The organism is Paenibacillus motobuensis (assembly GCF_039521865.1).
Taxonomy (GTDB): domain Bacteria; phylum Bacillota; class Bacilli; order Paenibacillales; family Paenibacillaceae; genus Fontibacillus; species Fontibacillus motobuensis.
The window spans coordinates 262,673-320,343 of the sequence record NZ_BAAACX010000015.1; the positions used below are offsets into that span (position 1 = coordinate 262,673).

General features: G+C 47.5%; 49 protein-coding genes, 1 pseudogene and 1 riboswitch (2 of these 51 running past the window's edge). Of the genes and pseudogenes, 34 read left to right on the forward strand and 16 right to left on the reverse strand.

Translation table 11 applies throughout. The features are described 5' to 3' along the window. From ABD014_RS17130 to ABD014_RS17160, 7 genes are all read right to left on the reverse strand, one after another. On the reverse strand, nt 1-609 hold the 5' portion of the coding sequence (locus ABD014_RS17130) for a formate/nitrite transporter family protein (protein ID WP_343863059.1). It extends 162 nt beyond the left edge of the window; 609 of the gene's 771 nt are visible here — the first part of the coding sequence; it begins with the start codon at nt 607-609; its stop codon lies beyond the left edge, outside the window. 5 nt (nt 610-614) lie between these two features. Beyond that, on the reverse strand, nt 615-935 hold the full coding sequence (gene nirD / locus ABD014_RS17135; protein WP_343863061.1) for a nitrite reductase small subunit NirD: 321 nt from the start codon (nt 933-935) through the stop codon (nt 615-617). Between the two features lie 13 nt (nt 936-948). Further along, the gene (nirB, locus tag ABD014_RS17140; protein WP_343863062.1) at nt 949-3,351 is read right to left on the reverse strand and encodes a nitrite reductase large subunit NirB; all 2,403 of its coding nucleotides are present in this window, start codon (nt 3,349-3,351) and stop codon (nt 949-951) included. A 497-nt stretch (nt 3,352-3,848) separates the two neighbouring features. Beyond that, nucleotides 3,849-4,652 carry a phosphonate ABC transporter, permease protein PhnE gene (gene phnE / locus ABD014_RS17145; RefSeq protein ID WP_343863063.1) on the reverse strand — a complete coding sequence of 268 codons (804 nt, stop codon included), beginning with the start codon at nt 4,650-4,652 and terminating at the stop codon, nt 3,849-3,851. Further along, nucleotides 4,649-5,449 (reverse strand): phosphonate ABC transporter, permease protein PhnE, encoded by an 801-nt coding sequence (phnE, locus tag ABD014_RS17150; RefSeq protein ID WP_343863064.1) that lies wholly within the window; start codon nt 5,447-5,449, stop codon nt 4,649-4,651. The genes phnE (ABD014_RS17145) and phnE (ABD014_RS17150) overlap by 4 nt, the downstream gene beginning before the upstream one ends. Next, the gene (gene phnC / locus ABD014_RS17155) at nt 5,446-6,222 is read right to left on the reverse strand and encodes a phosphonate ABC transporter ATP-binding protein (RefSeq protein WP_343863065.1); all 777 of its coding nucleotides are present in this window, start codon (nt 6,220-6,222) and stop codon (nt 5,446-5,448) included. The genes phnE (ABD014_RS17150) and phnC overlap by 4 nt, the downstream gene beginning before the upstream one ends. 119 nt (nt 6,223-6,341) lie before the next feature. Next, on the reverse strand, nt 6,342-7,316 hold the full coding sequence (locus ABD014_RS17160) for a phosphate/phosphite/phosphonate ABC transporter substrate-binding protein (protein WP_343863228.1): 975 nt from the start codon (nt 7,314-7,316) through the stop codon (nt 6,342-6,344). 518 nt (nt 7,317-7,834) lie between these two features. Here ABD014_RS17160 and ABD014_RS17165 point away from each other — a divergent pair. The 5 genes from ABD014_RS17165 (at nt 7,835) to ABD014_RS17185 (ending at nt 14,599) form a co-directional block, all read left to right on the forward strand. After that, a complete protein-coding gene (locus tag ABD014_RS17165; RefSeq protein WP_343863066.1) occupies nt 7,835-9,436 on the forward strand; it encodes a bifunctional metallophosphatase/5'-nucleotidase in 1,602 nt (533 codons plus the stop codon). 99 nt (nt 9,437-9,535) lie between these two features. Further along, a complete protein-coding gene (locus ABD014_RS17170) occupies nt 9,536-10,228 on the forward strand; it encodes a response regulator transcription factor (protein ID WP_343863067.1) in 693 nt (230 codons plus the stop codon). Then, on the forward strand, nt 10,225-11,262 hold the full coding sequence (locus ABD014_RS17175; protein ID WP_343863068.1) for a sensor histidine kinase: 1,038 nt from the start codon (nt 10,225-10,227) through the stop codon (nt 11,260-11,262). The genes ABD014_RS17170 and ABD014_RS17175 overlap by 4 nt, the downstream gene beginning before the upstream one ends. A gap of 122 nt (nt 11,263-11,384) precedes the next feature. Next, entirely contained in the window at nt 11,385-12,080 is a 696-nt protein-coding gene (locus tag ABD014_RS17180; protein WP_343863069.1) for an ABC transporter ATP-binding protein, read from the forward strand. Next, entirely contained in the window at nt 12,077-14,599 is a 2,523-nt protein-coding gene (locus tag ABD014_RS17185) for an ABC transporter permease (RefSeq protein ID WP_343863070.1), read from the forward strand. Before ABD014_RS17180 ends, ABD014_RS17185 begins: the two co-directional genes overlap by 4 nt. 66 nt (nt 14,600-14,665) lie before the next feature. On the opposite strand, the gene ABD014_RS17190 is transcribed toward ABD014_RS17185, so the two are convergent. Then, complete coding sequence (locus ABD014_RS17190; RefSeq protein ID WP_343863071.1) at nt 14,666-15,868, reverse strand: MFS transporter; 1,203 nt, start codon at nt 15,866-15,868, stop codon at nt 14,666-14,668. A 219-nt stretch (nt 15,869-16,087) separates the two neighbouring features. Between ABD014_RS17190 and ABD014_RS17195 the strand changes: the two genes are divergently transcribed. The 5 genes from ABD014_RS17195 to ABD014_RS17215 all read left to right on the forward strand — a co-directional run bounded on the left by ABD014_RS17195 (nt 16,088) and on the right by ABD014_RS17215 (nt 19,206). Next, a complete protein-coding gene (locus ABD014_RS17195; protein WP_343863073.1) occupies nt 16,088-16,468 on the forward strand; it encodes a cytochrome-c oxidase in 381 nt (126 codons plus the stop codon). Nucleotides 16,469-16,657: 189 nt separating this feature from the next. Next, on the forward strand, nt 16,658-17,098 hold the full coding sequence (locus tag ABD014_RS17200; RefSeq protein ID WP_343863074.1) for a MarR family winged helix-turn-helix transcriptional regulator: 441 nt from the start codon (nt 16,658-16,660) through the stop codon (nt 17,096-17,098). A 98-nt stretch (nt 17,099-17,196) separates the two neighbouring features. Further along, nucleotides 17,197-17,595 carry a DoxX family protein gene (locus tag ABD014_RS17205; protein ID WP_343863075.1) on the forward strand — a complete coding sequence of 133 codons (399 nt, stop codon included), beginning with the start codon at nt 17,197-17,199 and terminating at the stop codon, nt 17,593-17,595. A 58-nt stretch (nt 17,596-17,653) separates the two neighbouring features. Beyond that, nucleotides 17,654-18,601 carry a ring-cleaving dioxygenase gene (locus ABD014_RS17210; RefSeq protein WP_343863076.1) on the forward strand — a complete coding sequence of 316 codons (948 nt, stop codon included), beginning with the start codon at nt 17,654-17,656 and terminating at the stop codon, nt 18,599-18,601. Continuing rightward, nucleotides 18,598-19,206 carry an alpha/beta hydrolase gene (locus ABD014_RS17215; RefSeq protein ID WP_343863077.1) on the forward strand — a complete coding sequence of 203 codons (609 nt, stop codon included), beginning with the start codon at nt 18,598-18,600 and terminating at the stop codon, nt 19,204-19,206. The genes ABD014_RS17210 and ABD014_RS17215 overlap by 4 nt, the downstream gene beginning before the upstream one ends. A gap of 103 nt (nt 19,207-19,309) precedes the next feature. On the opposite strand, the gene ABD014_RS17220 is transcribed toward ABD014_RS17215, so the two are convergent. Further along, nucleotides 19,310-20,203, reverse strand: coding sequence for a helix-turn-helix transcriptional regulator (locus tag ABD014_RS17220; RefSeq protein ID WP_343863078.1), 894 nt, complete (start codon nt 20,201-20,203; stop codon nt 19,310-19,312). 172 nt (nt 20,204-20,375) lie between these two features. Between ABD014_RS17220 and ABD014_RS17225 the strand changes: the two genes are divergently transcribed. The 12 genes and pseudogenes from ABD014_RS17225 to ABD014_RS17280 all read left to right on the forward strand — a co-directional run bounded on the left by ABD014_RS17225 (nt 20,376) and on the right by ABD014_RS17280 (nt 35,577). Continuing rightward, on the forward strand, nt 20,376-21,152 hold the full coding sequence (locus ABD014_RS17225) for an alpha/beta hydrolase (protein ID WP_343863079.1): 777 nt from the start codon (nt 20,376-20,378) through the stop codon (nt 21,150-21,152). Between the two features lie 45 nt (nt 21,153-21,197). Beyond that, the gene (locus ABD014_RS17230; RefSeq protein WP_343863080.1) at nt 21,198-22,622 is read left to right on the forward strand and encodes a family 43 glycosylhydrolase; all 1,425 of its coding nucleotides are present in this window, start codon (nt 21,198-21,200) and stop codon (nt 22,620-22,622) included. Nucleotides 22,623-22,653: 31 nt separating this feature from the next. Continuing rightward, nucleotides 22,654-24,924 carry a glycoside hydrolase family 95 protein gene (locus ABD014_RS17235; protein ID WP_343863081.1) on the forward strand — a complete coding sequence of 757 codons (2,271 nt, stop codon included), beginning with the start codon at nt 22,654-22,656 and terminating at the stop codon, nt 24,922-24,924. A 189-nt stretch (nt 24,925-25,113) separates the two neighbouring features. Then, nucleotides 25,114-26,655, forward strand: coding sequence for a response regulator transcription factor (locus ABD014_RS17240; protein ID WP_343863082.1), 1,542 nt, complete (start codon nt 25,114-25,116; stop codon nt 26,653-26,655). 16 nt (nt 26,656-26,671) lie between these two features. After that, nucleotides 26,672-28,477: a sensor histidine kinase gene (locus ABD014_RS17245; protein WP_343863083.1), complete on the forward strand. Its 1,806-nt coding sequence runs from the start codon at nt 26,672-26,674 to the stop codon at nt 28,475-28,477. 24 nt (nt 28,478-28,501) lie between these two features. Next, the gene (locus ABD014_RS17250; RefSeq protein WP_343863084.1) at nt 28,502-30,037 is read left to right on the forward strand and encodes a response regulator transcription factor; all 1,536 of its coding nucleotides are present in this window, start codon (nt 28,502-28,504) and stop codon (nt 30,035-30,037) included. A gap of 127 nt (nt 30,038-30,164) precedes the next feature. After that, nucleotides 30,165-31,874, forward strand: a complete 1,710-nt coding sequence (locus tag ABD014_RS17255) for a type 2 periplasmic-binding domain-containing protein (RefSeq protein ID WP_343863085.1) — start codon at nt 30,165-30,167, stop codon at nt 31,872-31,874. An 83-nt stretch (nt 31,875-31,957) separates the two neighbouring features. After that, nucleotides 31,958-32,905 (forward strand): ABC transporter permease, encoded by a 948-nt coding sequence (locus ABD014_RS17260; protein WP_343863086.1) that lies wholly within the window; start codon nt 31,958-31,960, stop codon nt 32,903-32,905. Nucleotides 32,906-32,907: 2 nt separating this feature from the next. Next, a complete protein-coding gene (locus ABD014_RS17265) occupies nt 32,908-33,867 on the forward strand; it encodes a carbohydrate ABC transporter permease (protein WP_343863087.1) in 960 nt (319 codons plus the stop codon). A gap of 59 nt (nt 33,868-33,926) precedes the next feature. After that, nucleotides 33,927-34,442, forward strand: a pseudogene (locus ABD014_RS17270) (family 43 glycosylhydrolase); the annotation flags it as partial. A 16-nt stretch (nt 34,443-34,458) separates the two neighbouring features. Beyond that, nucleotides 34,459-34,557, forward strand: coding sequence for a beta-xylosidase family glycoside hydrolase (locus tag ABD014_RS17275; RefSeq protein WP_343863088.1), 99 nt, complete (start codon nt 34,459-34,461; stop codon nt 34,555-34,557). A gap of 15 nt (nt 34,558-34,572) precedes the next feature. Continuing rightward, entirely contained in the window at nt 34,573-35,577 is a 1,005-nt protein-coding gene (locus ABD014_RS17280; protein WP_343863089.1) for an endo-1,4-beta-xylanase, read from the forward strand. A gap of 78 nt (nt 35,578-35,655) precedes the next feature. Here ABD014_RS17280 and ABD014_RS17285 read toward each other — a convergent pair whose 3' ends face one another. The 4 genes from ABD014_RS17285 to ABD014_RS17300 all read right to left on the reverse strand — a co-directional run bounded on the left by ABD014_RS17285 (nt 35,656) and on the right by ABD014_RS17300 (nt 40,065). Next, nucleotides 35,656-36,510 carry an SDR family oxidoreductase gene (locus ABD014_RS17285; protein WP_343863090.1) on the reverse strand — a complete coding sequence of 285 codons (855 nt, stop codon included), beginning with the start codon at nt 36,508-36,510 and terminating at the stop codon, nt 35,656-35,658. Nucleotides 36,511-36,761: 251 nt separating this feature from the next. Then, nucleotides 36,762-37,814 (reverse strand): LLM class flavin-dependent oxidoreductase, encoded by a 1,053-nt coding sequence (locus ABD014_RS17290; protein ID WP_343863091.1) that lies wholly within the window; start codon nt 37,812-37,814, stop codon nt 36,762-36,764. A 185-nt stretch (nt 37,815-37,999) separates the two neighbouring features. Continuing rightward, the gene (ald, locus tag ABD014_RS17295; protein ID WP_343863092.1) at nt 38,000-39,115 is read right to left on the reverse strand and encodes an alanine dehydrogenase; all 1,116 of its coding nucleotides are present in this window, start codon (nt 39,113-39,115) and stop codon (nt 38,000-38,002) included. 203 nt (nt 39,116-39,318) lie between these two features. Next, nucleotides 39,319-40,065, reverse strand: coding sequence for an SDR family NAD(P)-dependent oxidoreductase (locus ABD014_RS17300; RefSeq protein WP_343863093.1), 747 nt, complete (start codon nt 40,063-40,065; stop codon nt 39,319-39,321). A gap of 253 nt (nt 40,066-40,318) precedes the next feature. Here ABD014_RS17300 and ABD014_RS17305 point away from each other — a divergent pair, with 253 nt between their 5' ends. Continuing rightward, nucleotides 40,319-40,840, forward strand: a complete 522-nt coding sequence (locus ABD014_RS17305; RefSeq protein WP_343863094.1) for a hypothetical protein — start codon at nt 40,319-40,321, stop codon at nt 40,838-40,840. A gap of 272 nt (nt 40,841-41,112) precedes the next feature. Further along, complete coding sequence (locus tag ABD014_RS17310) at nt 41,113-42,504, forward strand: diguanylate cyclase domain-containing protein (protein WP_343863095.1); 1,392 nt, start codon at nt 41,113-41,115, stop codon at nt 42,502-42,504. Between the two features lie 91 nt (nt 42,505-42,595). On the opposite strand, the gene ABD014_RS17315 is transcribed toward ABD014_RS17310, so the two are convergent. Genes ABD014_RS17315 through ABD014_RS17325 form a run of 3 tightly spaced genes read right to left on the reverse strand, consistent with a single transcriptional unit; the run spans nt 42,596 to nt 45,846 of the window. Next, on the reverse strand, nt 42,596-43,519 hold the full coding sequence (locus tag ABD014_RS17315; protein WP_343863096.1) for a GNAT family N-acetyltransferase: 924 nt from the start codon (nt 43,517-43,519) through the stop codon (nt 42,596-42,598). Next, nucleotides 43,516-44,892 carry an NAD-dependent epimerase/dehydratase family protein gene (locus ABD014_RS17320; RefSeq protein ID WP_343863097.1) on the reverse strand — a complete coding sequence of 459 codons (1,377 nt, stop codon included), beginning with the start codon at nt 44,890-44,892 and terminating at the stop codon, nt 43,516-43,518. Before ABD014_RS17320 ends, ABD014_RS17315 begins: the two co-directional genes overlap by 4 nt. Before the next feature lie 21 nt (nt 44,893-44,913). Beyond that, nucleotides 44,914-45,846, reverse strand: coding sequence for a hypothetical protein (locus tag ABD014_RS17325; RefSeq protein WP_343863098.1), 933 nt, complete (start codon nt 45,844-45,846; stop codon nt 44,914-44,916). A 204-nt stretch (nt 45,847-46,050) separates the two neighbouring features. On the opposite strand from ABD014_RS17325, the gene ABD014_RS17330 reads away from it, so the two are divergent. From ABD014_RS17330 to ABD014_RS17375, 10 genes are all read left to right on the forward strand, one after another. Continuing rightward, entirely contained in the window at nt 46,051-47,253 is a 1,203-nt protein-coding gene (locus tag ABD014_RS17330; protein WP_343863230.1) for a glycosyltransferase family 4 protein, read from the forward strand. 139 nt (nt 47,254-47,392) lie between these two features. Then, a riboswitch (cyclic di-GMP riboswitch) is annotated at nt 47,393-47,484 on the forward strand. A gap of 71 nt (nt 47,485-47,555) precedes the next feature. After that, nucleotides 47,556-48,956: a glycosyl hydrolase family 28-related protein gene (locus ABD014_RS17335; protein WP_343863099.1), complete on the forward strand. Its 1,401-nt coding sequence runs from the start codon at nt 47,556-47,558 to the stop codon at nt 48,954-48,956. Between the two features lie 248 nt (nt 48,957-49,204). After that, nucleotides 49,205-49,840, forward strand: coding sequence for a YveK family protein (locus ABD014_RS17340; protein ID WP_343863100.1), 636 nt, complete (start codon nt 49,205-49,207; stop codon nt 49,838-49,840). Nucleotides 49,841-49,879: 39 nt separating this feature from the next. Next, nucleotides 49,880-50,887, forward strand: coding sequence for a Gfo/Idh/MocA family protein (locus ABD014_RS17345; protein WP_343863102.1), 1,008 nt, complete (start codon nt 49,880-49,882; stop codon nt 50,885-50,887). Nucleotides 50,888-50,905: 18 nt separating this feature from the next. Beyond that, the gene (locus ABD014_RS17350; protein WP_343863103.1) at nt 50,906-52,243 is read left to right on the forward strand and encodes a nucleotide sugar dehydrogenase; all 1,338 of its coding nucleotides are present in this window, start codon (nt 50,906-50,908) and stop codon (nt 52,241-52,243) included. Between the two features lie 172 nt (nt 52,244-52,415). Continuing rightward, nucleotides 52,416-53,000, forward strand: coding sequence for an acyltransferase (locus ABD014_RS17355; protein WP_343863104.1), 585 nt, complete (start codon nt 52,416-52,418; stop codon nt 52,998-53,000). Between the two features lie 7 nt (nt 53,001-53,007). After that, nucleotides 53,008-54,135, forward strand: a complete 1,128-nt coding sequence (locus ABD014_RS17360; RefSeq protein ID WP_343863105.1) for a DegT/DnrJ/EryC1/StrS family aminotransferase — start codon at nt 53,008-53,010, stop codon at nt 54,133-54,135. 10 nt (nt 54,136-54,145) lie between these two features. Next, complete coding sequence (locus ABD014_RS17365; protein ID WP_343863106.1) at nt 54,146-55,459, forward strand: lipopolysaccharide biosynthesis protein; 1,314 nt, start codon at nt 54,146-54,148, stop codon at nt 55,457-55,459. 8 nt (nt 55,460-55,467) lie between these two features. After that, the gene (locus ABD014_RS17370; protein ID WP_343863107.1) at nt 55,468-56,853 is read left to right on the forward strand and encodes a polysaccharide deacetylase family protein; all 1,386 of its coding nucleotides are present in this window, start codon (nt 55,468-55,470) and stop codon (nt 56,851-56,853) included. A 52-nt stretch (nt 56,854-56,905) separates the two neighbouring features. After that, nucleotides 56,906-57,671, forward strand: the 5' portion of a protein-coding gene (locus ABD014_RS17375) for a glycosyltransferase family 4 protein (protein WP_343863108.1). The gene runs 320 nt beyond the window's last position; only the first 766 of its 1,086 coding nucleotides appear in the window; its start codon is at nt 56,906-56,908; the stop codon falls past the right edge of the window.

The window sequence follows — 57,671 nt, forward strand, 5'->3', positions numbered from 1 at the left end:
ATTCGCAACACTATGCTCAAAGCCAGAGGTGATGAACGCGAACAAGCACCAGAAGATCATAATCAGCTTCGCGGTTTCTTCCTTCATTTTCATGGAGCACCATACCGCTAGACATACGAGAATATTACATAGAATCCCTCGCATGAACAGCTCCATAAAAGGTGCATTCATCTTCACGCTTGCCACCGAATTAATAAATTCGGCAACACCGCCAGTCGCAAGTCCTGTCAGGACAAAGATGGCGGCAACCAGAAATGAGCCTGCGAAATTGCCAACGTAGCTATAAAGCCATATTTTCAAAGTCTCGAGCCATGATGTCTTTCTTTCAAGTGTACTTACCGCCATCACAAAGTTGTTCCCCGTAAACAGTTCACTTCCGGCCATGATGACAAGACTTAAGGCGATTCCAAAAGAGACGCCCATAATGATCTTCGTACTTGGAACTTGAGCAGGGGTTAATAGACCGCCTATCGTAAAAATAAGGATAATGCCAAGACCAACGAACAATCCAGCAAGCATGGAAGAGACCAAATATTTGCCTTTGCTCTGTTTAAGCAGGTTGACTTTGCCAAGCCCGGCCTGGTTGATCTGCTGAATGATATCATTCACCTGACTTATACCCCTCCTATATAAACAAATCCATCGATGATCTCAGTCTCGTAGGTTTGTATACAGCCGTCATCTGGCTTTTGTACTTCTCCAGTCACAAGGGAAATTTTCCAATCGTGAAGCGGACAGAAGACAAATTCCCCCGAGACTATTCCTTCAGCGAGTGGCCCATTCTTATGAGGACAGCGATTGCTTACGGCACGAACATCTCCATTTGACAAACGAAAGACCGCGATAGACTGGCCGTTCAACTGCACCTCCTTACCAATCTGTAAGGGTAAATCCTCAAGTTTCATTACTTTCACCTTATCTGTCGTCATGCACACTGTGTTCTCCTCCTTATCGCTTCTCAATTGTATAGAGTTGCTTACGCTGATCGTCTATCAAAGCTTCGCCCCAGGCCTCAGCATACGTATCCCGTGCATGCTCGAATCTTGCCGCAAGCGAGGCGACCTGTTCTTGATCGGCAAGCGCCCTGCGAACGGTATCCACACCGATACGCTCTACCCATGCTGCTGTACGCTCCCCATAAATCCCTGTCTCACGATACATTTGCACGTAGGCCTTCGCCATGAAGAGCACCTCATCCTCTGTCGTAACCGTAGTAAGGCTGTCGCATTGGCGCACTTCCGTTCCGCCATTGCCTCCGATATAGAGCTGATAGCCATTCTCTACACAGACAACGCCAAAGTCTTTGGTCAGCACCTCCGCGCAGTTGCGTGGGCAGCCCGATACGCCCATTTTCATTTTGTGAGGCGTGTCTACCATTTCAATTTCTTGCTCCAGGCGAATGCCAAGTCCGAGCGAATCCTGGGTACCGAAGCGGCAGAACCTAGAGCCAACACAAGACTTCACATTGCGAAGTGATTTGGAGTAAGCATAGCCTGAACGCATCTCGAGATCGGCCCATATTTTCGGCACATCCTCTTTCTTTACTCCATAGAGCCCAACCCGGCTAGCTCCCGTGATTTTGACGAGAGGGACATTGTATTTCTTGGCGACTTCTCCGATCCGAATCAGGTCGTCTGGCGAGGTTGTCCCGCCGTACATCCGAGGAATGATGGAGAAGGTACCATCCTTCTGAATATTGCCTTCCATCCGTTCATTAACGAAGCGCGAGGCCTTGTCATCCTCATATTCGTCAGGACGAATCATACGCAGGTAATAGTTCAATGCAGGACGGCATTTGGAGCAACCCTCTTCATGCTTGAAGCCGAGCACATTGCGAACCTCTTTAGGAGTATGCAGGCCCTTTTCTTTTATAGCAGCAACGACTTCATCTCTTGATAACGAAGTGCACCCGCACATTCCGCTTACTTCAGCAGAGGCGTCAAACTTATCACCTAATGTATGGGCAAGGATCGCTTCAACCATGCCGCGGCATTTGCCACAAGAACCGCCTGCCTTGGTGATCGTCTTCACTTCGTTAAACGTTGTCAGCCCATGCTCGAGGATCGCCCCTACGATCGTCCCTTTGGTTACCCCATTACAACCGCATACCGTCTCGTCGGCGCTCATGGCGGCAACATCCAGACCGCTCTCTTCTCCTGCCTTATGGAGCACTGAAGCATTTGTAAACTCCGAGATATCGGATTGCTTCTTCAGCATGTTGAACAATCGGGTTCCGTCTGAAGCATCACCGTAGAGCACTACGCCGACGACCTTGTTGTCGCGAACGAGCACTTTTTTATAAGTACCTAAGCATTCGTCTTGCACGACGATCGCCTTCGTATTTTCACATGGGTGGATCTCGCCTCCAGAGAACAGGTCGCAGCCTGCAACCTTCAGCTGTGTAGACAAGATACTTCCTTGATAGCCTGGTGTAGGATTACCGGTCAAATAGTCAGCCAGCACAATAGCTTGCTCATACAAGGGGGCAACTAAACCGTAGGCAATCCCTCGATGCTCAGCGCATTCTCCTACCGCATAAATAGCTGGATCTGAAGTCTGCAGAACATCGTTAACACAAATAGCGCGATTTACTTCCAGGCCAGAATCTCTTGCAATTGCCGCATTCGGACGTATTCCTACAGCCATTACGACAAGGTCGCATTCAACACTTGTTCCGTCTTCGAATCGTATGCCTTGCACACGCCCATCGCCATAAATCTCTGTCGTCTTTTTCTCCATCAGGAACTTCATGCCTTGCTTCTCAAGATCGCGCTTCAATAAGGCTGCCGCCGCATGATCAAGCTGAACTTCCATCAGATCAGCCAGTAGATGAACCACATGAACCTCCATGCCTCGATCCAGCAATCCGCGAGCAGCTTCTAATCCAAGCAGGCCTCCGCCAATGACGACGGCTTTTTTATACTGTCTCGCAGCATCCATCATTGCCTGCGTATCATCTATAGTTCGGAAACCGACAACGCCTTCCAAGTCATGGCCTGGAACAGGTAGAATAAAGGCGCTTGAACCGGTGGCAATAATGAGCTTGTCGTACGAAACAGTCGTTCCTTTATCTGTTATAACCTGTTGTTCTTCACGGCGAATTTGCGTAACATGCTCGTTAGAGATCAGACGAATTTGATTTGCTTCGTACCAATCCCAGTCATTAATGTTTATTTCATTAAAGGTTGTCTTGCCTTGCAGTACGTTGGAGAGCGCGATCCTATTGTAGTTAGGGTAAGGCTCATTCCCAATCATAGTGATGTCATACAAATCAGGATTTCTCTTTATAATTTCCTCAATGCAGCGCGCACCTGCCATACCATTCCCGATCATCACCAAATGACTTTTCATCCGTACTCCTCCAATATCCTTGTGAATGTAATCACATACTTTTAGATTATGTTACCTATTATTCGAATAGTGAAGAGTGATTGTGGTCACTTTTTCTATGGATTTTTTTCTAATATTATCAATAGCCAAACAGCCTTACCCTTGTGTTAAGGAGTAAGACTGATAGCGTTATTATCCTAAAATTTATTCTTAACAAAATCATTAGTGCGTGTTCAAAAAGGCTGGTGTTCAGCACCGGGAAGGTGGGATGAAGCTAGGGCGCGAGGAGCGCAACGTACGTAGTTGGTACGTGAGCACCGGAGGGCCCGGCTGAATTCAAGATTCGATGTCGAATAGCTACTTGATTTACTTCGTGTTAAATATAGAATTTATAAGTTATCAGCCAAGCTGATGAAATTCTATATCGCAAGAAAACCTACTTTTGAATCGCGGTCGCTCAACCTTGAATTGGCCGATCCGGTTTTCTTATCAAAAGCGGACTTTTTGAATAACTTCTATCAGACCAGCTTCTTACGGATCGTTCCAGAGATCAGGTCGATGGTTGTAATCATGACGATAATACCTAGCAGGATGATGCCTACACGATCCCAGTTCCGCGTGCTCAGGGCAAAGATCAATGGTGTGCCGATGCCTCCGGCGCCAATAATGCCAAGAATCGTTGCGGAGCGAAGATTAAGCTCGAAGCGGTACAGCGTATAGGATAGAAATCCAGGCAGGACCTGCGGGATGACCGCGAACCATAGAATTTGCAAACGGCTTGCTCCCACTGCCATAAGCGCCTCCAGCGGGCCGTTGTCGATATTCTCAACTTCATCGGCGAACAATTTACCAAGCATCCCTACGGAATGCAGGCCTAACGCCAGAACTCCCGCGAATGATCCAGGGCCCACCGCTTTGATGAACAGGATCGCCATAACCACTTCCGGAAAAGTACGGATCAAGCTGAGGAATATCTTACCTGAACCAGATATAACCTTGCCACGGCTCATATTAACCGCCGACCAGAAGGCGAACGGGATACAGATGATCGTTGATATGAAAGTGCCAAGAATAGAGATCGCCAGCGTGTCCAATAGACCTCGCAGCAGATCCTCTCCATCCGGCAAGTAGACATAGCCCCAATCCGGTGCGAATAGTCCAGCCAGGATCGACTTGCTCACCTGTCCGGCAGTCTCCTTGATACCGGAATAAGGGATGCCGGCAAAAGCCCAGACATAGACGAGAATGAGCGCGATATAAATCAGCAGACGATAACGATTCTTCTTAGGCTTGGGTACGATTTCATTCCATGATCTTGTCATAACAATTTCTCCCGCAGCTTAGAGCTAATATAATCGATGGCCAGTACGACAGCCAGAGTGACGATAATGATCATGCAGGTCTTGTCGTACTCCAGGAATCCTAACGTAACTTCATAATAATGGCCGATACCGCCAGCGCCAACCAAGCCAAGCACGGCCGCTGCACGGACATTGATCTCGAAGGTGTAGAGCAGGAACGAGATGAAGTGGGGCCTGATCTGCGGAACGACACCATAATTGATGATCTGCAGTGGATGTGCTCCAGCAGCCGTCATTGCTTCCAGCGGTCCGGGATCGATCGTCTCCAGGGCTTCATAAGTCAGCTTGGCGATCACTCCTAGTGAGAAGAACGCGAGAGCGAATATACCAGGCAGAGCGCCCAATCCGAATATGGCTACAAAAAGAGCGGCGAGCAATAGATCGGGAACGGTACGAATCAAGTTCAGGATGAAGCGAACGGGATAGTAGATCCATTTATGCCTAGCGATATTGGAGGCGCTCAGCAGCGCAATAGGAACGGCCATGATCGCGCCGAACGTAGTGCCAAGAAGCGCCATGCGGATCGTCTCCAGCATAGCGGACCATATTTTGTTTAGATAGCCCCATTTGGGTGGGAACATTTCTTTCAATAGATCGAGCATATTCGGGAGACCCTGAACCAGCTCTCCGAAGGTGGCCTCAGTCTGGACAGCACTCCCCCATAGCAGAAGAATTACAATGGCCATCGTGAAGTAATGCTTGATCTTCCTCGGCGCCTTAGGACGAAGCAGCCCTGTTAATTCTGTCTGCGCCTTCATACGACCGCTTCCTCCAATAAATGATTTTCCTCATGAAATGGGCGGCCGTAAATCTCGGCGAATCGCTCATCTGTCGCTTCAGATACTGGACCATCAAAGACGACCTCGCCTCCTTGTAGACCGATAATCCGCGTTGCATACTGACGGGCCAGGTCGATGGAATGCAGATTAACAATTGTCGTAATGTCGAGATCCATATTAATGCGCTTCAGATCGTCCATGACTTGCTTTGTCGTAAGGGGGTCCAGTGAAGCGACAGGTTCATCAGCGAGAATAATCTTAGCCTTCTGGGAAAGAACGCGGGCAATAGCAACGCGCTGCTGCTGACCTCCGGACAATTCGTCGGCGCGTACATAAGCTTTCTGAACGATGTTGACGCGGTCGAGCGCTTCGAAGGCGAGATCGATATCTTCCTTCGGGAATAAGCCCAACAGGGTGCGGAGAACAGAATGGTGGCCTACCCGTCCGGCTAATACATTGCGCAGTACAGTCGTACGTTTAACTAGGTTGAAGCTTTGGAAGATCATGCCGATATCGCGGCGAATCATTCGCAGTTCTTTGCCTTTCGCTGTGGTGATCGATTTCCCATCAATGAGAATTTCGCCATTTGTAATATCATGCAATCGGTTGATAGAACGCAGCAGTGTGGATTTGCCCGCGCCGGATAAGCCGACAATGGCGATAAATTCCCCTTTTTCGACCGTCAGGTTGATCTGATTTAGACCCTTGGTGCCATTGGGGTATGTTTTGGTTACATTGCGTAATTCAATCACTCGGCGATTCCCCTTTTTTAATAAATAATCGTGAAATAGAAGAGGCCAGCTGCAGTGCGGAAGCACTCCGGCTGGCGGTGTTGCGAGAGGGTGATTGTATGAATGCTAGAGACTAGGGACTATTCCGTTTTTACCTTTTCCCCATATTCGCGAACGATATCGAAACGGCTATCATCGGATTTTACATACCCTTCATGGGTGTAAATCTCGGAAATAATCTTATGGCCTTCTTCGTCTTTGCCAAGTTCAATAAAGGCATTTTGCAGCTTCTCAATCCATTCAGGGCTCATATCCGAACGGACACTGATCGTATCGTTAGGAATAGGCTCTGTAAAAGCAAGGACACGAGTATCTTCAAATACGGAAGGATAGTCTTTTTTCACTGTGTTACGCGCATCTTGGAAGATTGCGGCTGCATCCACATCGCCGTTCAGTACAGCAAGTACGCCCTGGTCATGACCTTTAACGGTAATGGCTTCTACGTCCTTCAGTGGGTCAAGTCCTGCGTCCATCAATTTAGCGGCAGGCCATACGAATCCAGCGGAGGAGGTTACATTTTGATAAGCAATCTTCTTGCCCTTCAGATCGGCAACGGATTGAATGCTAGAATCCTTCTTCACGATAATCATCGATTTGTAGAAATCAACCAGATCTGTCGTTGGAGCACCTGTGTCATCTTGCACACCGAAACGTTGAGCTTGCAGAATAACCTCTGCTGCACCTTTCTCTTTGGCCAATACATAAGCGGTCGGAGGCAGGAAGCCTACGTCAACTTTCTTGGAAGCCATAGCTTCGATAATTGTATTGTAGTCAGTAGATACGCTGACTTTGACAGGAATGCCAATTTTGTCGGAGAGCAGCTTCTCAAGCGGCTTCGCCTTTGCTTCCAATGTGTCTGCATTTTGGGAAGGTACGAATTGGACAGTCAATGTAGTTGGAACATAACCTGTATCTTTCTTCTCTTCGGTCTGAGTGGTCTGATTGGTCTGACTGGAGTTAGCTGCAGCTTTGCCATCCGTATTGTTAACGGAGGCGGAGTTCTGTCCGCAGCCCCCAAGGACGGCGATGGATAAGAATAAAGGAAGAGCAAGCATAGCTAATTTTTTCAAGCGAGATGACCTCCATAGAATCTATTTTTTTGTTACTGGCTTAAATATAATGCTCATTTATTAACGGATCTTCAGTAGAATGATAAATGTTTGTAAATTAAAGGAAGTTCATAAAATCCACTTTTGATAAGAAAACCGGATCGAGGCCAATTCAAGGTTGAGCGACCGCGATTCAAAGGTAGGTTTTCTTGCGATATAGAATTTCATCAGCTTGGCTGATAACTTATAAATTCTATATCTAACACGAAGTAGTTCAAGAGGCCAAATCGGCATCGAATCTTGAATTCACCCGGGCCTTCCGATGCTCACGTACCCACTACGTAAGCTGCGCTTCTCAGTCCCTAGCTTCATCCAACTGAAGCATTTTGGAAAAATGCACATCGAAAGCATAAGCTCCGGTGCTGAAAACCGGCCTTTTTGAACATGTATTTAACCGAATTTAATATAAATCTGCATTTTGCTTGATAGAATCAAGAAAACACTAAAAGGGAGTGCTATAGAGGATGGAACACCGACAAGAGGCAACATGTGAGATTCTAGTATCCAGCGATATTCATGGACATATTTATCCGACAGATTACCTTTCCACTGGCGAATGCCAATTGGGATTGGCTAAACTGGCGACATTGATCGGAAGAGAGAGGCAGGTTGAGCCAGACCTGCTGCTGCTTGATAATGGGGACCTTATTCAAGGGACACCTCTGTCGACATATTTTGTGAAAAATAAGCAAGGGATCCACCCGATGATCGAGGTGCTTAACCAGCTGGGTTATGATGCTGCAGTTCCGGGAAATCATGAATTTAATTACGGATTAAGCACTTTGTGCCAGGTAGTTGAGGATTCTCAATTTCCATGGCTTTCTGCAGGGATAACGGTGAAGGGAGCAGGCAAGCCTGCGTTTGGGCAACCGTATATAACGAAGGTTCTGGAGAACGGATTAAAGCTTGCCGTATTGGGGGTGACAACGCATTATATTCCGCATTGGGAGAACCCTCAGCATATCGCGGGATTGGAATTCGCTGATGCGTTGGAGACGGTTCGCTTCTGGGTACCTATGATTCGTAGAGAGGAACGACCGGATCTATTGATTGTAGCTTATCATGGGGGATTTGAACGCGACCTGTGGACCGGCGAGCCGGTGGAACGTCTGACCGGAGAGAATCAGGCTTATGCGATGTGCGCCGAGGTGGAGGGGATCGATATTCTCATTACGGGCCATCAACACCGCAGTCTTACCGGAGAAGTGAACGGGGTAACGATTGTACAGCCATCTTGTCTCGGCCAGGCGCTAGGAAGAATCAACGTCAACTTCCGCAGAGGGGAGAGCGGGGACTGGGAGATTATAGACCGGCGGGCAGATCTGCTTGTACCGGATGAGTCGGTAGAGCCAGATCAGGAAGTGCTCAATTTATGCCGACAGCTTGAGCAAGAGACACAAACTTGGTTGGATGAACCGATCGGAACCGTAGATGGCGATATGAGCGTATTAAGCTCACTCGATTGCCGTCTGGAGGATCATCCTTTTATCGAATTCGTCAACCGGGTTCAGATGGAGATCAGTGGTGCTGATGCATCCAATACCGCGCTGCTTAACGAGCAATCACTCGGTTTCCAGGGTGTAATTACGCGTCGGGACGTGCTGGCTAATTTCATATATCCCAATACACTTACCGTCTTGAAGCTAACCGGTAAAGATATCCGCGCAGCGCTGGAGCAGACTGCTATCTATTGGCAGCTTGGCTCTGACGGAGAACTAATGATTAACCCGTCCTTCTTGGAGCCGAAGGCCCAACATTACAACTATGATATGTGGGAGGGCATTGAATACGAGCTGGATATTTCCCGTCCGTCAGGAGAGCGGGTAGTCAAGCTGAACTACAACGGCGCAGAGCTAGCTGATGAAGCGGAGGTTAATGTCGTTATGAACAGCTATCGCGCCGGCGGAGGAGGAGATTACAAAATGTATCAGGGGAAACCAGTCGTCAAGGAGATTACGATCGATATGGCTGATCTGGTGAGCGATTATATTACGAAGCATCAGGTCATTCAGGCAAGCTGCAACTACAATTGGAGAGTTAGTATCCAGCAAGGAGCAAAAGCGTAAGGAGCAGCAGGAACGCTTCATTTTCATACAAGTATTGCCTGTTCAGAGCAAGGGTATTGTAGAATAGAATTAACAAATTCATTGTACGGGAGCTCTGATATGACAACGATACTTGTGGTTGAAGATGACAGGAGTTTGAATAAAGGGATTGCACTGACGCTAGCCCAGGATGGCGTGACTATTAGGCAAGTTTATGATGTTGCTGGTGCGGAGATGCTGCTGAAGACAGAAAAAGTAGATCTCGTATTGCTAGACATCAATCTTCCGGATGGGAGCGGGCTGGATCTATGTGAGCGGATACGCCGGGAATCTCGCATACCGATTATTTTTCTGACAGCGAATGATTTGGAGATCGACATCGTAACTGGGCTAGAGCTTGGTGCAGATGATTATATTACGAAGCCGTTCAGCCTGATGGTTCTGCGCGCTCGGGTCATGGCTGTATTAAGAAGGCTGGAACCCCAGGGGCGTGAGAAGCTGATCTATGGCGACTTGGAGCTTGATTTTCAGGGATTAGAGTTTTATAGACGGGGGCAGGCTCTTGCACTAAGCAGGACGGAGTGCAAGCTGCTCCGAACACTGGTCCATCATCCCGGTCAGATTCTTACCCGTGAACAGCTTATGGATCAGGTATGGTCTGGCGAAGCAGAGTTCGTTGATGAGAATGCCCTGACGGTTACGATCAAACGGCTTCGAGCTAAGTTGGAGGATGAGCCCTCAGCTCCAGAGTATATTAAGACGGTCTACGGCTTGGGTTATGTGTGGGCCGCAGAAGGCGGGGGCTCAAGATGAACAGAGGCGGAAATGCCGGGCATTTTACCAGACTCTATTATAGTTTTTCGGCAGCGGCTGGATTGCTTATATTGGGGTATGCAGGATGTATGATGTACATGACAGGTTTAATGGGGCGTGTAATTTGGCTGTCTATTTTATTCATCTGTATCTTCGCCGTGCTTTGTGTACTGTTAATTTGGGGATTGCGAAGCAAGCTTGCCGGTATCGTCAACACATTGGACGAGGTTATTGAAGGGGCGATCCGTGGAAAAGGGCGGGTAACAGGCTACAGTGAGACTAGTATATCATCGCTAGAGAACAAGCTGATTCGCTATATTGATCTCTCATTTGCTCATGAGCAGAAGATGGAGGCGGAGAAGAATACGATCCAACAGCTCATCTCTGATATTTCACACCAGACGAAGACCCCGTTATCCAATATCACGCTCTATAGTCAGTTACTCGCGGAGCAATCTGGATTCGAAGGGGAGACGCAGCAGTGGGTGGAGCAGATCGGTATTCAGGCCAATAAATTAGACTGGCTGGTTCAATCTTTGATCAAGATGTCCAGATTAGAGACGGGGATCATAACAATACATCCTGGCTACTCGCCCGTGATCGGGACGATTACGGAAGCGATGTCGCAAGCTTATAAACAGGCGGAACAGAAGGGGATCGACGTGACGATAGACTGCGCCTCTTCTATATATGCGTACCATGATCAGAAGTGGACGGGAGAGGCGCTGTTCAATATTCTCGACAATGCTGTGAAATATTGCGAGCCTGGCGGTAGGGTTCGGATCTCAGTTGCAGCCTATGAGCTATTTGTACGGGTCGATATTGCTGATTCGGGTATGGGGATCGAGGAGAGCGAACTGACTCATATATTCAAACGTTTCTACCGCTGCCAGAGAACCGCGGGATTTGAAGGCGTGGGCATCGGACTGTTTCTGACTCGGGAGATAATACACGCACAGGGCGGATATATCAAGGTAACTTCAAAGCTGGAGCAAGGTACGACATTCTCTATATTCCTGCCTGCAGACAACTGATCGATAGCGGTGAATCTGTCACTTCTGTTATATTTGCGTCACGGGAATGACAGAATCGTTTGTTACATTTAGTTTGTACGATGGATGATCATGTACAGACTATTTTTTTAGGGGATGATGAGATGCCGATCTTGCAGATAGAGCATTTGAAGAAATACTACGGTAAGGGTCAGATTAGTGTAAAAGCACTGGATGATGTGTCACTCTCCGTGGAGAAGGGGGAGTTCGTAGCGATCGTCGGAACCAGCGGCAGCGGCAAGAGCACGCTCCTGCACATGCTTGGCGGTCTTGATCGCGCGACCGAAGGCAAGGTCATCGTGGATGGCAACGATATATTCGCCATGAACGACGAGAATCTAACGATATTTAGGCGCAGATCCGTTGGCTTTGTATTTCAAAGCTATAATTTGATTCCGATCCTGAATGTATATGAGAATATTGTACTGCCTATCGAACTGGATGGGGCGTCGGTGGACCAGGAATATCTGGACTTGATCATCAGTACGTTGGGCTTGAAGGAGAAAACACATAATCTTCCTTCCAGCTTGTCCGGAGGACAGCAGCAGCGGGTAGCGATCGCCCGGGCGCTGGCGACGAAGCCGTCGATCGTTCTAGCCGATGAGCCCACGGGGAATCTGGATAGTAAGACTAGCCAGGAAGTGCTGATTCTCTTGAAGCAATTAAGCGATAGGTTTAATCAGACCATCGTGATGATCACGCATAACGAAGAGATCGCGCAGACCGCAGACCGGATCATACGGATCGAGGACGGAAGAATAGCGGGCTCGGATACCCTCGGTTCCGGGGTGAGATCATGATCGGAACGAATAATCGGCGTACGATATTTAGGTTGGCTAAGAAAAGCTTGCGTGCGAGTCCATCAAGGAACTGGATCATTATCGGAGCCATCGTGTTGACCACGCTGATGATTACCTCGATCTTTACAATTACTCTAAGTTTAAATAAGTCGATGGAACGGACACAGATGAAGACGGCCGGAGGGGATTACCACGGAAGCTTCAAATATTTGACCAAGGTACAGGTTGATACACTAAAGCAGCATCCATCGATCAGGGAATACGGGACTTCTCTCGTCGTGGGTTGGGTGGCCAATGAAGTATTTAAGACTTCTCCGATTGAAGTTAATTTGATTGATGATCTTATGGCCAAGCACAGCTTCGTTCAGTTCTTCGAGGGCGGGTTGCCCGTTGAAGAAGACGGAATAGTCATGAATACATGGGCGCTTGAGAAGCTTGGTGTTCCGCTCCAGCTTGGTGCTGACGTTCCTTTAGAAATCGATATTAACGGCCAGAAGCTAAGTAAGGATTTTAAATTATCCGGTTATTATAAGGCAGATCAACATGTCGCGATGGCTGGATTAGCGTTCGTATCCCAAAATTTTGTGGATAGATATGTAGCCCAAATTGATCCCAAGCAGACCAAGCTCAGCGGGACCTATGTGAACACGACCAGCTTGAACGTCATGTTCAATAATTCCTGGGATATTCAGGAGAAGGTGGACAAGGTACTGGCGGATACGGGTCTCGACGTTCCTACAGGTGTGAATTGGGCATATTCCAGCGTTTCTCTGTTCAATGATCCGATGAACCTATTACCGTATGTGGCATTGATTTTAGTCATCATGCTAAGTGGATATTTGCTGATCTATAATATTTTCTATATTTCCGTAGTGAGGGATATTAAATTCTACGGGTTGTTGAAGACGATTGGAACGACACCACGGCAGCTCAAGCGGATTATAGTGACTGGGGCCAATTTATTGTTCATCGTCGCACTGCCGCTTGGTCTTGCTCTTGGGTATGGGCTTGGTTATCTTTTGATTCCGATGTTGTCCTCGTTCTCGGATGAGCCTAGGGAAATTTCCTATTCAGTAAGCCCATGGATCTTCATTGGTGCGGCGTTATTCTCTTATTTTACGGTGCGGATCTCGGCCAGTAAGCCTGGCAGGATGGCAGCGCGGGTTTCCCCTGTTGAGGCTGTCAAATACGCAGGTGTTAGTGAAGGAAGTAAACGAGACTTCAAGCGAACACGACATGGCTCTAAAATATATAAAATGGCTTTGGGCAATCTGCTACGCAGCAAGAAGAAGCTGCTTCTGATGCTGGCTTCCCTATCCTTGGGCCTTATTTTGTTCAGTATGATTTACACGCTGATTTCCTCCTTAAATGTGAATAAATATTTGAATGCTTTTATTTCCGGGGATTATGTCGTGAAGGATGAAGCCACAGAAGCAAATAGATGGGTGACGGATAACGAATCCTATGCCTTGACTGAGGAGGTCAGCCAGGCTTTGGAGCAGTTGGGCGGGGTAGAGCGTCTGGACAAAGTGTATTTCAAGGAGGACACTCTGCCGATCAGCGATGGAATTAGAGCTCTGCTGGAGCCTTTAGCTGAGACGGAGAAGCCTGAAATGCCGATGTATTCACCGCTCTTGACATCAGGACGGATTCCTTTACAGATCTATGGGCTGGATGAGGGCTGGTACGATGTGCTTAATCCGAGTGAGATTGCTGCCGGTCAGTTCAACCGGGACAAGTTCAAGACGGGCAAGTATGTACTAGTTACAGAAGCGCTACTGGATGGAGGAGATAGGAGTTACTATCAACCCGGGGATAAGATCCAATTGGGGGCGGACGGTAGAAATTATGAAGTGATGGCTGTATTAAAATCAGATGGGCTATATGCAGCCGGGGTTAAGTATTTTAGCAGTGCTGGTTTTAGAGTCTTTCTCCCCGCAGGGGAGTCTAAGCTAGTGGAGCCAGACAGTATTATTCTATCGGCTACACTGCATGTTGAAGAGAATCAGTCAGGTCAGGTGGAGTCGGCTATTCGTGCCTACACAGATTCAGTTCCTGGGCTGCTGATGAAATCCCGGGATGACTATAAGGCGGAGATGAGCGGGTTCATTACGATCTTTCAGACAGTGGGTTACGGACTTAGCTTCATTATAGGACTGATCGGGTTAATGAATTTCATGAATACGATGATTACCGGGATGATTGCCCGACGACATGAATTTGCGATTCTGGAAAGTATCGGGATGTCGAAGAAGCAGCTAAGGAAGATGCTTATCTATGAAGGGTTGTATGTAGTCTTGTTCACGGCTGTAATTCTGGGGAGCATTGGAATGCTGTTAACGTATGGCTTAATCAAGACCATTACTGAGAATATTGCCTTCACTGTATTTCATATGGATGTATTTCCGATCGCAGCTTCAATCCCGATCCTGGCTGTTATCTCTATTGTAATTACAGTAATCGCATATAAGGTGCTGGCAAAAGACACTGTAGTAGCGAGGTTAAGAGAAGCAGAATAGTAGAAGGGGAGTCCTGTTGTACGTAACAGAACTCCCCTTTTTTTAATTTCCGCTGAAATTAATAGGCTATGCTGCGCCATGCTTGCGCTCTTGAATATAGCTAATTGAGCCGAGCGTCAAGGCCGAAGCGGCGAGCAGTGCGCCAACCCAAGGGAGCGAGGATAGCCCCAGGTGAGTAATGACGAGACCACCGATAAAAGCGCCGCAGGCATTACCCAGATTACCGGCTGAATGGCTCGAGGTCGAGGCTAGCGCTGGAGCGGCTTCCGCCAGACTCATGATCTTGATCTGCAGACCTGGCATAATGCTGAAGGAAGCTGCACCCCACAGGAAGATGGTAATAACGGCGAGTATCGGCTGCTTGACCGTAAAAGTAAAGATCGTAAGAAGCACGCAAATCACGATATAAATGCCGAGGATGGAAGGCATCAGCTTCCAGTCTGCCAGTCTGCCGCCAACAATATTGCCGATCGTAACACCGAATCCGAACAGCACGAGAATCCAGGTTACACTATGCTCGGCAAAGCCGGAGATTTGCTGCAGCATCGGGGCGATATAAGTAAATACGGCGAACAAGCTGGAATTTCCCAGTGCACAGATCAAGAGGAAGTACAGCAATTTTGGCCGTATTAGAGCTTTTAACTGCGCTCCCATATTGCTGCCCTGTTCGGACTGGAGCTTGGGAATGAACAATAGGATTCCTAATAAAGCAATGACTCCAGCAATAGCGATAGCACCAAAGGAAGCGCGCCAGCCCATATGTTGTCCGACGAAGGTACCGAACGGAACGCCAATAATGTTGGCGATGGTCAGTCCGGCCATCATAATCGATACTGCGCCAGCCTTCTTATCGGGGCGAACAAGACCGGCGGCAATCACGGCGCCCACCCCAAAGAATGTGCCATGCGTCAATGCTGTGATAATTCTTGCCGTCATCAAGAAGGCGTAGTTAGGAGCAAAGGCCGAGATGCCGTTGCCGACAATAAATAAAATCATTAGCAGGCATAACAGCAGCTTCTGAGGAAGCCGATGGGTTACCATGGTCAGGATGGGAGCACCGATGGCTACCCCCATCGCATAAGCCGTAATCAATTGTCCTGCAGATGAGATAGATACGTTGAGGTCTTCTGCTACATTCGGCAGCAGGCCCATAATTACGAATTCGGTCATACCAATCGCGAAAGCGCCGACGGTCAACGACAAGAGAGCGATAGGAAAACGCTCCTTGGTAACGGCACTTTCAGCGGTAGCAAATTGCGGTGAGTTCATGCTGAGTAGATCAACCTTTCTATGAATAAATATTGGACTAGAATACGGATAGGAACAGTTATATATTATACGCAAAAACAGAATAATAGAAAGGTGCCAATGCTATAAAGAAGCTAGACCTCGAATCGCTAGATATCCGACGTCTTTTTTATTTTATTTAACATTATTCTTATTAAAGTAGAATACAATGTCTCAATCTATGAAGAATGGAGGCAAAGTATGGGGATTGCTTATATTAAGGTCGCCTTGGTTTATTTCGTCATTGGAGTGGGTCTTGGTGTTTACATGTCGATGGCTCACGATTACACACTAACTGGAGTGCACGTTCATATCAATTTACTTGGATGGGCCTCATTTGCATTAGCCGGAGTGATATACTGGCTGTTCCCTAGAGCGGGGAACAATATTCTGAGCAAAATTCAGTTCTGGGTGCATACGATTAGTCTGCCGGTCATGATGATTTGCCTTACATTATTGTTAAAAGGAAACGATCAAGTCGAGGTCTTGATGGGTGTTGGTTCTACATTAGTTGTTGTAAGCGTTATCATATTTGCTGTCAACGTGTTCCTTAATGTTGGAACGAAAGCGGGCAGAAGATAAAGCTTGCTACTGAAGAGAGGAGTCGATCTGTTTATGAAGCAGGTGCCATAGTATATCAGTGGCGCCTGTTTTATTATTTTCGTAGATAGGAGAACAAAGTTTGAGTCAGGTGTTGACAGATCCGAGCATTTGTATTATCTTTATATCAAGATATTTGATATCGAGATTCCCGAAAGGAGGTTAAGGGATATGAATAAGAAAGATGTTGCCTTGAATTTATTTATTGCTCTGTCTCGGGCGAGCCAGTGGGTGAATGCTGTAAGCGACCGCAACATTCGTGATCATGGTCTAACACGCACCGAATTTGGTGTACTTGAGTTATTGTATCATAAAGGCGCCCAGCCTATACAACGAATTGGCGATAAAGTGCTGATGAGCAGCGGCAATATAACTTATGTAGTAGATAAGCTTGTTCAGAAAGGCTTTGTTCGTCGTAATGCTTCCACTGAGGATCGCCGTTGCATTTATGCAGAGATTACAGATGAGGGTGCCAAGTTTGTTGAAGAAGTGTTTCCGAATCATGTGGATATTATCGAGCAATCGGTAGCTGGTTTGACTGTAGAAGAGCAGCAATTGGCGGCATCTTTGTTGAAGAAGTTAGGGAAGCATGCACAAGAGGGATATAAATAGGTCAATGAGAAAATGACGGAAAGATCCCTTTTTTTAACTATATATCTTAATATAAAGATTCTCAGTATAAATAAATAAAATAAAAAGGAGTTTTCAAGGTGAGTATAGCATTAGGTTTATTAATTATCCGTTTGGTAGTAGGTTTGTCCTTCATAGCGCATGGGGCGCAAAAGTTGTTTGGATGGTTTGGCGGCTATGGTCTAAAAGGGACCGGGGGCTGGATGGATTCACTTGGCATGAAGCCAGGTGTTCTGATGGCCTTGATGGCTGGATTAGGCGAGTTCGTAGGCGGATTGTTGTTTGCAGCCGGGTTGTTCACCCCGATTGGCGCAGGGCTGATTGCCATTACAATGCTGTTCGCGATCATCAGTGTACACGGAAAGAACGGGTACTGGAATACAGCCAATGGTTATGAGATGAATTTGTTGATTATTGCAGTGGTTGTTGGAGTCAGCCTGATTGGTGCAGGAGCCTATTCGCTGGATGCGATCCTGTAAGTTGAAATAGTTAGATCTGAACTAACTCAAAAAAATTACACATGAGGAGTGGATACACATGGTTAAAGCAACGGCAGGTATTCATCATATTACGGCTTTTGTAAGAAGCGCACAGGATACAACCGATTTCTATTCGGGTATATTAGGACTTCGGCTGGTGAAGAAGACCATCAACTTCGATGCGCCTGAAGTATATCATCTATACTTCGGTGACGAAGTGGGTCATCCCGGAACAGCTATTACCTTCTTCCCATGGCCGGAATCTCGCCGTGGTATTGTCGGCAACGGACAGGTTGGAATTACGACCTATGCGATTCCAGAAGGTTCGATGGATTTCTGGGAAGAGCGGTTGAAGAAATTTAATGTATCTTTCACAGAAAGAACAAGATTCTCTGAGAAATCGCTGCACTTCGCGGATAAAGACGGCTTGCAAATTGAGCTTGTGGAACGTAAAGGACCGAAGAGCACCTGGAGCTTTGGCGGAGTGCCTGCAGATAAAGCGATTATGGGCTTCGGAGGCGCAGTTCTTTACAGCACCGCACCAAAAGATACAGAAATGGTATTAGAGAGTGTGTTAGGTCTGGAGAAAATAGGGGTTGAGGGTGGATATGCCCGTTATAAAGGGTTCGGTGAAATCGGTAATATCATCGATTTGAATATCGGATCGGTACCTGCCGGCAAAGCGGGTTCAGGCACGGTTCACCACATCGCTTGGCGGGCAAAAGATGACTCAGAGCATGCTGAATGGCGCACGAAGGTATCAGCCAGCGGACTTCATCCAACACCGGTTGTCGATCGTCAATACTTCAATGCTCTATACTTCCGGGAGCCAGGCGGCATACTGTTCGAGATCGCTACAGATCCTCCAGGTTTCACTCATGACGAGCCTTTAGAGCAATTGGGTGAGAAGCTTATGCTGCCACCATGGTACGAAGATCATCGCGAATTGATTGAGAAGAATCTTGAACAATTTGAAGTTCGGGTGCTGAAGGAGGATCAGGAATGAGACATATATTTCAACAGGGATCTGATACTAATGCTCCGGTACTGCTGCTCCTGCACGGTACCGGGGGGAACGAACAGGATTTGCTTCCACTGGCGCAAATGATATCTCCATCCTCCTCGGTTCTTAGCGTAAGAGGAAATGTGCTGGAGAATGGTATGCCGCGCTTCTTCCGCCGTTTGGCGGAAGGAGTATTCGATGAAGAGGATCTCATCTTCCGTACGAAGGAATTGAATGATTTCCTGGATCAGGCGGCCGCCGAACATCAATTTGACCGCAGCAATATCGTGGCCGTAGGCTACTCCAATGGAGCTAACATCGCGGGATCACTGTTATTCCACTATAAAGATGCTTTGCGTGGAGCAATTTTGCACCATCCGATGGTTCCACGCCGTGGCATCGAGCTTCCGCAGCTATCCGGCATACCGGTCTTTATGGGAGCCGGAAAGAATGATCCAATCTCTCCTGCACAGGAGACTGAGGAATTGAATCAATTGCTGTCGGCTGCAGGCGCTTCGGTTGAAGTACACTGGGAGCATTTTGGGCATCAGTTGTCGCCTTCTGAAGTGGATGCTGCCGCAAAATGGTTCCAACGTAATTTTGTATAATTTGATCTATCAAATCATAAGAAGAATCGCAGGTGAATTTTTCACTGGCGATTCTTTTTTTATAAGGATAGAATTTATAAGTTTTAGGGGTAAAAGTAGGTTTCTAAAGGCCGGAAGAATAATAGGCCTTGTACTCGGAAGGCGTCATATTCATAAAAAACCTGAACCATTTGGAAAAGTAACTGACATGATGATAGCCGGACTCCAACGCGGCTTCTAGAACATTGTACGATCCGGTTCGCAGCAAGCTGGCAGCTTTATTAATCCGGATAAAATTCACATATTCCATTGGCCGCATCCCGGTCTGCATTTTGAAAAATTCACAAAAATAGGAGCGGCTAAGCGACACCACTGCAGCCAGTTGATCCAACTCGAGCTTTTCATGGGAGTGCTCCTCGATATAGGCCAGTACTGTTTTGATTTGGCAGTTATATTCATGTCCTTGGCGATTTATCGGCTCGTTATTTTCTTCCATCAATCCGTGTTGGTAAATATCCGCAATCAGCAGCAGGAGGAGGCCTTTCATGCTTAATTCGTAAGCGCACGACCGGTGCTCAAAGCGGATCAGAAGCTGTCGTACATAGTCAAGCAATGCGGGAGGAGTCCCCGTGGAAGCGGACAACAAGGCAGGAAGCCTAGCTGTCCCCTGCAGGATCGGTCCGAGGAACAGTTCCTGGATTCGATCCACTTGTAATGAAGACAGCCAGGATAATTTGAACACGATGGAGTAATAGCATATCCCTGCATCATGCTCGTTAATTCCCAAATGGAGTTCGCCCGGGTGAACAACGAGCGCCTCTCCCTCCCGAATAGCAAACTCCCGGCTTTCGATTCGGAAAGTGGCCGTTCCCTGGGCCAAATAGATGATTTCCATCTCATTATGCCAATGGACAGGGAGAATGGAATGAACCCCGGCTTGATGCTCCACCTTGTATATATACAGCGGAAAATCGGGAACGCCATGCGGCTTGTTTTCCCAATAACGATGCTTGTACATTACGGCCTCCTGGAAATCGTAATATAGTGCTGATAATTCGCAATTGTCTGCTAGATAATTCGAAAACAACAATAATATCATTATATTAAATCAAATCTATGAGGAAGTGGAGCAGCGATTTTGAAACTGACTCATTTTTTCCGGTTTGAAGGAATATGAAAGGAGAGAAGATATGAGAACTATAGCTCCTGACGGATACGACCAATACAGGGAAAATATCGCCCGTGGCAACGTCAAAGTGGTGGAATATTTCTCCGTAACGGTAGGGAAATCTCGCAAAATGAGGATATATACTCCGCCTGGATATTCAGGAAACCAAACGTATAACGTACTTTACCTTTTGCATGGCATAGGCGGGGATGAAAACGAATGGTTCAACCATGGGCAACCCCATATCATCCTTGATAATCTTTATGCGGATAACAAACTCGCGCCCTTGATCGTTGTTTTACCTAACGGCCGCGCCATGCCGGACGACCGGCCGGTAGGAGACATTTTCGACCCTGAGAAGATCCGGGCGTTCGAGAGGTTCGAACTTGATCTGCTCAATGATCTGATCCCGTTTATTGAATCCAATTACCCGGTATCGACAGAACGGGAAAGCCGTGCGATTGCAGGATTATCCATGGGCGGAGGGCAGTCCCTGAACATAGGATTGCACCATCTCGACCGCTTCGCCTGGATCGGGGCTTTTTCCCCGGCACCCAATACACAAGCTCCCGAGCAGCTCGTTCCGAATCCGCAGGAAGCGGCTGCCCTTCTCAGATTGATGTGGCTTTCTTGCGGGGACGGGGATGAGGATAATTTCAAGCATATCAGTGAACGGATGCATACTTATTTGGCGGAGCGCGGTGTGCCTCACAATTGGGCCCTGGAAAGCGGTGGACATGATTGGCCCGTGTGGAAGAACGATCTTTATTATTTTTCACAACTGCTATTTAAAGTTTAGAAATGAGAAGAAAGTATTGCAGTTAACAAGGAGGACGAAATTATAATGAAGAAGCAAGGATTGAACCCCTATCTCCCATCATGGGAATACATACCCGACGGAGAGCCATATGTTTTTAACGGCAGAGTTTATGTGTATGGCTCTCACGACCGTTTTAACGGACATGCTTTTTGTTTAGGTGACTATGTTTGCTGGTCGGCACCCGCGGATGATCTGGGCGACTGGCGGAATGAAGGCGTGATTTATAAAAAAACGGATGATCCGCTGAATCCTGACGGCAGCATGTGCCTTTATGCACCGGACGTCACTGTCGGCCCGGATGGACGCTATTATCTCTACTATGTTCTTGACAAGGTTTCGATAGTTTCGGTAGCCGTCTGCGATACGCCGGCCGGTAAGTATGAATTTTACGGTTACGTCAAGTATGCCGACGGCACACGCCTGGGAGAAAGAGAAGGCGACGAGCCCCAGTTTGATCCGGGTGTGTTGACGGAAGGAGAGAAGACCTACCTGTATACCGGTTTCTGTGCGGCTAAGGACAAGTCCAGACACGGCGCAATGGCTACGGTGCTTGGTTCTGATATGCTCACGATTGTGGAAGAACCAGTATTTGTCGCGCCGAGCGAACCGTACAGTAAGGGCAGCGGGTTTGAAGGACATGAGTTTTTTGAGGCTCCTTCGATAAGGAAGAAAGGCGATACATATTACTTAGTCTATTCCTCGATCGTTATGCATGAATTGTGTTATGCCACCAGCAAATTTCCGACAAAAGGATTTGTCTACCAGGGGGTTGTCGTAAGCAACAACGATCTTCATATTGATTCCTACAAGCCGGCGGACAAACCGATGTATTACGGTGGCAATAACCATGGCAGCATCGTCCACATCAACGGGAAATGGTTTGTTTTTTATCATAGACATACCAATGGTACCGCTTTCTGCCGGCAAGGCTGTATCGAGCCGATCACATTCCGGCAGGACGGAACGATCCCTCAGGCGGAGATGACCTCCTGTGGCCCGAATGGCGGACCGCTTGCGGGTCGCGGGGAATATCCCGCTTATCTGGCATGCAATCTGTTTTGTAAAGACGATGAACCGTACACAGGCGGTTTCGGGCGTTCCGGAGCATGGATGGATAGCCGTTTTCCGAAAATAACCCAGGATGGAAAAGACGGGGATGAAGAAATCGGATATATCGCCAATATGACGGATTCTGCTACGGCCGGTTTCAAGTATTTTGACTGCCATGGAATCAGGACGATTAAAATCAAGGTACGCGGGTATTGCCACGGCGCCTTTGAAATAAAAACAGCTTGGGACGGCCCGTCTCTTGGAGAAATACCGGTTAACTTTACGAATATCTGGACGGATTATTCTACGGATCTCGTCATACCGGACGGCATACAAGCCCTGTATCTTACGTATAAGGGCAACGGAGGCGCAGATCTGGCCTCGTTTACTCTGGAATAACTTCGCCAATCCGGCGGACAGGAGGAGCAACATGACGAGCATGGCTAGTATGGAACGGAAGCACCGATTGTGGTACAGCAAGCCCGCTTCCGAATGGAACGAGGCTTTGCCGATCGGAAACGGCCGGCTGGGTGCGATGATCTTCGGAGGTACGGCTGAGGAGAAGCTGCAGCTCAACGAGGATAGCATCTGGTACGGGGGTCCACGCGACCGCAACAACGAAGATGCCCTGTCCCATTTGCCCGAGATCCGCAAGCTGATTTTGGAAGGACGGCTGCGGGAGGCCGAGGAACTGGCGGCGATGACGATGGCCGGGCTGCCTGAAGCGCAGCGGCACTATTTGCCGCTGGGCGATCTGCTGATTTCGTTCGGCCATCACGCGCAGCCTGAAGAGGAGTATACACGGGAACTTGATTTGGAGTGCGGCGTATCTCGGGTCAGCTACCGGGTCGGCGAGGTACGTTTTACCCGCGAGCTGTTTGCGAGTTATCCGGATCAGGCGATCGTCATCCGGATTTCCGCTGACAAAAAGGAGGCTGTTTCGCTTAAAGCTCGATTTAACCGCCAGAACTGGAGATACCTAGAGAAGACGGAGAAATGGGAGGAATGCGGGCTGGTTATGCGCGGGGAATGCGGCGGCAAAGGAGGTAGCACCTTCTGCGCCGTCTTGAAGGCGGCTCCGGAAGGCGGCGTCTGCAAGACCTTGGGCGAATATTTGTTGGTGGAAGGAGCAGATGCGGTTACACTGTTGCTCGTAGCCGGTACGACTTACCGACATCCCGAGCCGGAGCTTTACGGCAAACGGCGGTTGGAAGAGCTGAGCCGGATTCCGTATGCCGAGCTGCTGGCCCGGTATTTCACGGATTACCGCGAACTGTACGGGCGGGTTGGCTTGGAACTGCCCGAGAGCCAGGGGAAAAGCGCGCTGCCGACCGATGAAAGGCTGGAACTGTTCCGGAAGGGCGAAGAGGATCACGGGCTAATCGCCACCTATTTTCAGTTTGGTCGATACCTACTTATCTCCTCCAGCCGACCGGGTTCCTTGCCCGCTAACCTTCAGGGCATCTGGAACGATAGCTTTACACCACCGTGGGATAGTAAATATACGATTAATATTAACGCACAAATGAATTATTGGCCGGCGGAAAACTGCAATCTAGCCGAATGCCACAAGCCATTGTTTGATTTGATCGAACGGATGCTTGATCCCGGCCGGGTGACAGCTAGCGTTATGTACGGCTGCCGGGGATTCACGGCGCATCATAATACGGATATTTGGGCGGACACGGCTCCACAAGACACCTATCTTCCGGCATCCTTCTGGCCGATGGGTGCAGCCTGGCTGTGCTTGCATCTGTGGGAACATTACCGCTTCAGCCAGGACCGTTATTTTCTGGCCCGGGCGTATGAGACGATGAAGGAGGCGGCATTGTTTCTGCTCGATTATTTGATCGAAGACGGGGAGGGACGACTGATTACTTGTCCATCGGTCTCTCCGGAGAACAGTTATAGGATGCCGAATGGCGAGACGGGGGTACTCTGCGCCGGGGCCTCGATGGATTTTCAAATTATCGAAACGCTGTTTGACGCCTGCATCCGCAGTGCGAAAATCATTGGGCGGGACGAGGCGTTTTGCGAGGAACTCGCCGCCGCACTGAAGCGGCTGCCTAAACCGCAAATCGGCAAATACGGGCAAATTCAGGAGTGGATGGAGGATTATGTGGAGGTGGAACCGGGGCACCGCCATATCTCCCACCTGTTTGCCCTTTACCCGGGGGAGGGATTTAGCCTGGATCGCACGCCGGAGCTGGCTGCTGCCGCGCGGGCGACACTGGAACGCAGACTGGCGAACGGAGGTGGCCATACCGGCTGGAGCCGCGCGTGGATTATTAATTTCTGGGCCAGGCTGCAGGATGGATCCAAGGCATACGAGAACGTGAAGGAACTTCTCAACCAATCCACGCTGCATAACCTTTTTGATAACCACCCTCCGTTTCAAATCGACGGCAATTTCGGCGGTACGGCAGGCATTGCCGAGATGCTGCTGCAGAGCCACGCCGGGGTGATTCGTCTGCTGCCCGCTTTGCCTGACTGTTGGAGCGAGGGGCTCGTTACGGGACTTCGGGCCCGTGGCGGCTTTAGTATTGACTTTACCTGGGCTGGGGGTCAGGTTACGGAAGCGATCGTGACGTGCTTGATTTCAGGTCCTTGCCGTTTGGTTGCCCCGGGTCTTGCCCCCGTTACGTTTGAAGGAGAGGCCGGACGCTCCTATACGTTTCGCCAGTGTGGCAGGTCGCAGTAAGTAACCTCTTAGCAGAATAGTATAATTATCCGTTTTCTCCCTGGCATGCTCCTTTTTTCCTAAAAAATCATGTATAATGTCATTTAGACATATAAGTCTGATATGACGAACTTTTGTTATCTTTTCTATAGTCAGAACACATTATTGAATCCGCTTTCATTATACAACTGATTAAAGGAGTCAATAGCCATGCTAAATGTTCTTCTGGTAGACGATGAGCCCTGGGTCCTAGAAGGGCTAAGAACGATGATCGACTGGAACAGACTTGGTTTTCACGTGTGTGGAGAGGCCGTTAACAGTATTGATGCATTTCGGCAAATCCAGGAATATCAACCGGATCTGGTCATCACCGATGTTAATATGCCGGAAATAAGCGGCTTGGAGCTAATTGAGAAGTCGAATCGACTTCTGTTACATCCACCCAAGTTTATCGTACTAAGTGGGTACGATGACTTTCATTATGCCCTAACTGCTATGCAACTGCGCGTTGTTGAATACTTGCTTAAGCCGATAGATGATGAGGAAATTGAGTCTTTGCTAGTTAAGCTTGCTAATCAAATCAGAGCTGAGACCGCAGCCAGACGGATCGAGTCGAATCGGCATCTTTATGCAGTTAATCATGTAATTAATCGCTTGATTCTAGGAGAGTATAGTTTGTCACTAGCAGAACAGGCACGTTTGTCTATGAACCTTTCAGGTGATCAGCAACTGATATGCATGATGATTGAGGGTGCCTATGACCTAGTAGCTTGTGGACAATGGGGGAATCGTTTCTTTTCCCCTATTTGTTGTACTTTTCCTTTTCAGGATAGTGGAGGGAGATGCGGGTTGCTTGTTCTGTCTGAGACGATTTCTAACGAACAACTGCGGGATATTAGCCAATCTTTGTTCAACGAATTACGAGCTAGATCAGATTATCCAGGAATTATTGCTATAAGTGATAGAGCAACCGGTATCGAGACCATCCGGAAGCTTTATATGCAGACGATTGAAGTAAGAAGACTCAAACGGAATCAGCAGAAACAGGGAGTATTTTATTATCAGGATATTTATAAGGTACAGCAGAGGAGTTTTTCAAAAATAAATTTTCAGCAGCTCGTTGAATCTGTTGAAGCCGGGAATTTGAGTGGAATTGAGAACGGTATAAGCAAAATCTTTGATTTATGGAGTAATGAATTGCCTGACATGGAAATGGTGCGCGTGAGCATAGCCGATTTAGAACTGAAGATTTGTAGATTGTTGGCTGAGATGAACGGCGATCCTGCTGGATTTATGCAGCAAGTTCAAATTACGTACGGGAATCAGGATGAATTAGACGAGATTAGAGAGTTGAAAGACTACCTGCATTCATTATGTATTCTAGGGGCCACTAAACTTACAGCTCTTCGGGAGCAAAATGAGCATAATACGATCTTTCAAGTTATTCAATATGTTGATCAGGAATTTAGAAGCAAGCTGCAGCTTCAGGAGCTGGCTATTCAGTTCCATATGAACTCTGCGTACTTAGGTCAGTTATTCAAGAAATATACGGGGAAATCGTTCAATGAGTATTTGAATGAGAAACGGATCGAGGAGGCGAAGAAGTTACTTAAGAGAACGCAGATCAAAATATCCAAGGTTGCATCACAGGTAGGCTACCCCAATGCCGATTATTTCAATAATAAATTCAAGAAGCATACAGGTGTTCTACCTTCTGTATATCGAGGTGTAATCGAGAACAGGCAGCAATGATATAGGAGGTGTACATATGAAGCTTAGAAAATTTCGGCTTAAGAAGATCATCAATGATATTCCGTTAAATTATAAATTTCTGATGATTCTGCTGATCGGTGTGTTGCTCCCTATTTTGATTGTGAATCTCGTATTTATGGATCATATGTCCAATTTTATCAGAGCGAGGGAAGAGCAAAACCTCAATATCTCATTGGAACGGGCCAGAAAAGATATTCATGATTATATTGATGGGGGAGTTGCGGTAAGTCATGCTTTGAATACTGATAAAACATTGAACGAAATGCTGGATCATACATATATAGACCCACTGGATTTCTATGAAACATTTGATGAGCAGCTCAGGAATCGAGTAACAAGTTACATACCTGTGAATAACCAGATTGAGCGGATTTCGATATTTACGGATAATCCGTCCATTGTACCTGGAGGGAATTATCAATTCATTGACCATAAGGTACAGGATAGCGACTGGTATAGGCTGTGGGAGGACAATTCGGATCCGGTGTATGTTGCTGCTTATATGGCGACGGAAGCCAGCAATCTTGCCTCTACGGTCCCTTATCTCAGTGTCATGGAGAGAATGAACTATTTCGATAAATATAACACTTATTACAAGGTACTCCGTATCGATATTGCAATTAATAAAATTTATGATGTTATCATGCGCGAGAGGGATTATTTGAATTTATATTTAGTGAATGAAAATAACCAGATCATTATGTCGGCCGATAGTGGTTATCAAAGAGGTCGGACCGAGGACGCATATCCCGTATTCGAGCTGCCGGAGCAATATAGCGAGCAGGATATTCATACCGTATCCATTGGAACAGCGAGGTACGTCAAGGGTTGGAAGCTAATTGGATTTCCAGAAGGAACGCGGATTTCAAAGGCAATCATGGAGATGCGCGTATTCGTAGTTCTGCTAGCGGTAGCAGTGACCTTAGGTGCAACGCTCTTCATTTATATTATGCTGAGATCCTATAATTACAGGGTTAAGCGACTGTCGAGGCATATGCAGAAGGTTATGAACGAGAAATTCGACCTCATATCTATTGAAGAAGGACGGGATGAGATCGGCGGATTGATTCAGAACTTTAACCAAATGACCTCAAGGATTAATTCATTGATCAACAACGTGTACAAACTGGAGATTCAGAAGAAAAATTTGGAAATGGAACGGGTGCGAGCAGAACTGAATCTGCTGCAGAGCCAGATGAATCCGCACTTTCTGTTCAATACATTGAATGCAATTCTGGTTGTTTGTACCAAAAATAGCTATAACGATGTTACTGATATTATTAAAAATTTATCCAGGCTGCTTCGCAGATTAATTAGCTGGAAAGAAGATATCGTTACTCTTCAGGAAGAGATTATGTTTATCGAAATGTATTTGAAGATTGAGAAGTTCCGCTTCCGGGACAAAATTGACTATGAATTCGAGATCGATGAAGAAGCATTGCAATACAAAATCCCCAAGATGAGTATCCAGCCGTTGATAGAGAACTCGTGTAAACATGGGATTCAGAAGATCAATGGACAGGGATTGGTTAAAGTTAGTGCCATCGTGGCAGATGGGAAGCTGCGGGTTACTGTATATGATAATGGAAAGGGGATTGAGCCTGACAAGCTTCGGGAAGTGATTTTGTCAGTTCGCAATGAGAGCTCGTCCGGTTCCAGTATTGGAATTCGCAACGTATACCGAAGACTGGAACTAAATTATAACGACCAGGCAAGTTTCAATATTGTCAGTAAGCCGGATGAAGGTACAACTGTTTCTTTTGAGATCCCGGTTAATCTTCTTGAGCGTCAGATTACATAAAGTGCATGGGGAGAGGGAAATGGTATGGTATTTAAAGTGCTATTAATCGATGATGAACCAGGGGCTCTGGAAGGGATGGAGCTATGGATCCCTTGGGAGGAAATGGGCTTTGAGGTATGTGGAACATGCAATAACGGATCGGAGGGGCTGGATAAGCTTCATGAATTGAAACCCGATTTAGTAATCACGGATGTGAACATGCCAGTAATGAGCGGACTTGAGATGATCAAGGCTTGGCAGGAACAAGGCGATTCAGAAATAGGCTTTGCTATTGTAAGCGGATACAGCGAGTTTGAGTATGCGCAAAAGGCGCTGCATTATGGGGTGCATCATTATTTGCTGAAGCCTTTGATTGCGGAAGAAGCAGAGAAAGAACTGCGCCAAATTCATCAGGAACTGGTACGGAAAACGAAGCGGAAGCATCTTGATCAGCTTGCTAATTATGAAGAGACAGTAACCGCATTGAAGAAGTTAATGATGGATCATTTGTTAGATGGAGAGGAACAAGCCTTTATTGAAGAGTTGTCTACTCTTCGGGAGCGCTGGAATCTGTGTCTGGTTCAGATTGACTCAATCAATCTGGCTGAATTTAGAGAGAGGACCTCATCCGTAATATCTACTGAATCCTCAATATTTCTGATTGATATAGAGCCCGGTTGCTTTGCTATTATATATGGATTTAACGGGATTGAATATGAGAGTGATACCTGGGGTAAAATCGAGGAAATCTCTAGATATTGTAAGTGTCATCGTGTTTTCATATCTGCCGGACTTAGCCAGCCGTTACTGATAGAGATTGGACAAAGTTATAAAACTGCCAAAATGGCTATTAAGCATAAATTCTACGACCTCCAATATGAAGGCATTATGCTCTACCTAGATATTAAAGCCAAAGAGTTCAGTCATCTATATGATCAGATACAGCTTATGGATACAATACTGAGAACTGTTGAGCTTCTGGATCAGAATGGTTTTATGCAGGCCGTCAACAGAGGCAAGGCTACTTTTCGTAATTCACTTATTTTACCGGAGATGGTTAAGAAGATTGCCGTTCATATTATGTACAAGATTGTAGAATATACCGGGCCGATCAAAAATATCTCAGAGGAGAAAATGCTGGAGAAGTATAAGCTTTATGAAATCGCTGATGCGGTGTTGACTCTAGATGATCTTATGGATCAACTGGTAGCTTGCGGTACGGAAGTAATCGATTTGTTGCTACAGGAACAGTCTCGTCAAGCACAGGGAATAATCTATGAAATTAACAACTATATTCAAGAGCACTTCCGGGAAAGTCTGACGATTAAGAAATTAGCTGAAGTATTCTTCTTGCATCCGGTTTATTTAGGACAACTGTTGGTCAAAAAAAATGGGCTAAACTTCAATGAGATGATACATGGATTAAGAATCGAGGAAGCAGCCAAATTACTGCATCAGCATCAATATAAAAATAGCGAGATTGCAGAAATGGTCGGGTATACCAGTTACGGTCAATTCACAAAACAGTTTGAACGAAGGATGGGTATGTCTCCAAATCAATACAAAAACAGTAAGTTCTAAAATATTTAGGGGTAATGCTTTAATTGTATCGTAGTCGATAATTGAAAGCGCTTTTACAATAAAGATAAGTTGTCTATGCACTATTTTAATGCTTGACGACAACTAAATTCATACGGAGGTGCTTTACATGGGGGGTAAGTCCAAATCTGTATTTCGACTAGGCGTACTTCTGCTGTTGTCGCTGAGTGTTGTTCTCTCAGGTTGCGGCGGAAACAATTCGTCCAAGTCGGGAGGTAACAATTCTACAAGTCAACCAAATACAACCAACCAAGCGCAGACAGACGATGGCGGAAAGATCGAGCCGTTTACGATTACCGCTTTCATCGGGGAAGCTGGTCAGCAGCCGACTCCCGACAACAAGATATACAAGATGATCAAAGAAAAGACGGGAGCATCTTTTGAATTTGAATTCCTTGCTGGAGACAAAGATCAAAAATTGGGCGTAATGATTGCAGGATCGGATTATCCGGATATAATGACCGGTGATGTTAAGCTGACGGCGGCAGGAGCTTATATTCCGCTGGAAGATTTAATTGAAGAGCATGCCCCTAATTTGAAGAAGCATTATGAGAAGTACTGGAACATGATGAAAGACCCGAACGACGGGCATATTTACATTCTTCCGAACTATGGAGTAACTAACGCTGACCCTGCCAGCACTTGGTACGCAGGACCGGCCTTCTGGGTTCAAAAGGCAGTTCTGGAGGAAGCGGGATATCCTCAAGTAAAAACATTAGATGAATACTTTGATTTGATCGCCAAGTATAAGGAAAAGCATCCGACGATCGATGGAAGCCCGACAATCGGGTTCGAGATTCTGAACTATGACTGGAGAAACTGGGGACTTTTTAACGCACCGCAGCACTTGATCGGTCATCCGAACGATGGCGGGGTTGTCGTTGAGAACGGCGTAGCGCATATTTTTGCCGATAAGGATTACGCTAAGAGATACTATAAGAAATTGAATGAAATGAATGCGTTAGGTCTGATCGACAAAGAAACATTTACACAGAACTACGACCAATATATGGCTAAGATATCCAGCGGTACAGTCCTCGGAATGTTCGATCAACACTGGAACTTCCAAGACGCAGAGAATTCTCTTATTACACAGGAAAAACTGGACAGAACTTATGTAGGTCTACCTCTCGTATATGATACAAGCATCAAGGATCACTACAAGGATCGTGCGGCACTTAACCTGAATAATGGTTTTGGTATCAGTGTTAATGCCAAGGATAAAGCGGTGAAAATTATCAAGCTGCTGGATACATTGATTCAGGAAGATTGGCAGAGAATCTTGACTTGGGGAATTGAAGGCGAAGATTATTACGTTAATGAAGAAGGTCGTTACATGAGAACGGAAGAACAACGCCATAATGCGACCGATGCAACATGGGAATTGGGTAATAAAGCAAAGATGCTGTTCAAATTTATGCCGAAAATGGAAGGCTATTTCAGTGACGGGAACGCGACAGATGCCGCTGCGCAGCCTGAAGAATACAAGGCAGGTCTGAAGGAATATGACAAGAAATTCCTTGAGGCTTACGGATATAACAGTTATGTTGACTTCTTCAGTCCAGCCCCGGAGAATGACATTGCATATCCGGCTTGGTCTGTGGATCTGGTAGATGGCTCCGAGGCGAAGATCGTCAATACGAAGCAGAGCGAATTATCTACGAAATACTTGCCGAAGGCTATTCTGGCAAAACCGGGTGATTTCGATACGGTATGGGATGAGTATACCAAGGAAATCGGCAAATTGAACATCAAAGCGTACGAAGACCGCATCAATGAAGTGCTGAAATGGAGAACGGATACCTGGACAGTGAAATAAGCTATAGGCATTAAAATCGGAAGGTGGAGACAGATTTTGTCGTCCACCTTCCCAAATAATAGGTGCTGGGGAGAAAAACACTTATGGAACAGACCTTAAGGAAAGATCGCAGCGTTCGGAAGCCCAAGCTCAATTGGTCCCTTGTGAAGAGCCAGAAACAGCTAATCTATATGTCTGTACCACTACTGGCATATATCGTTCTATTTGCCTATTTTCCGATTTGGGGCTGGTCGATGGCGTTCCAAGACTATAAACCGGCGAAGAGCTTCAGTGAACAGAAGTGGGTAGGGTTCAAGCATTTTGAGTTCCTATTCAAAGACGATAGCTTCTTGCAAGTGCTGCGCAACACGCTAGCAATGAGTGTAATCAACCTCATTCTTGGATTTGTAACAGCGATTATACTCGCTTTATTACTGAATGAGATCAAAAAAGTATTTTGGAAAAGAACGGTACAGACGATTTCATATCTTCCGCACTTTTTGTCTTGGATTATCGTTACCGGGATTGTAGCGACATCACTGGCTTCCGATGGAATCATTAATGATGTTCTGCTCAAGCTCCATCTTATTAAAGAACCGATTCAATGGCTCAGTGAAGGCAAGTATTTCTGGGGAATTGTCGGAGCCTCGCATGTGTGGAAGGAAGTTGGCTGGAATACGATTATATATTTGGCTGCGATGGCATCGATCGATCCGGCGCTATATGAAGCGGCTGAAATCGACGGAGCCAGCCGCTACCGTAAAATGTTTCACGTTACTTTGCCAGGCATTAAGCCTACGATTGTCATTTTGCTAATCATGTCCATCGGTCACATCCTAGAAGCCGGATTCGAAGTTCAATATCTGTTAGGCAACGGACTTGTTGTGGACTGGTCGCAGACCATCGATATCTTCGTACTGAAATACGGGCTTGCTCAAGGCAATTATTCATTAGCTACTGCTGCCGGTATATTTAAAACGGTCGTTAGCGTGACGATGCTGCTATTTGCCAACTGGATCGCGAAACGGCTAGGGGAAGAGAGGCTGTTATAGTTATGGCGAACCCAACCATCAGCCCTGGGCCAGCATCTGCTGCCGCAGTGAATAAAAGAAACAGAAGAGGAAGTTTAGAGCCAGTTCTATTTCATACCTTAAACGCGATTTTCATGATTGTGCTTGTCATCGTCACCCTGTATCCGTTTCTGAATACGATCGCCGTATCCTTGAATGCAGGGAATGATACAATCCGCGGCGGAATATATTTGTGGCCTAGGGAGTTCACATGGCAGAACTATAAAGCCGTCTTCGCTTCAGGTACGATCTACAATGCATTTTGGATATCTGTGGCAAGAACGGTACTCTCGACTGTGCTGAACCTGTTCCTGACGACGATGCTTGCTTATACGCTAAGCCGACGGGAATACGTATTCCGCAAACCGATTACACTTATTTTTATCTTAACGATGTATTTCAACGCTGGTTTGATTCCAGGATACTTTCTCATGAAAGACCTGCACTTGATTAATACATTTTGGGTGTATGTGGTTCCTTCTATGATCAGTGCTTTTAATATGATCGTTATCCGCACTTATATCGGGACGATTCCAGAGAGTCTGATCGAGTCGGCAAGAATTGACGGAGCTGGCGATTTTAAAATATTTATCCGAATTATTTTTCCGCTCTGCAAACCGGTATTGGCGACTATTGCCTTATTTGTTGCCGTAGGGGCGTGGAATTCCTGGTTTGATGCATTCATTTATACCTCCTCAAAACAGGAACTCAGTACCCTGCAATATGAGCTGATGAAGCTGTTATCGTCCAGTATGAACGCTAATAGCAACCCAGCGGTGGCCGCAGGAGCAGGGATGTCCCAGGAAGCTGCGGCGTCGATGGTGACGCCTTTGTCGATCCGGGCAGCGGTAACGGTGGTAGCGTCAGTACCAATCCTCATCGTTTACCCGTTCATGCAGAAATATTTTGTGGTTGGTCTCAACGTGGGTAGTGTCAAGGAATAGCTCCCATTCGATTGAATGGTAAGCAGGGAGAAAGGTACATCGTTATTGAACAAACAGCGATTTATTATTCTAATCCGGTACTTCCGGGATTTTATCCCGATCCGAGCGTTGCGAGAGCCGGGGACGACTATTACATGGTTTGCAGCTCATTCGAGTATTTCCCGGGGGTACCTATCTTTCATAGCCGTGATCTGATCCATTGGGGGCAGATCGGTCATGTACTGGATCGCATCAGTCAGCTTGATCTTCGTAAGCGTCATAGTTCCGATGGAATATACGCCCCGTCGATCCGGTATCATGAGGGAATCTTCTATATGATCACGACCGATGTGGGCGGGATCGGCAATTTCTATGTTACCGCTGATAATACGGCTGGTCCGTGGTCCGATCCCATTCGGATTCCTTATGGCGGAATTGACCCGTCACTCATGTTCGATGATGATGGTAAAGTCTATGTTACAACACAGCAGGGGGCGGAATACGATTCCCATGTCATCCAATATGAGATCGATATCGCTACCGGGGAGGCTCTAACAGAACCGGTGGTGATCTGGACTGGCGACGGCTGGGGAGAAATTATGCTTTACTGGGGTGGTTATCGGATTGTATGCTGCAAGCCAAGGTGAAATAAGTAACGTTCCTGCCTTTTTCGATTGGTTTGAATATAAAGTGAATGCAGCGCCTGTCTGAAGGAGGTATGGGAATATGATTGGAACACGGATGGAGGCGCCGCTGAGACAATTATTCGATTTTAAGATCGGTGCAGCGGTGAATCCAACGACGATTAGCTCGCAGGAAGAGCTGATCGCGTATCATTTCAACAGCATTACGGCAGAGAACGAAATGAAGTTCGCTAGTGTGCACCCGGAAGAGGAATTGTACACGTTCGAGGCCGCCGACCAATTGGCTGAATTTGCCCGTAAGCACGATATGGCGTTAAGAGGGCATACACTGGTCTGGCATAACCAGACGACGGAATGGCTGTTCCAGGACAATCACGGGCAGCCTGTGAGCAAGGCGTTATTGCTGGAGCGGCTTCGCTCGCATATTCATACCGTGGTAGGGAGATACAAGAATGACATCTACGCGTGGGATGTAGTAAATGAAGTCATTGAGGATACCGGGGCTGAGCTGCTCCGCTCCTCAAAATGGCTAGAGATTGCCGGACCTGAATTCATCAGCAAGGCATTTGAATTCGCTCATGAAGCTGATCCTAACGCACTGTTATTCTACAATGATTACAATGAATCGCATCCGCAGAAGCGGGACAAGATTTATACGCTAGTCAAATCGTTGCTTGTACAAGGCGTACCGATTCACGGGATTGGCCTACAGGCACATTGGAATCTGTTCGATCCAGGATTAGACGATATCCGCGCGGCTATAGAGAAGTATGCTTCGTTGGGCTTGAAGCTGCAGCTGACTGAGCTGGATATGTCTGTATTCCGGTTTGATGACAGGCGGACGGACTTGGTTGAACCGACACCAGGGATGTTGGAGCAGCAGGCGGAGCGATATGAAGCCGTATTCCGGATGCTGCAGGAATATAGCGATGTGATTACATCGGTGACCTTTTGGGGTGCCGCCGATGATTACACTTGGCTTGATGATTTCCCTGTGAACAGACGCAAGAACTGGCCGATGCTGTTTGATGAACATCATCAACCGAAGGCAGCCTATGAGCGCATCGCTAGGTTGGTACGGAGCTAGAGAACGATATATATTATCGTAAAAAGAACCTTCAAATTCAGCGCGTTGCTGATTTGAAGGTTCTTGGTATGAGAGGGATTATACTCCGGAGTAGGCCATGAATCCGCCGTCTACCGGGATAACCGTTCCGGTTACAAAGCCGGATGTATCTTGATCGACGAGCCAGAGCATCGTGCCAAGCAGGTCCTCGGGAACACCAAAGCGACGCATAGGTGTGTGCGTAATAATCTTATGAGAACGCTCAGTAAGCGATCCGTCCTTGTTGGTTAGCAGGTCACGGTTCTGTTCAGTTAAGAAGAATCCAGGCGCTACCGAGTTAACGCGAATTCCAGCATCCGCCAAGTGGACGGCCAACCACTGGGTGAAGTTGTTGATCGCAGCCTTGGCTGCGCTGTAAGCAGGTACTTTGGTCATCGGGCTATATGAGCTCATAGAAGAGATATTCAGGATCGTCGCCCCGGGACGATCGATCATACCACGGGCGAAGATTTGCGTCGGAATTAGGGTACCCACGAAATTGAGATCGAATACCTTGCGTACACCGGAGAAGCTCAGATCGAAGAAGCTCGTCACATTAGCGTTCGTCAAATCCTCTTCACGATAAGTTTCATTTGTAGTGTTCGCACTGGGCTGATTACCGCCAGCACCGTTGATCAGAATATCGCAAGGTCCAAATTGGCGGGTTACTTCTTGCTCTGCGCCTCTTACGCTGTCCTCATTAGTAACGTCGCACGATACGGCAATCGCGGTCCCTCCTTGGGCTGTGATCTGGGCAACGATCTGTTCGCCCTTTTCCCGGGTGCGGTTAAGAATTGCGACCTTTACGCCTTGCCGTGCGAGTTCAAGAGCCATGGCTTGGCAGAGTATGCCGGAGCCGCCTGTAATGACGGCCGTCTTTCCTTCTAGAGAAGCATGTTTGGGTAATAGGCTCATAACGAAGAATGCCTCCTTCTTGATAATCAGATAGAATGGCTAAAATGGGCAACATCTTGAATATGTAATGACACGAAAAATGCTCTAACCTCTTAAATTTCATACTATCATACTTAGAGCAGGAAAAGATTTTGAAAGATCACGATTTATTTTTGATATTATACGTTTTTTTACCGGGAAAAGATGAACGAGCCTCTACCGGATCGGCGGAGACTCGTTCATTTCTATATAGCTGCTCAAAAGGTATAGGATTATTGTTGTTTCAGCCCAATGACTTCATGAGCAAGGAGCTCATAAGAGCGCAGGCGGGCCGAATGGTCATAGATTTGCGAGGCCACGATAATCTCATTGGCCCTTGTCTCTTGCCAAATATCGTTCAGACGCTGCCGTACTGTATCGGGTGAGCCGACAGCTGCATAAGCGCGCTGCTTCTCGAATAGCGCCTTCTCATGGGCAGTCCAGATCGAATCCATATCATCCACTGGAGGCCGCAATTGACCAGGACGATTGCGAATCAGGCTGAGAAATTGTTGAGCCTGTGATGTGGCGAGCCGCTCGGCCTCGGCATCGGTATCAGCAACGACGACATTCACTCCAATCATGGCGTACGGTGCAGATAACGTCTCCGAAGGGGTGAACTGATTGTGATATAGTTCTAGTGCGGCCAGCAGATAATCCGGTGCGAAATGACTGGCAAATGCAAACGGCAGGCCTTGTTCTGCAGATAACCTGGCACTGAAGCCGCTGGAGCCGAGCAGCCAGATTGGAATATCGAGGCCTTCTCCAGGAATGGCTCGGACACGCAGCGATGACTGGGAATCAGGCTTGAAGTAACCGCGCAGCTCTCGCAGCCGCTGCGGGAAATCCTGTCCATCGCTGCCGGCCCCGCGCCGCAGGGCGAAGGAGGTAAGCTGGTCGGAGCCGGGCGCTCTGCCTAAGCCAAGGTCAATGCGGCCAGGGTACAGCGATTCGAGGGTGCCGAATTGCTCGGCAATGACCAATGGGGCATGGTTAGGGAGCATTATCCCACCTGAGCCGACGCGAATCGTCTTGGTACCTCCGGCCACATAGCCGATGACGAGGGATGTCGCCGAGCTGGCGATCCCGGGCATGCCATGGTGCTCGGCGAGCCAGTAGCGAGTATAACCCCATTTCTCAGCATGCTGTGCAAGGTCTAACGTATTTTTCAACGATTGAGCTGCTGTGCTGTCAACCGTAATTGGTGCGAGATCCAGTATGGAGAAGGGAATCTCGGATAAGCTTGTCGAATGTGATGCCGACTGGATATCTATTCGTTCCGTCATGAAACCAATCCCTCCTGAGATTAGGAATATTATTGATAATTGAACTCCTTCTAAATATCATACCCAGTAGGGTATATATCTAATATATCATAGCCCAGACTGATCCAAAAGGGGAGGGTTGGTGAGCGTTCAGGCAAGCAGAACAGTATCTGATGCCTGAACGTCAGAAATGACCGCGGTAGAGGTTAGAACAATTCCTCGATCTTGGTATATGGATACCCGAGACTGTCGGCTACGCCCGCATTCGTAATGTGACCGTCGTAGACGTTGATGCCTTTTGCAACTTCAGGGAGGAGTTTGGCGCAGGCCTCCAGCCCATGTCTAGCTATCCTTAGCGCGTAGGGGGTCGTTACATTCGTTAAGGCGAGCGTCGACGTACGAGCGACGGCTCCCGGCATGTTGGCAACGGCATAATGGACGACGCCATGCTTCACATAAGTAGGATCGGCATGTGTCGTGACGCGGTCGATCGTTTCAATTGAACCGCCTTGATCAATCGCGACATCGACAATAACAGAGCCTTCTGACATCTGCTGAACCATATAATCCTTCACCAGCTTCGGTGCTCTGGAGCCTGGAATAAGCACCGCTCCGATGACGAGGTCAGCTTTGATTACCGCCTGTTCGATATGGTATGAGTCGGACATAAGCGTAGCGACCTTTCCCTCAAAAATGTCATCCAGATATCTTAATCGGTTGGCATTGAGATCCAGTAGGGTCACATGTGCTCCCATGCCCAGCGCAACCTTGGCTGCATTTGTACCGACGACCCCGCCGCCAATGATGACGACCTCAGCCTGCTGTACGCCGGGTACCCCACCGAGTAGCACCCCTTTTCCGCCATAAGGCTTCTCGAGGAATTGTGCACCAATCTGTACAGCCATTCGACCAGCTACTTCACTCATTGGAGTGAGCAGTGGCAATGAGCCGTCATTTAATTGCACGGTTTCATAGGCAACGGCCCTTACCTTCTGGGATAACAACGTCTTGGTTAGCTCCGGCTCGGGAGCAAGGTGAAGATAAGTGAACAGAATTAAGCCTTCCCGGAAGAAGCTATATTCTTCAGGCAGCGGCTCCTTTACTTTCATGATCATTTCTGCAAAATTCCATACATCTGCAGCTTGATCCATGATGACTGCTCCGTGAGTCCGATATTCTTCATCACTGAAGCCGCTACCGAGTCCAGCGGATTTCTCTACGGCAACCTCATGTCCGGCATTAACGAGCGTCTTCACTCCAGCGGGTGTAATGCCCACTCGATTCTCGTTATTTTTAATCTCTTTGGGAATTCCTACGCGCATACTATTACTTCCTTCCCGCTAAATTGATCTTCTATTATAAATTTATTACGGATTTGTGAACGTTTCAAACATCTGCTTTACCTCGTTAATCCAGGACAACGGTGAATAGGTTAAGGATTATTAAGGGAATACATCCAAAAAACACCTCCAAAACCGCTTCTAAGAGCGGCCCAAGAGGTGTAATGGTAACTAATCTTGATAGATTATCCGTTCATGACGCTGCCGCCATTCGCTCCTAGAACTTGGCCAGTGAACATGCTAGCGTCGTCCGAAGCGAGGAAGAGAACAGACTTGGCGATTTCCTGCGGGAATGCCAGACGTCCCAGCAAATAGCGGGAGTTGTGATGACTCTCCTCAAGCGAAGAGCGGACATCCGTAAAGGTACCGCCAGGTGCCACTGCGTTAACAAGAATATAAGGAGCCAGCTCACGGGCCAAAGATTTGGTCAGAGCAGTAACACCGCCTTTAGCAGCGGCATAGTGCGACAGTTCGGCTGCGCCTTGGCTGGCCAGATCGGAGGTTACGTTAATGATCTTGCCCGATTTCTGTGGTAGCATCCGGCGGGCAGCTTCCTGCGAGGTATAAAAAGCACCATATAAATGAATGCGGATCATCCGATCCCATTCCTCATGGGTCATCTCGGTAATTTTGGCAGTCTTCGCAATTCCGGCATTATTAACGAGTATATCGATCTTGCCAAATAAGCGATCAAGCTCAGCGAACATCTGCTGTACCTGCTGCGGATCGCTAACATCGCCATGGAATATTTCTGCTTGAACGCCGTAGTTTTCTACCTGATGCTTAACGTCAAGCGCTTCTTTATCGTCCCCGTAGTAGTTAATCAGGACATGGATTCCAGCCTTGGCGAATTCGAGTGCGATGGCTTTTCCGATTCCCCGGCTTGCCCCGGTAATTAAGGCAACATTGGTGGAGGGTTGTTTACTGCTCATGCTAAGAACTCCTTCTTCTATATTTTGTATATGTATCCTTTAGACTATTTCAAATGTACCAGAAGAAGGGACGAATTTCCCTAAATTTTTTTAAGAATTTAAAGAAAATATTTTAGTGAAGGCGCGTGGAAGTAGGAATTAAGATTTTGTCATCCCTTTTAAACTTTGTTGTGATCCTTTTTCTTCCCTAAGCAATATAATGGAGATAGTAACACAGGTTACTGTTCTGAACTGGAAAAGGTGGTTAAGAAACATGAAGAAACTTGCTTTGTTATTGATGCCTCTGCTTCTGATTGTCGTGATGTCGTCATCGATGGCTTCGAATTCCGAGGCCGCAGAGCCTGCATATAAACCGTTTACTGCGAAGCCCGGCACACAGACCGAGACCGTGTACATACATGAACTTCGTCCGGATAAGAGTGGCGTTCATGTTGTGGTTGATCCCATTGAGTGGTATGAGGGGGAGGCTGCACAAAAAGTCTTTGCCAAGTATGAACCGGATGCTGGTATTGATGGTCCTTTGGATGGCTACTATATCGTGAATCCTGATGATACGCTGGCAACTTATCCTGTTGCTCCCAATGCTGAAGTGCTAATGCAAATTTATGATCGCGGCGAACTGGACAGCGATATATTGTGGAATGAACCCATCAGTCTGGAGAAATTCATTCATATTTTTGGTCAGAGCGACCTGTTCGATTTAAGCAGTTTCCCGTATCATATTACGATTGAGAATGGTCAGATCACATCGATCGTCCAACAATATATTCCTTGATTTTAGCCTTCTTAAGCCGATATCTGAGAACTTCACATAAAGAGACCGCTGCTTGCGGTCTTTTTTGATATTTAAGATATTATGGAGAGATCCAATCAGGGGCTTAAGTCTTGGTCGAAGGGTGCATGAATTTAAAGATGCAAAAATAGTGGCATCCGCAGAATAGAGCATGAATTCGCAGGAAATGGTATCTATATCTATAGAGAAGGTGTAATATGGAAATTAGATAAATCTAGTTCTTTTTAACTATTTTTTTGGAGAGCGTGGATCGAATGATGAACAGGGTACATGATGTTCACTTCAAGAATAATGTATTGCTAAAAATACTAAGCGGCTTCTATACGGTATCGTTGGGTGTTCACCTCCTGACGGGAGGGAGTCTTGCCGATTTGTCTATACCGGCTAGCGTTGCTCTGGGCAGTGTCTTGGTCCTGCTCGGGTTATATCGGCGCTATCCAGTGGTTTCGATGCTTCTGATGATCTCTTCCCCTTATTTGTATCTTCTTTCCTTGATGGCCACCGATTTGAATCTGCTTAACTTCATTCTGTTAGGCTTCGCATTGCTGTTAAGCTTGATCTATCTTGATATCCGTCTTGTAACGCTCTCGGGTCTCTTGTACTTGTTAACTGCTATGTATTGGTCCAGAGTGCTGTATGGGGCTGAGATGGTCGCAGGTTCGGAGCGCAGTGACTTACTCTATGTAGTGATATTCGACTTATTCGTGATAGCCTTCTCATGGGTTCTTATTAATCTCGTCCAAGGAAGATGGGGCAAATCCGAGCGCGGTCTGACAAGCATTAATCATATTTTGGAGAATATCGATATTACAACCTGGGTGTATGATCTGGCCTCATCCCGGCTTAGCCTGTCACCCGGGATTACAAGGCTGACAGGTCTACCAGCAGATACATTCACGGACTTCCATGCCTTACTTGAGCTTGTTGAGCCGGCGGATCTACCGCTTGTGCAGCTCTCTCAGAAAGAGATGATTATTGATCGGAAAGAGGTCTTGCTAGAATGCAGACTGCGACGAATTAACGGAGACATATGCTGGGTTCAGCTTCGCGGCACGCCGCAACTGAATGAACAGGGTCACCTCGTCCATCTCGAAGGAGTACTCATTGATATTACAGAGAGCAAGGAGCGCGAAGAGCATATGGAGTATCTGGCGTATCACGATGATCTGACCGGGCTACCGAATCGTGCGTATTTCCATATGCGGCTTAAACGGTACAGAAGTGAAGGTGCCATAAATATGGCATTAATGTTTATCGATCTGGACAATTTCAAGGACGTCAATGATACATATGGACATCATATCGGGGATAGGTTGTTGCAGGAGCTTGCTGACCGCCTATCCCGACAAATCAGAGAGAGTGACCTGATCTGCCGGCTTGGCGGGGACGAGTTTCTGATTTTACTCACTAATAGTGATGAGAAGCATGCCAGTACAGTAGCACAGCGAATTAATGCCAGCCTGGCGGTACCTTTTCATTGCAACCATCATCGGCTTCAGGCGACAGCAAGCATTGGTATCTATTATTCACCGGACGGATGCGAAGAGTTGGATCAGATGATTAATCTGGCCGATGAAGCGATGTATGAAGCCAAGCGGAGTGGGCGTAACCAATATGCTGTTAATCAGTCTCCGTCTCCTACATGAAGCACAAGAAGCCTTTCTTCCGAATAGAGGAAGTTCGAAAAATCCAATTTTCGAACATGTATTTATTGGTAACGGTGAGAAAGGCTTCTTTTTAAGTTCTGAAGGCTCCCCGTCTAAATTGCAGCCAGTCTCGCCCAGAGCGGAGTATATCCTTGAAGCCAGGCTTCCTGACCAAGTAATAAGGCGTAAGATCTCCGCCCCAGTCCGCCTTCGATTCTGCCACGGATGCGATATTGGCACCGCTAAAATCGAATTGCTTAACCCCTTGGGAGGCGAGGTCCTCAAATTCAAAGAGCTGTAGCTGTTGGACTACCCCATTGGACAGGTGGTCTGCCTTGGTTCCAGCAACCCAGCCGATTGCTCGCCCCGGGTTCAAGAGCAACGTAACGTTGGCGCTGACCGGCTCACCACTCTCGGAATAACAGACATAGCATCGGAAGCTGTCTTCTCCTAAAATACTCTGCGCCAGCTCCAGGTCAGCGGCCGTAATCTGATGGCTAAAGCCCTGCCTTCTTTCCGTCTCCAGCAGGCATTCATAGACATGCTTCATATTCTCGGCCCTCCTGCTGGAGTAGCCTCTGGCATTGGCCTTCTTGATTTTATTCCGGATAGCCTTGCTGGCCAGACTTACCGAGTAGGGGAGGTTCAAAATGTATGTATAACGGATATCCACCTGGAAGCCTCTCCAAGTGAACGGCCTGATATCGGTAATGTCCGGGGGCAAAGTTATCGTTACAGCGCCCCTCAGCTTCACTAGATGCTCGATCATCAGCTCTGCGACTTCATGCCATTGCTTGTTCGTGCGGAATGGCTTGGTCGATGGAGTGGCATGGAATATGACGGAATGATACGGATTCTGAGGTGGGAAATAAAACTTGCCATATCTGCTGAACAGCAAGCATTCACTATAAAAATCACCGCACTTCGGCGGCTGGAACCGGAGCAGATCAACATCGCATTTCCACTTCAGGCGGTTGAACTCTGCCCACTTGGCCAATGCTGTTTGTTCTATCATTCTCTTCTTTTATTCCTCCCTTCATGGTCGGAGCTGAACGCAAGCTCGGTGGAGATCCCGTTCTTCTTCAGACGGTTCACGACATGTGCCGCCTCGGTAGAGGAGATATTCGATAACAGGATTTGCAGCTCATTAACGGGATTCAGCCCGATATAATCATTCTCGCGCAAGTAGGAGTCTACGGTATGAAGATCTTCAAGATGTCCATTGGATAAGTTGGATAGGGTCAGTATCGTATAATCCGTATTGAATTTCCGCTTGGCTTGTTCTCTGGAGTGGATGACTGCGGTAAATATTTCTGATTTCAACACAGGCGAGCCTTCCATATAGTGTTCACTTTGATTCAGATACAAGCTGCGGACATGACGCGACATTGAGGAGTTTAGCAGTTCGTTCTGAATATGCTCGTCGTTCAGAGCAGCCTTCGCACTTGCTGCTGCCACTTCTCTCGGTGCAATTGGAGCGGAGACTGTGAACCATTCGTAGGTTCTGCGCAGCCCTTCCTCCAGCGAGAATCGGGGCTCCCATGCTAGTGCATTACACAGCAAGCTGTTATCGAGAACAGATCTGAGTATATCTCCGGGCCGTGGTTCTGCTCTACGGACCCCCGCCAGCGGATGAAGATCAGATAAGATGCGCACTAATGTGTTGATGGAGTGCTCTGTGCCTGTCGACAGGTTCATGACCCCTGACTGCGGGGACTGGCTAGCTCTGTAAATAGCCTCAGCTACGTCCTCCACATAGATGAAATCACGCGTCTGTTCGCCACTACCATAGACGGTCAGACTTTGACTGTTAAGCATCCTCTTCATGAACATGGACACTACTCCGCCTTCTCCAGTCAATCCTTGTCTCGGGCCATACACATTCGCGAATCGGAGACAAAGTGTATTCAATTGATAGAGCTCACTCCATTTACCGCAGTAATACTCCCCCAGGAGCTTGTTGATGCCATAGGTCGAGACGGGCTTGCAAGGCAAATCCTCGCCCAGCGGAATTTCCTCACTGAGACCGTAGACAGCGGCTGATGAAGCAAAGAGGAACTTCTTAACATGATGCTTGGCAGAGAGCTGCAGTATGTTCGTAAGGCCAAGAATATTCGACTTTGTATCGGCATACGGGTTCTCCATAGAAGTAACGATATTGATCTGAGCGGCCAAATGAACGACGATATCGATATTCTGCTCAGCGAATATGGCATCGCAATTTGGACTCTCTACATCAATAATGTACGAGGTGTGTGGGAATTTAATATGTCTTACATTGCCGGAAGAGATATTATCGATAATGATCACATCACTGCCCTCTTCATAGAACTTCGCAGCGACAAAAGAACCAATAAAGCCGTAACCGCCGGTAATAAGGACTTTCAATATAGTCCCCCCTATATATATCTATAAATTCTGGCCCTTCCTACTGTTCAGCCAATTACGGCATGAACGGAGGGCTTCCTTGAATACGGGCAGTCTAACCTGATAGTAAGGGACCAGTTCTCCACCCCATCCTGACTTAGAACCAGCTACCGATGGGAGATTTGCTCCGACCAGGTCGACGTTGTGTATGCCGATTCTGGTCAAATCCTCAAAGGCAAAATGCTGGGACTGCTGAACAACTCCATTTGTTAAATGATTGGTCTTGCTGCCGGCTGCCCAGCCGAAGGACCAATCCTCGTTCATTACGATAATGATGCTGGCGCTGACAGCTTCACCCTCTGGCGAATAGCAGACATAGCAGCGGAAGTTGTCGTGGCCGAGCAATTGTTGGGCAAGCTGGAGATCGGATAAGGTCAGATCATGGTGAAATCCCTTCCGGTTCTCCGTGGCAATCAGACATGGAAATATCTCATTCATGTCTTGTGTCAATGCAGATCGGTAGCCAGTTTGTGTTGCTTTCTTGATCTTGCTGCGAATTTCGGTGCTAGCCTGCTCAAGCGAATACGGCAGTTTGAGATGATAAGTGTATTTAACATTGGCTTTGAATCCACGCCATAGAAATGGACGAATGTCAGTGATATCTGGCGGAAGAACAAAGCTTGCAGATCCCCCGTGACGAATGATCTCCTCGGTCATTTGCTGCGACAGCTGCCGCCATTGCTGGTTGATTCGGTAAGGCTTATCCGTTGGCGTCGGGTGAAAGAAGGTAGGGTGGAACGGATTGAGAGGCGGAAGAAAGAGTTTGCCTTTTTGATTGAAGAAGAACAGGCTCTCAATATAGGCATTCGAATCAGAGTTCTGAAATTTGACAATGTTGGCGCTGCATCCCCATTTAAGATGATTAAAGTCGGCCCATCTAGTCAGCATCTCGTGCTCTTGATGAAGAGTTCCCATAAATCGCCTCCAATATGATGAAGTGGCGAGGTTAGTTATATCTGGAATTATCTATGAACAATATAGCAAACGTAGACGGACAAGTCATGCAATTTTTGAGTACCAACTGGTTTTTATTGTAATTCTATTTTTTCATTGATATATTTTAGACAAGTCAGCTAGACTCCACCATAATTCGCATAAAATAACGAATTTGGAGTGAGTATTGTGCCTAAAAAGGTATTATTCTGCGCTACTGTAATCTCCCATTTGAAAGCATTCCATTTACCGTATTTGCGCTGGTTTCAGGAGCAGGGCTGGGAGGTACACGCTGCAACTTATGGAACGGAGGCCATTCCCTATGTGGACAAACAGTTCAATATTCCGATACAGCGTTCTCCATTCAAGCTGGATAACTGGCGGGCTTATCGGCAGTTGAAGGATATTGTACGGGAAAATAATTATGAGATCATCCACTGCCACACTCCGATGGGGGGAGTATTGACCCGACTTGCAGCGAGACAGGCCCGCCGCACAGGCACGCGGGTTCTCTATACTGCTCATGGATTCCATTTCTTCAAGGGCGCTTCATTTCAGAATTGGCTGCTCTATTATCCTGTAGAGAAGTATTTATCTCGCTATACTGACTGTTTATTAACAATGAACGCGGAGGATTACAACCGGGCACTAGACCATCAATTCAAGGCAGGAGCGATCGCTTTTGTGCATGGCGTCGGAATCGATTTTGACAAATATAAGCCTGTCCATGAACAAGAGAAGAAGCAGCTAAGGGAATTGCATGGCATCGAGTCTGACGAGTTCATCATGATTTATGCTGCCGAGTTAAGTCAACGTAAGAATCAGGCCTATCTCCTGGAGGTTATCTCTCTATTGAGAGAGAGAATTCCCCGTCTTCGGCTGCTTTTGGCTGGGCAGGGTGCATTGGAAGGACAATATCGGGAGCAGGTCAGCCAGTTAGGATTGGAAAATGTCGTTACCTTTCTCGGCCATCGTACGGATATGGATCAGATCTATGCATTGGCGGATATCGCCGTGTCGTCCAGCAGACAGGAAGGGCTGCCTGTAAATATTATGGAGGCGATCGCTACCGGTTTGCCTGTAGTCGCTACAGATGTGCGGGGGAATCGGGATTTGGTAGAGCCTGGGACACACGGCTTTTTGGTTGGATTGGACGAGCCGTCTGAATTCGCTGAGCGTATTTGGGAGCTGTACGACAATCCACAACTGAGAGCCGACATTCGCGCGAACCGCGACAGACTTATCTCCCTCTATTCAGTGTCTCATGTATTAGGCGAGGTGACTCCAATATACACCGATACGGCGAGACAGTGGGATATTAAGGAGAGGAACCAGGGTAATAAGAAGGACTCGACCCATCAATATAGTGAGAGAGAAATAGGAAAATAGATTTACAGATTATGAGAGAATATGTTAATATTTAATAGACTGATCTTGTCGAAATAAAGGCTAATTTCGATTCAACTTTGATAGATTACTTGCATACTATAAAACTATGAATCTATGAAACTCCGAATTGAATATGAGAACGACGAAACGGCAAACCGCGTGAAAGCGCGGGACGCAAAGCTATAGGGGCTTCGTGAGACGACAACTCTCACATGCCAGCCAGTTCCCGAAGGTTCTTAGGATATGAGAGTAGGAAGGTCCTGAGACAAGGGGCCTTCTATTTTTTTATCCTAGGAGTGATTATGATGATGAACCGTATATTCAGAAGCATAGTTTTCATAGTTTTAATTATAGTGCTTAGCGGCGTAATCATGCCTGTTCCAGGTAACGCTGCAGCAGTTGCTTCGGCAGCTGGAAGCGCGGAATTGAATGTGAAAGATTATGGCGCGGTAGGCGATGGAAGCACGGACGATACGTCCGCTGTACAGCAGGCGCTAGATGCGGCCGCGGGCCGCGGGGGCCGCGTGTATTTTCCGGCTGGAACGTATATGGTGAATCCGGAGAAGACGCTGATTGTCGAAGGGAATACGACGATTATCGGGGATGGAGCAAGCTCTGTAATTCAAGCCAGCAATCGCAGCTTCGGCTGGGAGATGATGAGGGCTACGGGAAGTCATATTGCGATCAGCGACATTACACTGGACGGCAATATGGCTGTGAATCGCGTACTTGTTATCAGCGGCGGAAGCAGCGATGTGAAGATCAAGAAGAGTATTATCTCAAACGCTACGCATAGCAAGGACCCGGCCAGTGACTATTATACTGGCGTTGTGTCAGGAATCGTCGTGTACGGGAATACCAATCAGATAGAGATTGATTCTACAGAAGTAAAGAATATCTCCGCGGTTAATCTAACTGCTGGCAGCTTGATTTCAAGAGGAATCTACGTGACGACGACTTGGGGCTCCAAGGAGAAGGCAGCGGTGAACGTTGCTATCAAGAACTCTCATATTCATCATATTGGACCGGCGGATGATGGAGACGGTATTTATTACGAGGATCCGAATGTGGATAGCAAGCAGGGCACGAATACGAAGAGTGTGATTGTCGGCAATACATTCGATCATAATGCCAAGCGAGCCATTAAGATATATGCGCAAGGGATCACCGTTGAGAATAACCGGATTACGAATTCGTACCTGAACAACAACTATTACAAAGGCAAGGACAGTGGCAAGCTGGCTCCGGACATGTACTCGGGCATTAGTGTATACGGCTCCGACAATACGATTCGGAACAATACGATCAATGGCGAAGGAAGCTATTATGCAGCGATTGAGGTAAGTGCGTCGCAGACCGTCAGCAATGTTACTGTTCACGGCAATAAGATCAAGATGGGCTCCAAGAGTACGGTTGAAGGCACGACAGCGATTCGGGTCGGCAATACGAAGCAATTCCAGATCACCAGCAATACGATTGAGAATGCCGAGAAGGGGATATGGACTTGGCAGAATGCGGAGAAGGGCTCTATAGAAGGCAATATGATTCAGACAACGAAGAGCGGAATCGACTTGTCCACCTATTTGGAGAACTGTGTCCAGAAGGACATCGTTGTTAAGGACAATACAGTGAAGAGCAAGTCCTTCAATATTTTGCTAGCGAAGTCGAATGTTAATGTAGAGGTATCCGCTGATAATTTCTAAGCATGTTTTTATATAAAATATGGATGAGAACCTTCTGGGCAGTTACGCTGTCAGGAAGGTTTTTTTTGCTTTAATCCAGATTCCTTCGAGGTGAGGAATATTATATATATGGAAAAATAAAATAGAATGTTAGGAAAAAAAAGGTACCAAGATTTTTGTTTTGTGTTAATATAAAAGTGTTAAATTGGCGACTTTTTACCTAGTCGACACAGTTCTTCTTTATTTGTCATATTAATCCATAGTTTGGGGTGAACCGCTGCTTGGATCTTAGTTATTTATTCAAATCCGTAAGGAAACATATGATTGCCTTCTTGATTACGCTTCTAATTTGTGTGGGAGGCGTTTTTTTGTTGAATGCGATTGTAAAACCTCAATATCAGGCCACTGCTAGTCTAGTAGCAACTCTGGCTTCAGCGGAATCGGGGACTTATAACGACTTCTTGGCCAGCCAGGCCCTGACGAAGACATATGAGGATGCGATCCAGAGCCGTTATATCGCCAATGAAGCGAAGAAGAAATTGAATACGAAGGAGACGGCATATGAGCTTCTGGAGAGGGTTAAGGTCAGAACAGACCCTGGCACTTTGGTTATCATCCTATATGCCAAGCATGATCATCCCCAGGAGGCCGTAGATATTGCTAACAGCTTTGCAGATGCATTTATAGAAAAATCTACAGATATCGTTCCTAATGCGAATGTGATTGTACTGGATTATGCCAACATGGAGGACGCATCGATTCCGGTAAGTCCGCGCAAGATGCTGAACCTGGCGATTGGCACCTTTATTGGCTTCTTCACTGGATTAGTTGTTGTGCTATATCTGGAACGGAAGAGAGGCTCCCGCAGACGTCCGCTGCGTCACATAAATACAGAATCTATGTAAAATTTTGATAGTCCAGTGAAGCGAGGTGGAGGAACAGAAATGATCCATTTTGCAATTGTAGGCTGTGGTCATATTGCTATCAAGCATATCGAGGCCATTCAAAGGACAGAGGATGCCGTATTGGCAGGGCTATGCGATACGAATGAAGCGAGACTTACCAAGCTGGCATTAACTTGGCAGGCTCCAGTCTTTACATCGATGTCGCAGATGCTGGAGCAGCTTCCCCATCTTGATGTTATCTGCATTTGTACCCCTAGCGGTCTGCATGCAGACCTGGCGATCGAGGCCGCTGCTGCGGGGAAGCATCTCATTATTGAGAAGCCGCTGGCGCTCACGCTTGAGGACACGGACCGGATCATTGCTGCGGTTGCCAAATATGGTGTCAAAGCAACGGTAGTACATCCGAACCGCTATCGCCCGGCGATACAACATTTAAAGGCTGCGCTCGAACATGAAGCGTTCGGCAAGCTCAGTCATATCAGTGCCGCGGTGCGCTGGAATCGCAACCAGGCTTACTATGATCAGGCACCCTGGCGCGGTACCAGAGCAATGGATGGCGGCGTCTTGATGAATCAGGCTATTCATAGTCTGGATCTGCTCCTATGGCTATTCGGGCCGGTATCCGAGACAAAGGCATTTGCAGATACCCGGTTAAGGAATATCGAAGCTGAGGATACGGCGGTAGCAGTGCTCAAGTTTGATAGCGGTGTATTAGGAACGGTGGAAGCATGCACGACAGTGTATGAGCAGAACCTTGAGGAGACATTGGCGGTATTCGGTCAGCATGGTTACGCGATTATCGGGGGAAGAACGGCCAATTGGATCAAGGATTGGAAATGCGCCTCCATGACGGAAGATGACATTAGACAACTCGTGGACGAAGTCGAGCAGAATCCGTTCGGCGTCCCCGGGCATCAATGCATAATCCGTGACATGATTCAGTCGCTGTCGGAGGATCGTGAACCGGCCATCTCGTTGCAGGACGGGAGAAGCGCCGTTAAGCTTGTTGTCGATATCGCTAATCAGGGGATGCAGGTGAGGAGTTAAACGGATGGGAGGAGCTGTATGAACGAAAGAGCAATCAGGACTCGGGAGCATAGTGCGGAGTTGCTGGAGAAGCTGGGTAATCAGACAGCGGTTATCGGTGTGATTGGCCTCGGTTATGTGGGGCTGCCATTGGCTGTTGAGAAGGCCAAGGCCGGTTATCGCGTGATCGGCTTCGATGTCCAGGAACAGAAGGTTGCCATGGTGAACAGTGGGTTCAATTATATCGGTGATGTAATTGATGAGGATTTAAGGACTATGGTCGACGCAGGCCAATTGCAAGCAACGGATGACTACTCCTTTCTGTCTAAGGTTGATACCGTAGCGATATGTGTACCGACTCCTCTCGATATATATCAGCAGCCGGATACGAGTTATGTGGAGAATTCCACTCGGGAGATTGCCAAGTACTTGCATCCAGGAATGCTGGTAGTGCTTGAGAGTACGACATATCCTGGTACAACTGAGGAACTGGTTAAGCCCATTCTCGAATCAACGGGGCTCGTATGTGGAGAGGACTTCTTCCTTGCTTATTCACCAGAGCGGATTGATCCCGGCAATAAATCATTCAATACAAAGAATACTCCGAAGGTAGTCGGGGGTGTAACAGAAGTCTGCTCGAAGGTGGCTATGGAGCTGTACCGTCATGTGCTGGACGGTGAGGTGCATGCGGTGTCCAGTCCGGCTGTCGCCGAAATGGAGAAAATATATGAAAATACGTTCCGTCATATCAATATCGCCCTCGCTAATGAGATGGCGGTATTGTGCAACCGGATGGGGATTAATGTATGGGAGGTCATCGATGCGGCTAAGACCAAGCCGTACGGATTCATGGCCTTCTATCCAGGACCGGGTCTAGGTGGGCACTGCATTCCGATCGATCCTTTCTACCTGACCTGGAAGGCGAGGGAATTCAATTATCACACCCGCTTAATCGAACTCGCTGGTGAGATTAACAATGCGATGCCAGAGTTTGTCGTGCAGAAGATTGCCGAGATCCTGAATCGGAATAAGAAGCCAATCAACGGCTCGACTGTTTATATCCTGGGCGTGGCTTATAAGAAGGATATCGATGATTACCGGGAGTCTCCGGTGCTGAAGATGATCGAGCTCCTGCAGGAGCGGGGCGCGACTGTATGGGTCAGTGATCCGCATATTACCTCCTTCAAGTACCGTGGTCACAGCTATGAGACGGTGGAACTCACGGAGGATCGCCTGAAGGAATCCGATATTACTGTAATTGCAACGGATCATACTCGTTTTGATTATGAACTGATCGGACGTACCAGCGAGAGCTTGTTCGATACACGCAATGTGATGAGCTCCTACACCAAGCCAACCAACTACCATCTGCTTTAAGAGGAAATTCAAAAAGTGCCCTAGATTCATCCAACTGAAGCGTTTTGAAAAAATGCACATCGGAAGCATAAGCTTCGGTGCTGAAAACTGGACTTTTTGAATATTCATTATAAGTTCTTAATTAAATAAAAGTATTATTTTACTACAACAAATGGGGTAGGGTGATTACTCTATGAACGAATATTGGGCACACCCATCGGCGATTGTTGATGAAGGAGCAAGCATTGGGGAAGGCACGAAGGTTTGGCATTTCTCGCATATTTCTACGAGGGCAAGTATCGGATCCTCTTGCAGCCTTGGCCAGAACGTGTATGTAGCTCCAAATGTCGAGATAGGTAATGGTGTTAAAATTCAGAACAATGTCTCGGTGTATGAAGGGGTTGTACTGGAGGATTATGTGTTCTGCGGCCCAAGTATGGTATTCACGAATGTGCGCACACCACGCTCTGCTTTTCCTAGGAATACGAGTGAGGATTATCGCGCCACAATTGTAAAATATGGGGCCTCGATCGGTGCCAATGCCACCGTGGTCTGCGGTACGACGATCGGCGAGTGGGCACTTGTCGCAGCCGGTGCGGTTGTTAATCGGGATGTTCCACCCTATGCCATGGTAGCGGGGGTTCCAGCCAGACAGATCGGCTGGGTGTGTCAATGCGGGATTACCCTAGCGTTTCGGAATCAGAGGGCGACATGCCCGGAATGTGGTCGGAAGTATGAAGTGATTGAAGAGACAGTACGTATAGCGAAGGAAGTGTGAGAAGAGGATGGATCGTAGAGAGATAGCCGTTCCTGGCAAGATTCCTGTACTGGATATTAGCTGCGAGGTTCAGGCGCTGAAGCCGCAAATTATGAGTGCGATTGAGAGTGTCCTTGATCGCGGAGCGTTCATTATGGGCCAGAATGTCAAGGACTTCGAGCGTGAAGTCGCTGAGTATCTAGGGGTAAATTATGCCGTAGCCCTGAATTCCGGTACGGATGCCCTGGTCATTGCCCTGCTGGCATGTGGAATTGGAGAGGGAGATGAAGTGATCACGACCCCATTCACCTTCTTTGCGACTGCCGAGGCGATCAGCCGGGTGGGCGCCATTCCTGTGTTCGTGGATATTGATCCGGACACGTACAATATGGACACGAAGCTGCTTGAATCAGTTGTGACTGAGAAGACCAAGGCGATCATTCCCGTTCACTTGTTCGGCCAGTCCGCCGATATGGACCCGATCATGGAACTGGCAAGGCTGCATCATTTGATCGTTGTTGAGGATGTTGCCCAAGCGTTCGGGGGGGAATATAAAGGCCGCAAAGTCGGAACAATCGGCGATATGGGCTGCTACTCCTTTTTCCCGTCCAAGAATCTTGGCGCATATGGGGACGGAGGGCTCGTAGCAACGAATGATCCTGACCTGGCAGAACAAGCTGTAATGCTTCGTGCACATGGCTCCAAGAAGAAGTATTATAACGAGCTGATTGGTTTCAACTCTCGGCTCGATGAGATTCAGGCTGCCATTCTAAGAGTGAAGCTGCCGCATATCGATGAATGGAACGAAGGCCGTCGTCAGGCAGCGGCACGCTACAGACGACTGCTTGGCGAGTTCGAAGGCATCATTCTGCCTGTGGAAGAGCAGTATAGCAGTCATGTCTACCATCAATATACGATTCGTGTTCGGAACGGCAAGCGTGACCAATTACAGGCCAAGCTGCTTGAAGAAGGAATTAGCACGATGATCTATTATCCGCTGCCGGTCCATCAATTGCCTGTCTATCAATCTATGAATGTAAGTATGCCTGTCGCGGAACAACTCTCAAGCGAAGTCTTATCTTTGCCGATTTGGCCGCAAATTGAGGAATCAACCCAGCAGTTTATCGCTGAGACTATCAGAGCGTCACTTTATTAGTCGAGGGGTTATGTGGAAATATCTCAAAAAAATATCTCTGGACAGTTTTTTTCGTAATGTCGTCGTCTTAGCCAGCGGTACCATGGTGAGTCAAGTCATCATCTTGATTGCATTGCCGTTCATTACCCGCCTCTATAGTCCCACCGAATACGGCGTGTATTCTATGTACACTTCCATCATCTCCATCATGCTCATGCTTGTATCCTTCTCCTATGAAAATGCGATTACCCTGCCTGAAGAGGACAAGATGGCCAGCAGCCTGTTAAGTCTATCCTTGCGAATTTGTGTAGTTGTCAGCATTCTGGGCGGAGTGGGTGTCTATTTCTCAGCCCATCCGCTATCCGTATGGACGAATGAAGCGGATATTAAGCAATATTTCCCCTTTTTTATGATCAGCTTGTTCTTTGCAGGCTTTTATCAGATTTTGAATACCTGGTCTGTGCGTAAAAAGTATTTCAGGCAGATCTCACGAACCAAATACACACAGAGCATTACACTCGTATCTTCACAGCTGGCATTGGCCCGTCTGCTGCCGGGGCCCTCCGGACTCATCATCGGCGATGTGCTCGGCCGTCTCGGTGGCCTTATCCCACAGTGGAGATTATGGCGCAGGGATGTGAAGCAGCAGCGAATTGAAGTGAACTGGGAGGATCTTAAGGAGAGCGCCTACCGGTATCGCCGCTTCCCTCAGTTATCGTTAGCCTCGAATATGCTGAATAGTCTGGGAATCTATCTGCCGACGATTCTGCTGGCTGCTTTCTATGGACCACAGGTCGCCGGGTGGTTCGCGCTCAGTCAACGGATTCTCGGTTCACCTATGACACTGATTACCTCATCGGTGATGAGCGTTTATTTATCGGAGTCGTCCGAGTATATGCTGCGTGCCAGACATAAGCTGTACCCTTTGTTTATCAAGACAGTACGCAACATTTTTCTAATTGGTTTGTTAATTATATTCGTTATGGTCGTGCTGCTGCCATCCATGTTCTCAACCTTATTCGGGAATGAATGGGCAAGTGCTGGGAATTATGTCAGGTTGCTCGGGTTCATGTATTTAAGCCAATTTGTAGCGAATTCCGTCGGCTCAACCATTGATGTGATGGAGCGGCAGGATCTGCACCTATATCGTGAGATCGCTCGCGTAACCATCGTGCTCGGCGCTCTATTGCTGGCTAAATATACGGGTCAGAGCGCTGGAACTGCAATATTAATATACGGCTTGGCTTCTACGCTTGGTTATTTGATTCACTTGGGTTTGTCCTGGACTGCCGTGAAGAAATATCGCTATCATGCTGCAGAACAGGGAGCGGAACAGGGAGGTTAATTGAAGGGATGCTTAAGATCAGTTGTCCATTATCAAAACCTGCAGAACGGAAGTATATCTTTCATGTTCTATTCACAGAGTTTCTGGGAATCGACTATGAAGTTGAATTCGAGCAGCGTAATGATGTAGAGATCACTCTACCGGAAGGAAATGAGCACAGATTGGTGCTAGCCGATGTACTGTTCTCAAAGCGTGAAGAGGAATGGCTGAAGCCCGAATCCCTTCCCAATAGGCCGCTGGCTAAGCTGGAAGTGGCAGGGAGGGGGAGCATTCCGGTGATTTATGGACTGAGGGACCCTTCTGTACAGTCCATGTCATTACAGACGGAGCCGCCGTTCATTCAGTGCAGCCTGGATCTGTTCGGCAGCTGCTTCTTCATGCTGACAAGATATGAGGAATTGGTCTGCCAGGAACGAGACGGCCATGATCGCTTCCCTTCCGAGCAGTCTCTAGCCTATCAAGAGGGGTTCCTCGACTATCCGATCGTGAACCGATATACCGAATTGTTGTGGAGCATGCTGAACTCTCTATGGCCTGGGTTGAACCGGAAGCGGAGGGAGAGCCGCAAAGTGATCAGCCATGACGTCGACTATCCATTCTTCACGTTCCGTCGCAGTAACTTGAGCATCGCCAAAGAGAGTCTTGGCGATGTGATTAAGCGGAGACAGCTCGAATCGGCGATGCGTAAGGCGAGAATGATCGGTTCAGGGATAACAACGCTGGAACGGGACCCGTTCAATACCTTTGATTGGATGATGGAACTTAGTGAACGCGCCGGGATCCGCAGCAGCTTCTATTTTATTACGGAGCAGACAGAGACGGATATTGATGGAAATTACTCGATTAATGATCCAGAAATCCATTCCCTGATGATCCGTATCCATGAGCGAGGGCACGAGATAGGTTTGCATCCCAGCTATCGGACATATTTATCTCCCCAGCAGATTAAGCGGGAGTTCCGGATCTTGCGCCACGAGGCCGAATTAGCCGGGATCCGCCAGGAGCAATGGGGAGGACGCCAGCACTTTCTGAGATGGAAGGCCCCAGATACCTGGCAGGGATGGGAGGAAGCCGGACTGCAGTATGACAGTACGCTCGGCTACTCGGACAGACCGGGGTTCCGCTGCGGAACTTGCTACGAATATCCGGTATTCAACCTTCGTACGGGAATGGCGCTGAAGCTCAGGGAGCGGCCTTTGGTCGTAATGGAACTTACTGTGCTTGATGCGATGCGCAGTGGATCAGACGAAGAGCAAGCTTTCGCCGAGATCAGCCACTATTACCGAGAGTGCGTCAAATATCAGGGGGACTTCACGCTGCTGTGGCACAACAGCCGTCTGGTCCGTTCCCTAGACCGCAAAGTATTTAGACGTTGTATTGAAGAACTACAGTAGTTATGGTTTACGCCTATGGTGTAGATGAAATCAATCGTAAGAAGGAGACAGGATGAAGATCGCCTATCTGATTCATTGGAATGAAGGACCAGGCAGTGGTGTGTTCAAGAAGGTGCTAGGCCAGGTTACGGCCTGGTCCAGGCTCGGGCATGATGTAAGCCTGTTTCTATATACACATCACTGGGAACAAGACTGGAATTTGGAATTCCATAATATTCCTCTACATGTACAGCGTTATCGGGGAGGATTCGGACGATTATCAGACTTCCGTCGGTTAATTACCGAGGTTAAGCGGTGGGAGCCGGATGTCGTATATCATCGGTTCGATCTATATTATCCCGGACTGCCGTCTTTGTTGAGACGTATACCTTCTGTTATAGAAGTGAACACGAATGATCTGACAGAGATGCAGAGTGGAGGCAAATTCAGATATTTGTACCATCGTCTGACCCGGGCCGCCGTACTTAAGGCAACGTCAGGATATGTGTTCGTAAGTGCTGAGCTGGCTGAGGAAGTGCATTTCCAGAAGTACGTCCGGGATAAGGTAATTATCGGCAACGGGTTCGACCTGTTCGGTGTAGCTTCGTCTCCGCCAGAGAAGAGAGAGGATACGAGGATTATCTTCATAGGAACCCATGGCCAATCCTGGCATGGGGTTGATGAGATTGCCCGGCTCGCGCAGGCTCATCCGGATTGGCGGTTTGATCTGGTGGGGATCTATGCTTCTCACTTGGAAGGTCCTGCACCCTCTAATATGATCTTCCATGGCAATTTGGTGCGGGATGAATATGAGCCGCTGATGAACGAGGCAGATGTTG

Bases quoted from the DNA above. Each gene is read 5' to 3' on its own strand.
- ABD014_RS17200 (WP_343863074.1), top strand. From the start codon at position 16,658: ATGAATAAGAAAGATGTTGCCTTGAATTTATTTATTGCTCTGTCTCGG.
- ABD014_RS17290 (WP_343863091.1), bottom strand. From the start codon at position 37,814: ATGACGGAACGAATAGATATCCAGTCGGCATCACATTCGACAAGCTTA.
- ABD014_RS17185 (WP_343863070.1), top strand. From the start codon at position 12,077: ATGATCGGAACGAATAATCGGCGTACGATATTTAGGTTGGCTAAGAAA.
- ABD014_RS17175 (WP_343863068.1), top strand. From the start codon at position 10,225: ATGAACAGAGGCGGAAATGCCGGGCATTTTACCAGACTCTATTATAGT.
- ABD014_RS17265 (WP_343863087.1), top strand. From the start codon at position 32,908: ATGGCGAACCCAACCATCAGCCCTGGGCCAGCATCTGCTGCCGCAGTG.
- ABD014_RS17180 (WP_343863069.1), top strand. From the start codon at position 11,385: ATGCCGATCTTGCAGATAGAGCATTTGAAGAAATACTACGGTAAGGGT.
- ABD014_RS17260 (WP_343863086.1), top strand. From the start codon at position 31,958: ATGGAACAGACCTTAAGGAAAGATCGCAGCGTTCGGAAGCCCAAGCTC.
- ABD014_RS17160 (WP_343863228.1), bottom strand. From the start codon at position 7,316: ATGCTTGCTCTTCCTTTATTCTTATCCATCGCCGTCCTTGGGGGCTGC.
- ABD014_RS17300 (WP_343863093.1), bottom strand. From the start codon at position 40,065: ATGAGCAGTAAACAACCCTCCACCAATGTTGCCTTAATTACCGGGGCA.
- nirB (WP_343863062.1), bottom strand. From the start codon at position 3,351: ATGAAAAGTCATTTGGTGATGATCGGGAATGGTATGGCAGGTGCGCGC.
- ABD014_RS17230 (WP_343863080.1), top strand. From the start codon at position 21,198: ATGAAGAAGCAAGGATTGAACCCCTATCTCCCATCATGGGAATACATA.
- ABD014_RS17220 (WP_343863078.1), bottom strand. From the start codon at position 20,203: ATGTACAAGCATCGTTATTGGGAAAACAAGCCGCATGGCGTTCCCGAT.
- ABD014_RS17335 (WP_343863099.1), top strand. From the start codon at position 47,556: ATGATGATGAACCGTATATTCAGAAGCATAGTTTTCATAGTTTTAATT.
- ABD014_RS17310 (WP_343863095.1), top strand. From the start codon at position 41,113: ATGATGAACAGGGTACATGATGTTCACTTCAAGAATAATGTATTGCTA.
- ABD014_RS17190 (WP_343863071.1), bottom strand. From the start codon at position 15,868: ATGAACTCACCGCAATTTGCTACCGCTGAAAGTGCCGTTACCAAGGAG.
- ABD014_RS17280 (WP_343863089.1), top strand. From the start codon at position 34,573: ATGATTGGAACACGGATGGAGGCGCCGCTGAGACAATTATTCGATTTT.
- ABD014_RS17360 (WP_343863105.1), top strand. From the start codon at position 53,008: ATGGATCGTAGAGAGATAGCCGTTCCTGGCAAGATTCCTGTACTGGAT.
- ABD014_RS17355 (WP_343863104.1), top strand. From the start codon at position 52,416: ATGAACGAATATTGGGCACACCCATCGGCGATTGTTGATGAAGGAGCA.
- ABD014_RS17345 (WP_343863102.1), top strand. From the start codon at position 49,880: ATGATCCATTTTGCAATTGTAGGCTGTGGTCATATTGCTATCAAGCAT.
- ABD014_RS17210 (WP_343863076.1), top strand. From the start codon at position 17,654: ATGGTTAAAGCAACGGCAGGTATTCATCATATTACGGCTTTTGTAAGA.
- ABD014_RS17250 (WP_343863084.1), top strand. From the start codon at position 28,502: ATGGTATTTAAAGTGCTATTAATCGATGATGAACCAGGGGCTCTGGAA.
- ABD014_RS17165 (WP_343863066.1), top strand. From the start codon at position 7,835: ATGGAACACCGACAAGAGGCAACATGTGAGATTCTAGTATCCAGCGAT.
- ABD014_RS17170 (WP_343863067.1), top strand. From the start codon at position 9,536: ATGACAACGATACTTGTGGTTGAAGATGACAGGAGTTTGAATAAAGGG.
- ABD014_RS17225 (WP_343863079.1), top strand. From the start codon at position 20,376: ATGAGAACTATAGCTCCTGACGGATACGACCAATACAGGGAAAATATC.
- ABD014_RS17325 (WP_343863098.1), bottom strand. From the start codon at position 45,846: ATGGGAACTCTTCATCAAGAGCACGAGATGCTGACTAGATGGGCCGAC.
- ABD014_RS17315 (WP_343863096.1), bottom strand. From the start codon at position 43,519: ATGATAGAACAAACAGCATTGGCCAAGTGGGCAGAGTTCAACCGCCTG.
- ABD014_RS17235 (WP_343863081.1), top strand. From the start codon at position 22,654: ATGACGAGCATGGCTAGTATGGAACGGAAGCACCGATTGTGGTACAGC.
- ABD014_RS17215 (WP_343863077.1), top strand. From the start codon at position 18,598: ATGAGACATATATTTCAACAGGGATCTGATACTAATGCTCCGGTACTG.
- phnE (WP_343863064.1), bottom strand. From the start codon at position 5,449: ATGAAGGCGCAGACAGAATTAACAGGGCTGCTTCGTCCTAAGGCGCCG.
- ABD014_RS17240 (WP_343863082.1), top strand. From the start codon at position 25,114: ATGCTAAATGTTCTTCTGGTAGACGATGAGCCCTGGGTCCTAGAAGGG.
- ABD014_RS17195 (WP_343863073.1), top strand. From the start codon at position 16,088: ATGGGGATTGCTTATATTAAGGTCGCCTTGGTTTATTTCGTCATTGGA.
- ABD014_RS17285 (WP_343863090.1), bottom strand. From the start codon at position 36,510: ATGAGCCTATTACCCAAACATGCTTCTCTAGAAGGAAAGACGGCCGTC.
- ABD014_RS17255 (WP_343863085.1), top strand. From the start codon at position 30,165: ATGGGGGGTAAGTCCAAATCTGTATTTCGACTAGGCGTACTTCTGCTG.
- ABD014_RS17245 (WP_343863083.1), top strand. From the start codon at position 26,672: ATGAAGCTTAGAAAATTTCGGCTTAAGAAGATCATCAATGATATTCCG.
- ABD014_RS17350 (WP_343863103.1), top strand. From the start codon at position 50,906: ATGAACGAAAGAGCAATCAGGACTCGGGAGCATAGTGCGGAGTTGCTG.
- ald (WP_343863092.1), bottom strand. From the start codon at position 39,115: ATGCGCGTAGGAATTCCCAAAGAGATTAAAAATAACGAGAATCGAGTG.
- ABD014_RS17365 (WP_343863106.1), top strand. From the start codon at position 54,146: ATGTGGAAATATCTCAAAAAAATATCTCTGGACAGTTTTTTTCGTAAT.
- ABD014_RS17305 (WP_343863094.1), top strand. From the start codon at position 40,319: ATGAAGAAACTTGCTTTGTTATTGATGCCTCTGCTTCTGATTGTCGTG.
- phnE (WP_343863063.1), bottom strand. From the start codon at position 4,652: ATGACAAGATCATGGAATGAAATCGTACCCAAGCCTAAGAAGAATCGT.
- ABD014_RS17370 (WP_343863107.1), top strand. From the start codon at position 55,468: ATGCTTAAGATCAGTTGTCCATTATCAAAACCTGCAGAACGGAAGTAT.